Source organism: Kribbella sp. NPDC104218 (assembly GCF_055584105.1).
This window is the reverse complement of the sequence record NZ_JBVJMQ010000003.1, coordinates 670,664-726,426: the sequence shown is the minus strand read 5'-3', so window position 1 is coordinate 726,426 and position 55,763 is coordinate 670,664. Positions and strand designations below refer to the sequence as shown.

Annotated in this window: 53 protein-coding genes, 2 pseudogenes and 1 riboswitch (2 of these 56 running past the window's edge); of the genes and pseudogenes, 32 read left to right on the top strand and 23 right to left on the bottom strand. The window is 70.3% G+C overall.

The annotated features are described in order from the left end of the window. Positions 1-1,027 carry the 5' portion of a lysostaphin resistance A-like protein gene (locus ACZ6ZD_RS28110; protein WP_465676917.1) on the bottom strand. Its footprint begins 368 nt before the window's first position, so 1,027 of the gene's 1,395 nt are visible here — the first part of the coding sequence; it begins with the start codon at positions 1,025-1,027; its stop codon lies off the left edge, out of view. Positions 1,028-1,079: 52 nt separating this feature from the next. Between ACZ6ZD_RS28110 and ACZ6ZD_RS28105 the strand changes: the two genes are divergently transcribed. After that, positions 1,080-2,045, top strand: a complete 966-nt coding sequence (locus tag ACZ6ZD_RS28105; protein WP_465676916.1) for a Dyp-type peroxidase — start codon at positions 1,080-1,082, stop codon at positions 2,043-2,045. Between the two features lie 31 nt (positions 2,046-2,076). Further along, positions 2,077-3,606 carry an ATP-dependent DNA ligase gene (locus tag ACZ6ZD_RS28100; protein WP_465676915.1) on the top strand — a complete coding sequence of 510 codons (1,530 nt, stop codon included), beginning with the start codon at positions 2,077-2,079 and terminating at the stop codon, positions 3,604-3,606. 17 nt (positions 3,607-3,623) lie between these two features. On the opposite strand, the gene ACZ6ZD_RS28095 is transcribed toward ACZ6ZD_RS28100, so the two are convergent. After that, a complete protein-coding gene (locus ACZ6ZD_RS28095; protein WP_465676914.1) occupies positions 3,624-4,094 on the bottom strand; it encodes a DUF6326 family protein in 471 nt (156 codons plus the stop codon). 160 nt (positions 4,095-4,254) lie between these two features. On the opposite strand from ACZ6ZD_RS28095, the gene ACZ6ZD_RS28090 reads away from it, so the two are divergent. Genes ACZ6ZD_RS28090 through ACZ6ZD_RS28075 form a run of 4 tightly spaced genes read left to right on the top strand, consistent with a single transcriptional unit; the run spans position 4,255 to position 7,852 of the window. Beyond that, positions 4,255-5,394 (top strand): sensor histidine kinase, encoded by a 1,140-nt coding sequence (locus tag ACZ6ZD_RS28090; RefSeq protein WP_465676913.1) that lies wholly within the window; start codon positions 4,255-4,257, stop codon positions 5,392-5,394. After that, positions 5,391-6,047 (top strand): response regulator, encoded by a 657-nt coding sequence (locus ACZ6ZD_RS28085; protein ID WP_465676912.1) that lies wholly within the window; start codon positions 5,391-5,393, stop codon positions 6,045-6,047. Before ACZ6ZD_RS28090 ends, ACZ6ZD_RS28085 begins: the two co-directional genes overlap by 4 nt. Before the next feature lie 41 nt (positions 6,048-6,088). Then, positions 6,089-6,952 (top strand): phosphotransferase, encoded by an 864-nt coding sequence (locus tag ACZ6ZD_RS28080; RefSeq protein ID WP_465676911.1) that lies wholly within the window; start codon positions 6,089-6,091, stop codon positions 6,950-6,952. Between the two features lie 33 nt (positions 6,953-6,985). Next, positions 6,986-7,852 carry a helix-turn-helix domain-containing protein gene (locus ACZ6ZD_RS28075; protein WP_465676910.1) on the top strand — a complete coding sequence of 289 codons (867 nt, stop codon included), beginning with the start codon at positions 6,986-6,988 and terminating at the stop codon, positions 7,850-7,852. Here the strand turns inward: ACZ6ZD_RS28075 and ACZ6ZD_RS28070 are convergent. Next, positions 7,849-8,655, bottom strand: a complete 807-nt coding sequence (locus tag ACZ6ZD_RS28070; protein WP_465676909.1) for an LLM class flavin-dependent oxidoreductase — start codon at positions 8,653-8,655, stop codon at positions 7,849-7,851. The genes ACZ6ZD_RS28075 and ACZ6ZD_RS28070 overlap by 4 nt on opposite strands. Next, the gene (locus tag ACZ6ZD_RS28065) at positions 8,652-9,482 is read right to left on the bottom strand and encodes an alpha/beta fold hydrolase (RefSeq protein WP_465676908.1); all 831 of its coding nucleotides are present in this window, start codon (positions 9,480-9,482) and stop codon (positions 8,652-8,654) included. Before ACZ6ZD_RS28065 ends, ACZ6ZD_RS28070 begins: the two co-directional genes overlap by 4 nt. A gap of 85 nt (positions 9,483-9,567) precedes the next feature. Here ACZ6ZD_RS28065 and ACZ6ZD_RS28060 point away from each other — a divergent pair, with 85 nt between their 5' ends. After that, positions 9,568-10,434: a LysR family transcriptional regulator gene (locus tag ACZ6ZD_RS28060; RefSeq protein WP_465676907.1), complete on the top strand. Its 867-nt coding sequence runs from the start codon at positions 9,568-9,570 to the stop codon at positions 10,432-10,434. Here the strand turns inward: ACZ6ZD_RS28060 and ACZ6ZD_RS28055 are convergent, their stop codons facing one another. Further along, entirely contained in the window at positions 10,435-12,453 is a 2,019-nt protein-coding gene (locus tag ACZ6ZD_RS28055; protein ID WP_465676906.1) for a DUF1906 domain-containing protein, read from the bottom strand. A gap of 75 nt (positions 12,454-12,528) precedes the next feature. Beyond that, a complete protein-coding gene (locus tag ACZ6ZD_RS28050; protein ID WP_465676905.1) occupies positions 12,529-13,338 on the bottom strand; it encodes a TIGR02569 family protein in 810 nt (269 codons plus the stop codon). Positions 13,339-13,483: 145 nt separating this feature from the next. On the opposite strand from ACZ6ZD_RS28050, the gene lexA reads away from it, so the two are divergent. Next, complete coding sequence (lexA, locus tag ACZ6ZD_RS28045) at positions 13,484-14,137, top strand: transcriptional repressor LexA (protein ID WP_465676904.1); 654 nt, start codon at positions 13,484-13,486, stop codon at positions 14,135-14,137. Positions 14,138-14,178: 41 nt separating this feature from the next. On the opposite strand, the gene metE is transcribed toward lexA, so the two are convergent. Both metE and ACZ6ZD_RS28035 read right to left on the bottom strand, forming a co-directional pair. Continuing rightward, positions 14,179-16,449, bottom strand: coding sequence for a 5-methyltetrahydropteroyltriglutamate--homocysteine S-methyltransferase (metE, locus tag ACZ6ZD_RS28040; RefSeq protein WP_465676903.1), 2,271 nt, complete (start codon positions 16,447-16,449; stop codon positions 14,179-14,181). 101 nt (positions 16,450-16,550) lie between these two features. Next, positions 16,551-16,762, bottom strand: a riboswitch (cobalamin riboswitch). A gap of 64 nt (positions 16,763-16,826) precedes the next feature. Further along, entirely contained in the window at positions 16,827-17,990 is a 1,164-nt protein-coding gene (locus ACZ6ZD_RS28035) for a heavy-metal-associated domain-containing protein (protein WP_465676902.1), read from the bottom strand. A gap of 118 nt (positions 17,991-18,108) precedes the next feature. On the opposite strand from ACZ6ZD_RS28035, the gene ACZ6ZD_RS28030 reads away from it, so the two are divergent. Continuing rightward, positions 18,109-19,074, top strand: coding sequence for a cation diffusion facilitator family transporter (locus ACZ6ZD_RS28030; RefSeq protein ID WP_465676901.1), 966 nt, complete (start codon positions 18,109-18,111; stop codon positions 19,072-19,074). A gap of 39 nt (positions 19,075-19,113) precedes the next feature. Here the strand turns inward: ACZ6ZD_RS28030 and ACZ6ZD_RS28025 are convergent, their stop codons facing one another. After that, a complete protein-coding gene (locus ACZ6ZD_RS28025) occupies positions 19,114-19,797 on the bottom strand; it encodes a transglycosylase SLT domain-containing protein (protein ID WP_465676900.1) in 684 nt (227 codons plus the stop codon). 152 nt (positions 19,798-19,949) lie between these two features. Here ACZ6ZD_RS28025 and ACZ6ZD_RS28020 point away from each other — a divergent pair, with 152 nt between their 5' ends. The 5 genes from ACZ6ZD_RS28020 to ACZ6ZD_RS28000 all read left to right on the top strand — a co-directional run bounded on the left by ACZ6ZD_RS28020 (position 19,950) and on the right by ACZ6ZD_RS28000 (position 27,065). Further along, positions 19,950-20,831 carry an AurF N-oxygenase family protein gene (locus ACZ6ZD_RS28020; RefSeq protein ID WP_465676899.1) on the top strand — a complete coding sequence of 294 codons (882 nt, stop codon included), beginning with the start codon at positions 19,950-19,952 and terminating at the stop codon, positions 20,829-20,831. Further along, entirely contained in the window at positions 20,831-22,321 is a 1,491-nt protein-coding gene (locus tag ACZ6ZD_RS28015; RefSeq protein WP_465676898.1) for an FAD-dependent oxidoreductase, read from the top strand. The genes ACZ6ZD_RS28020 and ACZ6ZD_RS28015 overlap by 1 nt, the downstream gene beginning before the upstream one ends. A gap of 220 nt (positions 22,322-22,541) precedes the next feature. Next, entirely contained in the window at positions 22,542-23,360 is an 819-nt protein-coding gene (locus ACZ6ZD_RS28010; RefSeq protein ID WP_465676897.1) for a poly(ethylene terephthalate) hydrolase family protein, read from the top strand. Between the two features lie 33 nt (positions 23,361-23,393). Continuing rightward, complete coding sequence (gene tsaD / locus ACZ6ZD_RS28005; protein ID WP_465676896.1) at positions 23,394-24,434, top strand: tRNA (adenosine(37)-N6)-threonylcarbamoyltransferase complex transferase subunit TsaD; 1,041 nt, start codon at positions 23,394-23,396, stop codon at positions 24,432-24,434. A 315-nt stretch (positions 24,435-24,749) separates the two neighbouring features. Next, positions 24,750-27,065: a DEAD/DEAH box helicase gene (locus tag ACZ6ZD_RS28000; protein WP_465676895.1), complete on the top strand. Its 2,316-nt coding sequence runs from the start codon at positions 24,750-24,752 to the stop codon at positions 27,063-27,065. Here the strand turns inward: ACZ6ZD_RS28000 and ACZ6ZD_RS27995 are convergent, their stop codons facing one another. The 3 genes and pseudogenes from ACZ6ZD_RS27995 to ACZ6ZD_RS27985 all read right to left on the bottom strand — a co-directional run bounded on the left by ACZ6ZD_RS27995 (position 27,066) and on the right by ACZ6ZD_RS27985 (position 30,320). Continuing rightward, positions 27,066-27,458: an STAS domain-containing protein gene (locus tag ACZ6ZD_RS27995; protein ID WP_465676894.1), complete on the bottom strand. Its 393-nt coding sequence runs from the start codon at positions 27,456-27,458 to the stop codon at positions 27,066-27,068. It lies immediately after the preceding gene. A gap of 105 nt (positions 27,459-27,563) precedes the next feature. Then, positions 27,564-29,036: a carboxylesterase/lipase family protein gene (locus ACZ6ZD_RS27990; protein ID WP_465676893.1), complete on the bottom strand. Its 1,473-nt coding sequence runs from the start codon at positions 29,034-29,036 to the stop codon at positions 27,564-27,566. 10 nt (positions 29,037-29,046) lie between these two features. Next, a pseudogene (locus ACZ6ZD_RS27985) lies at positions 29,047-30,320 on the bottom strand (GntT/GntP/DsdX family permease). A gap of 287 nt (positions 30,321-30,607) precedes the next feature. Here ACZ6ZD_RS27985 and ACZ6ZD_RS27980 point away from each other — a divergent pair. From ACZ6ZD_RS27980 to ACZ6ZD_RS27955, 6 genes are all read left to right on the top strand, one after another. Beyond that, the gene (locus ACZ6ZD_RS27980; protein WP_465676892.1) at positions 30,608-31,603 is read left to right on the top strand and encodes an ABC transporter ATP-binding protein; all 996 of its coding nucleotides are present in this window, start codon (positions 30,608-30,610) and stop codon (positions 31,601-31,603) included. After that, the gene (locus ACZ6ZD_RS27975; protein ID WP_465676891.1) at positions 31,603-32,397 is read left to right on the top strand and encodes an ABC transporter permease; all 795 of its coding nucleotides are present in this window, start codon (positions 31,603-31,605) and stop codon (positions 32,395-32,397) included. The genes ACZ6ZD_RS27980 and ACZ6ZD_RS27975 overlap by 1 nt, the downstream gene beginning before the upstream one ends. After that, on the top strand, positions 32,390-33,208 hold the full coding sequence (locus tag ACZ6ZD_RS27970; protein WP_465676890.1) for an ABC transporter permease: 819 nt from the start codon (positions 32,390-32,392) through the stop codon (positions 33,206-33,208). Before ACZ6ZD_RS27975 ends, ACZ6ZD_RS27970 begins: the two co-directional genes overlap by 8 nt. A gap of 73 nt (positions 33,209-33,281) precedes the next feature. After that, the gene (locus tag ACZ6ZD_RS27965; RefSeq protein WP_465676889.1) at positions 33,282-34,628 is read left to right on the top strand and encodes a glycoside hydrolase family 27 protein; all 1,347 of its coding nucleotides are present in this window, start codon (positions 33,282-33,284) and stop codon (positions 34,626-34,628) included. A 72-nt stretch (positions 34,629-34,700) separates the two neighbouring features. Further along, positions 34,701-35,123 carry a hypothetical protein gene (locus tag ACZ6ZD_RS27960; RefSeq protein ID WP_465676888.1) on the top strand — a complete coding sequence of 141 codons (423 nt, stop codon included), beginning with the start codon at positions 34,701-34,703 and terminating at the stop codon, positions 35,121-35,123. Positions 35,124-35,159: 36 nt separating this feature from the next. Then, on the top strand, positions 35,160-35,597 hold the full coding sequence (locus tag ACZ6ZD_RS27955; protein WP_465676887.1) for a hypothetical protein: 438 nt from the start codon (positions 35,160-35,162) through the stop codon (positions 35,595-35,597). A gap of 33 nt (positions 35,598-35,630) precedes the next feature. Here the strand turns inward: ACZ6ZD_RS27955 and ACZ6ZD_RS27950 are convergent, their stop codons facing one another. Continuing rightward, positions 35,631-35,891: a WhiB family transcriptional regulator gene (locus tag ACZ6ZD_RS27950; protein WP_465676886.1), complete on the bottom strand. Its 261-nt coding sequence runs from the start codon at positions 35,889-35,891 to the stop codon at positions 35,631-35,633. Between the two features lie 102 nt (positions 35,892-35,993). On the opposite strand from ACZ6ZD_RS27950, the gene ACZ6ZD_RS27945 reads away from it, so the two are divergent. Continuing rightward, on the top strand, positions 35,994-36,932 hold the full coding sequence (locus tag ACZ6ZD_RS27945) for an NAD-dependent epimerase/dehydratase family protein (RefSeq protein WP_465676885.1): 939 nt from the start codon (positions 35,994-35,996) through the stop codon (positions 36,930-36,932). Between the two features lie 68 nt (positions 36,933-37,000). On the opposite strand, the gene ACZ6ZD_RS27940 is transcribed toward ACZ6ZD_RS27945, so the two are convergent. From ACZ6ZD_RS27940 to ACZ6ZD_RS27925, 4 genes and pseudogenes are all read right to left on the bottom strand, one after another. Then, positions 37,001-37,879: a hypothetical protein gene (locus tag ACZ6ZD_RS27940; RefSeq protein WP_465677492.1), complete on the bottom strand. Its 879-nt coding sequence runs from the start codon at positions 37,877-37,879 to the stop codon at positions 37,001-37,003. A gap of 36 nt (positions 37,880-37,915) precedes the next feature. Continuing rightward, a pseudogene (locus ACZ6ZD_RS27935) lies at positions 37,916-38,059 on the bottom strand (DUF4236 domain-containing protein); the annotation flags it as partial. 17 nt (positions 38,060-38,076) lie between these two features. After that, positions 38,077-39,210, bottom strand: a complete 1,134-nt coding sequence (locus tag ACZ6ZD_RS27930; RefSeq protein ID WP_465676884.1) for an HIRAN domain-containing protein — start codon at positions 39,208-39,210, stop codon at positions 38,077-38,079. A gap of 85 nt (positions 39,211-39,295) precedes the next feature. Beyond that, entirely contained in the window at positions 39,296-40,330 is a 1,035-nt protein-coding gene (locus ACZ6ZD_RS27925; RefSeq protein WP_465676883.1) for an aminotransferase class V-fold PLP-dependent enzyme, read from the bottom strand. A gap of 76 nt (positions 40,331-40,406) precedes the next feature. Here ACZ6ZD_RS27925 and ACZ6ZD_RS27920 point away from each other — a divergent pair, with 76 nt between their 5' ends. Beyond that, entirely contained in the window at positions 40,407-41,261 is an 855-nt protein-coding gene (locus tag ACZ6ZD_RS27920; protein ID WP_465676882.1) for a LysR family transcriptional regulator, read from the top strand. Here the strand turns inward: ACZ6ZD_RS27920 and ACZ6ZD_RS27915 are convergent. Continuing rightward, entirely contained in the window at positions 41,258-42,007 is a 750-nt protein-coding gene (locus ACZ6ZD_RS27915) for a MerR family transcriptional regulator (protein WP_465676881.1), read from the bottom strand. The genes ACZ6ZD_RS27920 and ACZ6ZD_RS27915 overlap by 4 nt on opposite strands. A 117-nt stretch (positions 42,008-42,124) precedes the next feature. Between ACZ6ZD_RS27915 and ACZ6ZD_RS27910 the strand changes: the two genes are divergently transcribed. The 3 genes from ACZ6ZD_RS27910 (at position 42,125) to ACZ6ZD_RS27900 (ending at position 43,604) form a co-directional block, all read left to right on the top strand. Then, positions 42,125-42,655: a hypothetical protein gene (locus tag ACZ6ZD_RS27910; RefSeq protein ID WP_465676880.1), complete on the top strand. Its 531-nt coding sequence runs from the start codon at positions 42,125-42,127 to the stop codon at positions 42,653-42,655. Positions 42,656-42,749: 94 nt separating this feature from the next. After that, positions 42,750-43,007 carry a hypothetical protein gene (locus tag ACZ6ZD_RS27905; RefSeq protein ID WP_465676879.1) on the top strand — a complete coding sequence of 86 codons (258 nt, stop codon included), beginning with the start codon at positions 42,750-42,752 and terminating at the stop codon, positions 43,005-43,007. 9 nt (positions 43,008-43,016) lie between these two features. After that, positions 43,017-43,604: a hypothetical protein gene (locus ACZ6ZD_RS27900; RefSeq protein WP_465676878.1), complete on the top strand. Its 588-nt coding sequence runs from the start codon at positions 43,017-43,019 to the stop codon at positions 43,602-43,604. Positions 43,605-43,824: 220 nt separating this feature from the next. On the opposite strand, the gene ACZ6ZD_RS27895 is transcribed toward ACZ6ZD_RS27900, so the two are convergent. Then, a complete protein-coding gene (locus ACZ6ZD_RS27895) occupies positions 43,825-44,583 on the bottom strand; it encodes a GAF and ANTAR domain-containing protein (protein ID WP_465676877.1) in 759 nt (252 codons plus the stop codon). A gap of 76 nt (positions 44,584-44,659) precedes the next feature. On the opposite strand from ACZ6ZD_RS27895, the gene ACZ6ZD_RS27890 reads away from it, so the two are divergent. Next, on the top strand, positions 44,660-45,088 hold the full coding sequence (locus ACZ6ZD_RS27890) for a hypothetical protein (RefSeq protein ID WP_465676876.1): 429 nt from the start codon (positions 44,660-44,662) through the stop codon (positions 45,086-45,088). A gap of 54 nt (positions 45,089-45,142) precedes the next feature. Here ACZ6ZD_RS27890 and ACZ6ZD_RS27885 read toward each other — a convergent pair whose 3' ends face one another. After that, the gene (locus ACZ6ZD_RS27885) at positions 45,143-46,468 is read right to left on the bottom strand and encodes an acyl-CoA dehydrogenase family protein (protein ID WP_465676875.1); all 1,326 of its coding nucleotides are present in this window, start codon (positions 46,466-46,468) and stop codon (positions 45,143-45,145) included. Positions 46,469-46,569: 101 nt separating this feature from the next. On the opposite strand from ACZ6ZD_RS27885, the gene ACZ6ZD_RS27880 reads away from it, so the two are divergent. From ACZ6ZD_RS27880 to ACZ6ZD_RS27865, 4 genes are read left to right on the top strand one after another with little or no spacing between them, the layout of a single operon-like run. Continuing rightward, positions 46,570-47,301 (top strand): TetR/AcrR family transcriptional regulator, encoded by a 732-nt coding sequence (locus tag ACZ6ZD_RS27880; protein ID WP_465676874.1) that lies wholly within the window; start codon positions 46,570-46,572, stop codon positions 47,299-47,301. Beyond that, the gene (locus ACZ6ZD_RS27875; protein WP_465676873.1) at positions 47,298-48,575 is read left to right on the top strand and encodes an acetyl-CoA C-acetyltransferase; all 1,278 of its coding nucleotides are present in this window, start codon (positions 47,298-47,300) and stop codon (positions 48,573-48,575) included. Before ACZ6ZD_RS27880 ends, ACZ6ZD_RS27875 begins: the two co-directional genes overlap by 4 nt. 10 nt (positions 48,576-48,585) lie before the next feature. Further along, positions 48,586-49,932, top strand: coding sequence for a 3-oxoacyl-ACP reductase (locus tag ACZ6ZD_RS27870; RefSeq protein WP_465676872.1), 1,347 nt, complete (start codon positions 48,586-48,588; stop codon positions 49,930-49,932). Beyond that, a complete protein-coding gene (locus ACZ6ZD_RS27865) occupies positions 49,932-50,786 on the top strand; it encodes a MaoC/PaaZ C-terminal domain-containing protein (protein ID WP_465676871.1) in 855 nt (284 codons plus the stop codon). The genes ACZ6ZD_RS27870 and ACZ6ZD_RS27865 overlap by 1 nt, the downstream gene beginning before the upstream one ends. Positions 50,787-50,829: 43 nt before the next feature. Here the strand turns inward: ACZ6ZD_RS27865 and thrS are convergent, their stop codons facing one another. Beyond that, on the bottom strand, positions 50,830-52,113 hold the full coding sequence (gene thrS, locus ACZ6ZD_RS27860; RefSeq protein ID WP_465676870.1) for a threonine--tRNA ligase: 1,284 nt from the start codon (positions 52,111-52,113) through the stop codon (positions 50,830-50,832). 113 nt (positions 52,114-52,226) lie between these two features. Then, positions 52,227-53,066, bottom strand: coding sequence for an acyl-CoA thioesterase (locus tag ACZ6ZD_RS27855; RefSeq protein WP_465676869.1), 840 nt, complete (start codon positions 53,064-53,066; stop codon positions 52,227-52,229). Positions 53,067-53,169: 103 nt separating this feature from the next. On the opposite strand from ACZ6ZD_RS27855, the gene ACZ6ZD_RS27850 reads away from it, so the two are divergent. After that, complete coding sequence (locus ACZ6ZD_RS27850; RefSeq protein ID WP_465676868.1) at positions 53,170-53,604, top strand: DoxX family protein; 435 nt, start codon at positions 53,170-53,172, stop codon at positions 53,602-53,604. Between the two features lie 59 nt (positions 53,605-53,663). Here the strand turns inward: ACZ6ZD_RS27850 and ACZ6ZD_RS27845 are convergent, their stop codons facing one another. Further along, positions 53,664-54,578, bottom strand: a complete 915-nt coding sequence (locus ACZ6ZD_RS27845) for a proteasome assembly chaperone family protein (RefSeq protein ID WP_465676867.1) — start codon at positions 54,576-54,578, stop codon at positions 53,664-53,666. A 177-nt stretch (positions 54,579-54,755) separates the two neighbouring features. On the opposite strand from ACZ6ZD_RS27845, the gene ACZ6ZD_RS27840 reads away from it, so the two are divergent. Continuing rightward, positions 54,756-55,763, top strand: partial view of a hydroxyacid dehydrogenase gene (locus ACZ6ZD_RS27840; RefSeq protein WP_465676866.1) — the 5' portion only. It continues 9 nt past the right edge of the window; only the first 1,008 of its 1,017 coding nucleotides appear in the window; it begins with the start codon at positions 54,756-54,758; its stop codon lies off the right edge, out of view.

The window sequence follows — 55,763 nt, the reverse complement described above, 5'->3', positions numbered from 1 at the left end:
CGCTGTCCGGGCCGTAGGCGCCGACGGCCTGGATCAGCCAGCCGCGGAAGACGAACTCCTCCGCACTCGACTGGAACGGGACCAGGAAGATGATCACCAGCGCCGGGCCGATGAACTTCGCGAAGCCGACCCAGGCATCCGGCTCGGACGCCGTTTCGGTGACCGGGACGAGCCAGTCCACGAGCAGGCCGACGCCGAACGAGACGACCAGGTAGCCGAACGCCGGCAGGCAGCAGAGCGCCAGCCAGCGCCAGCGGACCTTGTTCAGGACCGAGGCGACGCTCCAGCCCGGACGGCGTTGCAGGAGCCGGGCGATGATCGGGACGAGCGGGATCAGGATGCCGAGCATCACCAGCGTCAGGGCGAGATCCTCGGTCGGGTTGCCGAAGATCTGGTTGCCCTCGACGTCGGCGGCCGGCTCCGCGCCGCCGAGGATCAGGTGCACGAGCAGCCAGACGACGAAGACGCCGCCGGTGACGCACGCGACGAGGACGCCGAGCGACAGCGTACCGAGGATGGGGCGCCACCAGCGGTGCGTCGACGTCCGCGCGAGGCGGTGGAACGGTGTACCGGCCGGGGCGGGGACGACGCTGGGCTCACGGGGCGCCGGCGGGTGCGGCTGCCACGGCAGCTGCTGCGGGCGCTGACCCGGCGCGTACTGGACCTGACCGAACTGCCCCGCGTACGGCGGCGGGTACGCCTGCTGGCCCGGACCCGGCTGCTGGCCGGGGTAGGGCGGCTGACCCGGGACCGGCTGCTGACCTGGGTACGGCGCTTGGCTCGGGGCAGGCGGCTGCCCCGGGTACGCCTGCTGACCCGGGACCGGCTGCTGACCCGGGTACGGCGCTTGGCCCGGGTAGGGCTGCTGGCCCGGGTACGGCGGCTCGCCCGGGTGGGGCTGCTGGCCTGGCTGGGTGGGCTGGGAGGATGGGCCTGGCTGGCCGTACACCGGCGGTGGCGGTGGGGTGGGCGGCGCCCACGGGTGCGGAGAATCGTCGGGGCGCGGCTCGCCGGGTTGCGGGTCCATGCCTGGACTTTAGAAGATCGGCCCAAGGTTCTACCCGGAGGAGCGCGCAGTGGTGACTGATCCAACCCTGGGAGCGGCGGCGACGACGCGGGCGCTGCCGCAGTCGGTGCTGACGCCGCTGACCGGTTCGGCGATCTTCCTCGTCGTCCGGATCGAGCCCGGCGGCGAGGCGACCGCCCGCGACCTGCTCGAGCGCGTCAGCGGCCTGACCCGCTCGGTCGGATTCCGGGTGCCCGCGGGCGGGCTGTCCTGCGTGACGAGTATCGGCTCGGACGCCTGGGACCGGTTGTTCAGCGGCCCGCGCCCGGCCGAGCTGCATCCGTTCGTCGAGCTGAAGGGCGCGACGCACCACGCCGTCTCCACCCCGGGCGACCTGCTGTTCCACCTCCGCGCCGCGCACCTGGACCAGTGCTTCGAGCTGGCCCGCCAGATCATGACCGTGCTCGGCGACGCCGCGACGGTCGTCGACGAGGTGCACGGCTTCAAGTACTTCGAGATGCGCGACCTGCTCGGCTTCGTCGACGGCACCGAGAACCCGGCCGGATCCGAGGCCGAGGACGCCGTCCTGATCGGCGCGGAGGACCCGGCGTTCGCGGGCGGCAGCTACGTGATCGTGCAGAAGTACCTGCACGACATGACGGCCTGGAACGCGCTCACCGTCGAGCAGCAGGAGCTGGCGATCGGCCGGACCAAACTCGACGACATCGAGCTGGCCGACGACGCCAAGCCGAGCAACGCGCACATCGTGCTGAACGTGATCGAGGACGCCGACGGCAACGAACTGCAGATCCTGCGGGACAACATGCCGTTCGGCGAGATCGGGACGGCGGAATTCGGCACGTACTTCATCGGGTACGCGAAATCGCCGTCGGTGACCGAGCTGATGCTGCGGCGGATGTTCATCGGCGAGCCGGAGGGCAACCACGACCGGATCCTCGACTTCTCCACCGCCGTGACCGGCACGCTGTTCTTCACGCCGTCCGGCGGCTTCCTGGACGATCTGCCGCCGGCGCCCTGAAACTGTCGGTGGCCTGGGTGAGACTGGGGTCATGTTGCTCACCGAGGTGGTCGAAACGTCAGCCGCCCTGGCCGGGACGAGATCGCGGCTCAAGAAGGCGGAGTTCATCGCCGGGCTGCTGACGCGCGCCGCGACGGCGGCCGAGACCGAGATCGTCGTCACGTACCTGTCCGGTGAGCTGCGGCAACGCCGGACCGGGGTCGGCTGGCGGACGCTGCAGGAGGCGCCCGCCCCGGCGGCCGAGGCCGTGCTCACGGTCGAGGAGGTCGATCAGGCGTTCGCCGAGCTCGCGGAGATGGCGGGCGCGGGCTCGCAGGCCCGGCGCCGCGCCGCGGTGGATGCGCTGTTCGGGCGGGCGACGGAGGCCGAGCAGCGGTTCCTGCGGTTGCTCGTCGGCGGCGAGCTGCGGCAGGGCGCGCTGGACGGCGTCATGGCGGATGCGGTCGCCCGCGCGACCGGCGTCCCGTTGGGCAAGATCCGGGCCGCGACGATGTTGCGCGGTGCGGCGGCTCCGGTGGCGGTCGCCGTCCTGACCTCGGGCGAGGCCGGTCTGGAGCAGTTCGGGCTGGAGGTCGGGCGCGGCGTCCAGCCGATGCTCGCGCAGTCGGCGACGACGGTGGCGGAGGCGTTCGAGAAGACCGGGTCGCCGGCCGCGCTGGAGTGGAAGCTCGACGGGATCCGCATCCAGGTGCACCGCGACGGCTCCGAGGTCGTCGTCTACACCCGCACGCTGGATGACATCACCGCCCGCGCTCCGGAGGTGGTGGCCGCGGTCCTCGCGCTCGACGCGCAGCAGGTCGTGCTGGACGGCGAGCTGATCGCTCTCCAGGCGGATGGGCGGCCCGAGCCGTTCCAGGTCACCGGCTCGCGGACGGCGACTCGCGCCGCGACCGGCCCGGAGAGCGTGCCGCTGACGCCGTACTTCTTCGACATCCTGCACCAGGACGGGCAGGATCTGCTCGGCCTGTCCGGAGCCGAGCGGCACGACTGGCTGCGCAAGCTGATCCCGACCGAGCGGCAGATCCCGCGGCTGGTCACCGAAGACGCGGCCGCGGGCCAGGAGTTCTTCGCGGACGCCGTCCGCCGGGGCCACGAAGGCGTGATGGTGAAGTCGCTGTCCGTGCCGTATGAGGCCGGCCGGCGCGGCTCCGGCTGGGTGAAGGTCAAACAGACCCACACGCTCGACCTCCTCGTCCTGGCCGCCGAGTGGGGCCACGGCCGCCGGACGGGCTGGCTCTCCAACCTTCATCTGGCCGCCCGCGACGAGACCACCGGCGAGTTCGTCATGCTCGGTAAGACCTTCAAAGGCCTCACCGACGAGCTCCTGCGGTGGCAGACCGAGCGCTTCCAGGAGCTCGCCGTCCAGCGCGACGACTACACGGTCCACATCCGCCCCGAGGTCGTCGTCGAGATCGCGTTCGACGGCGTCCAGACGTCCCCGCGTTATCCCGCCGGGATGGCGCTGCGCTTCGCCCGGGTCCTGCGCTACCGGCCGGACAAGACCGCCGCCGACGTCGACACCCTCGACACCGTGCGCAGCATCCACCAGCCGACCGGCTGATGGATCCTGACCGGCGGTCAGGCTTGCTGCTGGACGCGAGCGGTTCTGCGGTCCGCGCTGGTCGCGGCGCCGGGCCAGGTCCAGGCGTAGCGCAGGATCAGGGCGAGTAGACCCAGTTCCAGCAGGACGCCGAGGCCGTAGAAGAACAGCCACGACTCCCCCAGCAGGTTGAAGGCCGTGACCGGGATGTACAGCGCGGCCACGACCAGATTCGCGATCCGGCAGGCTCGGGCCGGCAGCGTCATCGACCCCACGATCATCAGGATCGGGACGGACATCAGGGTCAGCGCCGCGGTCGAGAAGGTCTGGGACAGGCTGAACTCGAAGACCCGGCCGTCGAGGATCTCGCCGATGACGCCGGGGGTGAAGAAGTTCAGAATGTCCACGTAGGCGTACAGGAACATCAGGCTCGTCCACGCCGCGGCGAGCTTGGCGCGCACCGGGATCGGCTGGTCGGACAGCGTGGCAGTGAGTTGACGTGTGCTCATTCTGGGCTCCGTGGGTGGTGAGGATCGATGCGTCCACGATGTCCGGGCCGAGCCGTGGGCACCTCGGTCCGAAGGCCCGAGGTCACCTGGCCGAAGGCACCATCTCGCTCTAGTTCTTTCGGTCGGTACGCCGAGGGGCGCCGATCCCTAAGCTGGAGCCGTGAACCCTGTCCGGCGCTCCATCTGGCACGAGCCGCGGCCGGCTGACGCCCCACCCGTCGGCCGGCTCGACTGGCTGCTGGCCGGCGTGTTCGCGGTCGCCACCGTGGTCGAGGGCATCGCTCGGCCGGGCTTGGCTTGGAGGCCGGTCGTCACGGTGCTCGCTCTGGCGCTCGTGCCTGCCCTGCTCTGGCGGCGGGGCCGACCCCTGGTGGCCGCTCTGATCGGGTGGGGCGTGACTGCGCTGCTCTCGGTCCTGCAGCTGACTTTGCAGACCGGGGACCTCGGCCTCTACTCCATGATGACCGCCCTGATCCTGCTCTACTCCCTGGTGCGTTGGGGCTCGGGTCGGGAGCTGGTCTTGGGGACGGCGTTCGTCACCGTCGTCGTCGCGCTCGGGATGTACGCGTCCGCCGCGAGCTGGGCGGACTTCTTCGGCGGGTGTGTGCTCCTGCTGTTGTTCGTCGCGCTTGCAGCGGTGTTCCGCTACCGCGCGGACCTCTGGCAACGCCAGCAGCGTGAGATCCGCAATGAAGAGCGGGTGGCGCTGGCCCGCGAGCTGCACGACACCGTGGCGCACCACGTCTCGGCCATCGCGGTGCAGGCGCAGGCCGGTGGCGTGGTCGCCGGCATCCAGCCCGAGAAAGCCGCTGAGGTCCTGGCCACGATCGAGTCCGAAGCCTCTCGGACCCTGGCGGAGATGAGATCCATGGTGCGCGTCCTGCGCGACGAGGAGGCCGTTGCCTATGCGCCACAGCTGGGCCTCGCGGACCTGCCTGCGCTGGCGCGCACCGACGCGACGCCCATGGTCGAGGTCGCGCTGGACGAGTCGCTGACCCGGCTGCCCCGACCCGTGGACGTCGCGCTCTACCGGCTCGCGCAGGAGTCGCTGACCAACGCCGTCCGGCACGCCCGAAACGCGACCTGCGTCCGGATCGACGTACTCCGGGACGGAGACGCCGTCCGGCTGCGGGTCAGCGACGACGGGCGGACCGAGCCGGGCTCGGTGCCGGAGCCCGGGTTCGGCCTGCAGGGCATGGCCGAACGCGCCCAGCTGCTCGGCGGATCGCTCTCCGCCGGGCCGGGGCCCGCGGGCGGCTGGGTGGTCGAGGCCGTGCTGCCGGTGGAGGCGTCGGCATGAGCATCCGCGTCGTCGTCGCCGACGACCAGGACCTCGTCCGGACCGGGCTCGTGATGATTCTCGGCGTCCAGCCCGAGATCGAGGTCGTCGGGCAGGCCGCTGATGGGCTCGCCGCGCTCGACCTGGCGACCCGGCTGCGTCCCGACGTCCTCCTCGTCGACATCCGGATGCCCGGGCTCGACGGTATCGAGGTGACCCGGCGCCTGGCCGGGGAGAACGTCGCCGACCCGATGGCGGTCGTCGTGATCACCACCTTCGACCTCGACGAGTATGTCCTCGGCGCGCTCCGCGCCGGCGCCCGCGGCTTCCTGCTCAAGGACGCCGGGCCCGAGCTGCTCGTGCAGGCCATCCATGCCGCGGCCAACGGGGACGCCCTGATCGCCCCCAACATCACCCGCCGCCTCCTCGCCACCTTCGCCGACCAGGCCCCGGCCGCACCGGTCCAGCCCATCGACCCCCTCACCGAACGCGAAGAAGAGGTCCTCGCCTTGGTCGCCCGCGGCCGTACCAACGCCGAGATCGCCACCGAGCTCTTCGTCGGCCTCAGCACCGCCAAGACCCACGTCGCCTCGCTCATGGCCAAACTCAACGCCCGCAACCGCGTCGAGATCGCCATGTGGGCCTACGACACCAAACGCGTCCGGCCTGACTAAGTAGGTGGAGCGGGGACGGGACCGCGGGTTAGGTTCGGCGGATGGCATCTGAGTGGGGGCGGGTCGCGCGGCTCGAAGTTGGGGCTGTGGTGGCGGAGGTGCGGGAACGGGCCGGGGTGCGTCTGGGCGTTGAGGGGTTATGCGCGGGCGGTGCGGTCGGTGCCGCTTATGTGCGATGGGACGACGGCCGGCGGTCGGTGCTGAAGTGGCGGCCCGGGGTTGAGTTGAAGGACTTCGAGGCGGGGCCGCTGGCGGTGGTGGAGGCGGCGCGGCGAGCGGGTGTTCCGGCACCGGCCACGGAGCTGGCGGTACAGCTGGACGGCGCGATCGCGACCGTCCAGGAATTGTTGCCGGGAGCACCTATCCAAAGGCTTGACGAAGGGCTGCTGGAGCAGGCGCTCGCGATCAACGAGCAACTGACCGGCCTGCTGACACCCAGCGTCCCGGCGCTGGAGCTCTATTTGCAGGACGACGGCCCCGGCTTCTGCCTGCATGGACCGCTCCGCGCCCATGGGCGCCGTGCGCGCCGGCTACTCGACTGGATCGAGGACGTCGGTTCGGCGTCCCCAGGCCCGCTCCACGGGAACGACGCCGTCCACCTCGACTTCCACCCGGGGAACCTGCTCGCGACTGGCGACCGCATCACCGCGGTGATCGACTGGGACGGCGCCGGCCGCGGGAATCGGCTGCTGGATCTCGTCACCCTGCGCTTCGGCCTCCACGGTCAGCAGCCGGGCGCCGGGGTGGTCGAACGCCTGGACGCCGCCCTCGACGAACTACCCGACGACGTCCTGCGACCGCTCTGGGCGCACATGAGTCTCCGCATGACCGACTGGGCCATCCGGCACTTCGAACCGGCCGCCGTCGACCGCTGGCTGGAGTTGTCCGAGCTTCGAACGGATTAGAACATCTGTTCGATAATACTGTACGCTCGACGCATGGCGGGGCAAGGTGAGGTCGGGCCGACGGCTCTGCGGATGATGCTGGGCAGTCATCTGCGGCGCCTGCGCGAGCGCGCCGGCGTCAGCCGGACGGATGCGGGCTGGGCGATCCGCGCCTCGGAGTCCAAGATCAGCCGGCTCGAGCTCGGCCGGGTCGGGTTCAAGGAGCGCGACGTCGAAGACCTGCTCAGTCTGTACGGCGTGAGTGATGCGCGGGAGCGTGATCGGCTGCTGGAGCTCGCGCGGGAGGCCAACCATCGCGGCTGGTGGCATCGGTACGGCGATGTCACTCCCGACTGGTTCGACGCCTATCTCGGGCTGGAGGCGGCGGCCGAGCTGATCCGGACGTACGAGATCCAGTTCGTCCCGGGCCTGCTGCAGACCGCGAGCTACACCCGAGCCGTCGCGCGCCTGTCCGCCGGGCGGGACGACGCCGCGATCGACCGGATCGTCGACCTGCGCGCCCGCCGCCAGCGCGCCCTGCATCGCGAGCCGCCGCTCAAACTCTGGGCCGTCATCGAGGAGGCGGTGCTGCATCGGCCGATCGGCGGTCCGCAGGTCCTTCGCGAACAGCTCGACGCCCTCCGCGAAGCCGTCCACCACCCGAACATCACCCTCCAGATCGTCCCGATCGGCAGCCCGGGCCACGCTGCCAACGGCGGCGCCTTCAGCCTCCTCCGCTTCCCGCAGCACGACCTGCCCGACGTCGTCTACGTCGAACACCTCACCAGCGCCCTGTATCTCGACAAGCGCGACGATGTCGAGACCTACACCAGAGCCCTGGACACCCTGGCCGCGACCAGTCCCCCACCCCAGCAGACCGAGGCCACCCTCATCGCGCTCCGCGCCCGGCTCCCCGATTAGCGCGCCGGGCCGGCCGCGATGACGGCTTCCAGCTCGGCCAGGCGCAGGGTCGCGGGGTCGAAGTCGGTGAGCGACCAGGTGGCTCCGGCCGCCTGGTACGGGCGAGGGTCGGTGTCCGGCTCCAGAGCGACGACGACGTCGTACGCGGGTGGGACGGGTGCGCCGAAGACCGTTGCCAGGTTGGCGGTGGCTTCGGCCAGTTGATCGGCCGAGGTCAGGTTGACGGGGAAGAAACCGTCGTAGCGGGCGGCGCGGCGGAGCGGTTTGAGGTTGCCGGGGAAGCCGGCCGCCCAGATCGGTACGGCGCCTTGGGTCGGCCGCGGGAGGAAGCTGACGTCGTCGATCCGGTAGTGGCGACCCTCATGCCGTACGGGCTCACCTGTCCAGCCCGCCGTCAGGATGTCGAGTATCTCGTCGAGCTGCTCGGCCCGCACGCGGTCGTCGACCGTCTCACCGGTCCGCGAGTACTCCCCCGCGAACCGGTCGCTCCCCAGCCCGACCCCCAACGTCAGCCGCCCCCGGCTCAGCACATCCAGCCCGGCCGTTTCCCGCAACAGCTTGGCCGGACGCCGACGCGCCACCGGCGTCACCATCGGCCCGATCCGCAGCCGCGAAGTCGCGCAGGCCACGGCGGCCAGCGTGATCCACGGATCCCCGACCGACCGGATCGGCTCCCGCCACCACAGCTGATCCCAGACGAAGAAGCCGTCCCAACCGGCCTCCTCCGCCCGGGCGGCCAACCGCGCGACCACGACCGGGTCCGACAACTCCTCGAACAGCGGCACCCACACCGCCGCCTTCACGACCGCATCGCCGTGTGCTCGGCCACCGCATCCAAGAACAGACCCCACACCGGCGCCGGCAGCCCATGCCCGCAGTCGGCCAGCACGACCAGACGCCCGTCCGGTACGGCGTCCCGGATCGCCTCGCCATGCGCCAGCGGAAAGATCGGGTCCGAGTCGCCGTGCACCACCAGCACCGGCACCCGAATCGCCTCGAACCCGCCGCCGCGCGGCCCATCGAACTCCATCGCGTAGTGGTTCGTCAGCGACGACTCGTAGTTCCGGGCCCGCGCCTGGTCCCGGCGAACCAGATCCCGCATCGCGTCCTCGTCGAACATCCCCGGCACCTCCGCCTCGGACGCCCGGACGACGTACTCCACCACGGCCGCCGGATCGCCGAAGTCCGGCGACTCGAACCGTGGGAGATCCGCCGAGGGCGGCGGCAGCTCGGCGTCCCCGGTTGTCGTCCCGACGAAGGTCATCGACAAGACCCGGTCCGCGTAGTCCACCGCGATCTGCAGGCCGGTGCCGCCGTTCATGGACAGCGCAACCATGTGCGCCTGCGGCACCCCGAGCGCGTCGAGCAGACCGACCGCATCCGCGGCCAGATCGCTCATCGCGTAGTTCGGCTCTCCGGGCGGGCAGACCGTCGACCGCCCGGTGTCGCGCTGGTCGTACCGGATGACGTACCGCCCGCGGGCGGCCAGGGCCGCGCACAGCGATTCGTCCCACCACAGCATCGACGCCGAGGCGCCATGGATCAGCAGGACCGGCGAGTCCGCCGGGTCGCCGAAGGTCTGCGCGCACAGTTCCACGCCGTTCACCGGGTACAGCTGCTCTGTCGTCATGGGTACGACGCTAAGCGGCCAACGCCATCATGAAAAGCGATGGTTTCCGATTGAATCGATCGCGTCTCGCGATATCATCAGGCTCATGTACGCACTGCGTCAGCTCGCGACCTTCGTCGCCGTCGCGGATCACGGCACGTTCGGCCGGGCCGCGACCGCGCTCGGCTACACGCAGTCCAGCGTCAGCCAGCAGATCGCCGTCCTGGAGAAGGAGGCCGGCGGCCCGCTCTTCGATCGCCCGGGCGGGCCGCGTCCGGTCCGGCTGACGCCGCTCGGCGCCGTCGTCCTCGAACACGGCCGTGAGCTGCTCGACCGCTCGCAGGCGATGACGGAGGCGGTCGATCGCTTCCGCGCCGGTGACGGCCGGATCGATATCGGCACCTTCCAGACCGCGACCAACGTGCTGCTCCCGCCGCTGATCCGGGAGCTGCGCGACGCGCATCCCGGCTGCGACATCCGGTTGTTCGAGGAGGAGACCGACGTACCGGATCTGAACGAGATCGATCTGATGTTCTTCGACGGCCCGGGCGCGGGCGAGGTCGATCGGCTCAAGATGCTCGCGGATCCGCACGTCCTGGTCGCGCGGCCGGGTGACTTCGCGCCGGGCCCGGTCGGTCTCGGGGAGCTCGACGGCCACCCGTTGGTCGCCCACCCGGCGATCTGCGATCAGGCCCGGGTCGAGGCGGCGCTGGCGGCGGCCGGGATCGAGCCGCGGTTCGTCTTCCGCACGGTCGGCAACGAGGCGCTGCTCGCGATGGTCCGCGCGGGGCTCGGCGCGGCCGTCATGCCGCGCCGAGCGGTCATCGACGACCAGCAGCTCAGCCTGCACCCGCTCGAGCCGCGGCTCCCCGATCGCGAGATCTACCTGCTGTGGCAGGCCGGCCGCACTCATTCGCCGCTCGCGGCGCACGCGATCGAGATCGCGCGGAAGATCGCGGCCGGCCTGGCCTGATCAGCTCACCGTGATCGTCTTGGACGGCGTCTGCGTGCCCTGGTGATCGGCGTCCGCCAGCCAGACCACGCGGTAGGTGTGACTGCCGCGAGCGGTCGGCTTGATCACGAACGAGTACTTCCCGTTCGCCGTCAGCACGCCCGCCCCCGCGGCGGCCCACGCCGTCCCCGACTTGCGCTGCAGGTAGGCCTTCGTTCCCGGGTGCGGCGGCGTCAGGTAGCCGTAGAAGTTGCTCGTGGCACCCAGTTTGATCGCCCCCGGCGTCAGGTACGACGAGATCGCCGGCCGGACCTCGACCCGTGCGATCGGCCCGCGCGTCCCGAGCAGGCCCGCCGCGCCGTTGTAGCCCCACTGGTAATCCGTCGAGACCGCAGGCTTCTGCACGGACGTCGCCACGCCGTTCGCATCCGACGTCACGGTGGCAATGGCCTTCCAGGCGGTCGCGTTCTTCGCCTTGGAGTACAGCACGATCGGCGCGCCGCTCAGCTTGGCGCCATCGAGTCGCGTCACCGTCGTCGAGACCGGCACGCTCCCGCCGTGGTTGATCCAGGCCGCGCTCGCGGTGATAGTCGCCTTGGTCCCGACGAGCAGGACGTCGGCGCCGGGGCTGACCTTGCCCGTGCTGTCCTTCACCCAGGCACGAAACGCGTAGCTGGCCGAGTTCGCCAGGCGAGTCATCGTGTACGCCGCGGCCGGACCGCTGTAGACCGCCGTACCGGAGCTGGTCAGCGGCGGCGGAGTCGAGCCGACCGCCGTCCGGACGATCACCTCTGTCCCGGCCGGCTTGCTCCAGCGCAGGGTCGCCGCGGACGGCGCGCCCGTCACCGAGAAGGCAGTCGGCGCGGCCGGCGGTGCGGTCAGATCGACCCGGTTCTTGTCGATCTTCAGCGTGATGCCGCCGTTCGTCTCCGACAGATCACCGGCGTACTGGTGGACCTTCTGGTGGTTGCTCCAGCTCGTGGCCGGGATGAATCGGCTGGTCCCGATCGGGGTCGAGCCCCAGTGCGCGAACCACAGGTTGTCCGGCCGCGTGTACGCCGTACTCGTGTAAGCGCTCGCGAGATCCGCACCGCCCGAGGACGCCGACGAGTACGCGCCGCCGAGGTACCCGCGAGAGTTGAGCTCCTGCGTCCAGCCGCTCAGATACGACAGGACGGCGGCCTTGCACGCGGCCGTCGACGGATAGTGCTCGATGTCGCTGTAGATCGCGCTCCGCTGCGCGAAGCCGAGCGCCTGCGCGGCCGTCACCGCACTCGCCGCGGCGCTCTTCCCCTGCGCGAACGCCGTCGCCGGCACATTCGAGAACTGCTTCGTCGGCCCGTACACCGTCGAGCAAGGCGCCTGCAGCCCGACGTCGACCAGCAGGAACTGCCACCCCTTGGCCGCGTTCGCCGCCACCCAATCAGCGGTCAGGTTCGGCTGGTCGCAGCCCCGGATCGCCCCGCTGATGTAGACGCCGATCGCCTTGTACGCCAGCTGCCACGCGTCCATCGTCGCCTGCGGCGGCGCCGTACAGGTGTCGAACGCCTCCCCACTCAAGTTGCCCGTAGCAACCACCGAAGGCTCCACCGCCGCAGCCCGCGGCGCAGCCATCGCCTTCGCGCCGGCCGCCGCGCGCCCAGTCGCCAGTACGGCGCCCGCGGCCCGCTCCGCACCCGGCTCGTAGTACGCCGTCGCCAGCACCCCGGCCTCCGGCACCGCTCGCCGCAGCAGCCCCGGCGACGACACCTTCCCGGCAGTCAACGGCTCCAGCACCAGCCCGGCGCTCCGCCCGACCAGGTGCGCCGGGCAGTCAGCCTGCCCCGAGCTGCGGCCCACGTACACCGCCGGCCGATCGAACCGCACACAAGCCGTCGGCTCCCGCTCGAGGTCTACCACCGGCCAACCGGCCGGCACCCGCACCTCGAACCCCCGGTACGAAACCGTGCGTACCTCCTCGGCCATCGCCGGCCCACCCGCCGCGATCCCGCCAACCAGCCCCAGGGCAAGCGTCAGCCCCCCAGCTCCGAACAGCCTCACAAGTCTTCCCCACTCCTCGACGGCAACACCACCACCAAACCCCACCCCCCGACTCCTGTCGAAGAGCCTCCCGCACTAGCCCCGATCTCCTTCACCTATCGCCAACCCGATCACCGGGGCATAAACGCGCCGGCGCTCTGGCGTCCACGCCGCCTCACCACCGACCGACTCATCGGTCGCCATCCGATAGATCAGCGCCCTGATCAGCATCTGTCCCCACTCGGGCAGGTGCCGCCAACGCTCGATCAGCTCCGGCCGTGCGCCGTACCAGCAGAGCGCGTCGACGACCGCGACCGCCGAGGCCCAGCCGACAGGCCGCCAGTACACGGCCCAGTCGATGACCGCCGGCGGCTGCCCCGCCGAGAACATCACGTTCTCGGCCAGGTCACCGTGGACGACCTGCGGCTGCGCCGCCACCGGCTGCCGAGCAGCCAGCAGCGGTTCGACCAGCGCTCGGTACGCCGAACTCCCACCGCCCGCAATCTCTGCCCAAGCCACCCGGTCGCCGTACGTCCAGGGGTCGTCGCGCAAGTCCAGGAACGCTGGGCGCGGTTGCCCAGCCACCGCTTCATGAAAGGCCTGCCCAGCGGCGAGGACGTCGTCCGGTCGGCTCACGTCGGTTCGCCCGTCGAGAAACGCACTCGCCTCCCAACCGGCCACGACCCAGGCTCCGGATCGGCTCGGGATCGGTCGCGGGACGCGGAAGTCGGGTGCCGTCGGCAGCGTGCTGAGCAGCTCGGAACGCCAGATGGTCTCCGGCTCGAAGTCGACCGGCTTCAGGATGGTGTCGCCTGCCCGCCAGGTCTGACCGCGGCCGCCGGGGAGGAGCTGCGGCGGGGCATCGGCGCCGAAGGCCGTGAGCACGGCGTCCGGAGGCTGGGTCACGCGGCCGATCGTAGGTGCCGGGCCGGGGCGGCGGCACGGGATTTGCAGCAACCTGCAAGGAGGATCCGCGAGTGCGGGTGGGTTGGGTGCGGGGAAGGGCGGGTCGGTCGAGGGTGGGGCGGGAGGTTCGGCCTAGGATTTCGCGGTGACTGATCTCGACCTGTTCGGCGACCTCGACGCGGCGGCCCTCCCGGAACGGCAACAACGGATCCTGGTGGTGATCCGGGACTGGGTGCATCGGCACGGCTACTCGCCGAGCAGCCGGCAGATCGGCGACGCGGTCGGGCTGCGGTCGTCGTCCTCGGTCTCGAAGCACCTCGCTAGCCTGGAGGACAAGGGCTTCCTGCGCCGCAGCCCCTCGGTCTCGCGGCCGATCGACGTCCGGATGTTCCTGCCCGAGTCGGCCGCCCGGGCCACCGACGAGGACAACGTGCCGGTTCCGGTCGTCGGCGACATCGCCGCCGGGACGCCGATCTCCGCGATCGAGCACGTCGACGACGTCATGCAGCTCCCCCGCGGGCTGACCGGCCGCGGTAACGTCTTCGGGCTCCGCGTCCGCGGTGAGTCGATGATCGACGCCGCGATCTGCGACGGCGACATCGTCGTCGTCCGCCAGCAGCAGGAGGCGCACTCCGGCCAGATCGTCGCCGCGATGATCGACGAGGAGGCGACCGTCAAGGTCTACCGGCGCCGCAACAACCACGTGTACCTCGAGCCGCGCAACCCCGCCTACTCCGTCATCGACGGAGACAACGCCACGATTCTCGGCGTCGTGGTCAGCGTCCTTCGCAGCGTCTGAACACCTGAGCCCACCCCCAGCCGGGGGTGGGCTCAGGTCTGTCAGCTGCGCTGGCGAGCTGCCTCGGCGGCGGCTACCAAGGTGCGGAGAGCGGGGTCCACCTCGGCGTAACCACGCGTCTTGAGGCCGCAGTCGGGGTTGACCCACAGGCGAGCGGCGGGGATGGAGCTGAGAGCGGCGTCGAGGAGGGCCTGGGTTTCGGCCAGATCCGGGACGCGGGGCGAGTGGATGTCGTAGACGCCCGGACCGACACCGCGCTGGAAGCCGATGTCGGCCAGATCGGCGAGCACCTCCATCCGCGAGCGAGCCGCCTCGATCGTGGTGACGTCGGCGTCCAGCCCGTCGATGCCGGCGATGACGGCGCCGAACTCGGAGTAGCAGAGGTGCGTGTGGATCTGCACGTCGGCCGGCGCCCCGCCGGTCGCGAGCCGGAACGATCCGACCGACCACTCCAGGTATGCCTTGTGATCCGCCTCCCGCAGCGGGAGCAGCTCACGCAGGGCCGGCTCGTCGACCTGGACGATCCGGATCCCCGCCGCGACCAGGTCCGCGATCTCGTCGCGCAGCGCGAGCGCCACCTGGTCGGCCGTGACGCCGAGCGGCTGGTCGTCGCGCACGAAGCTCCACGCGAGCATCGTCACCGGCCCGGTCAGCATCCCCTTCACCGGTCGCGGCGTGAGCGACTGCGCGTACGCCGCCCACTCCGTCGTCATCGGCCGCGGCCGCGACACATCGCCGTACAGGATCGGCGGTCGCACGCACCGGCTCCCGTACGACTGCACCCAGCCGAGCTCGGTCGCCGCGTAGCCGTCGAGCTGTTCGGCGAAGTACTGGACCATGTCGTTGCGTTCGGGCTCACCGTGGACGAGTACGTCCAGCCCGATCTCCTCCTGGAGAGCGATCACTCGCCCGATCTCGGCCCGCATCCGCTCGTCGTACTCCGCCGCCGTGATCGCGCCGGTCCGCAGCTCGGCCCGGGCCTTGCGGACGTCGCCTGTCTGCGGGAACGACCCGATCGTCGTCGTCGCCAACGGCGGCAGGTCCAGCGTTTCCTGAGCCAGAGAGCGCTCCCCGTACGGCGCTCGCAGCCGATCCGCCGCCTGCAGCGCCGCGACCCGAGCCTGCACCGCCGCGTCCGCGCCGAACTCGACCGCGGACGGGACCCCGTCCGCCGGGCGCCGAGCGACATCCGCGAGGACGCCGTCGTCCGTGCGCAGCGCCCGGCCGAGCAGCACGACCTCGTCCACCTTCTGCCGTGCGAAGGCCAGCCGCTCCCGGACCCGCGGGTCCAGCTCGGCTTCGACGTCCACGTCGTACGGCACGTGCAGCAGCGAGCTCGACGTCGAGATCACCAGCTCGCCGACCGCCCCGAGCAGCACGGCGGCGCGAGAGAGCGCTCCCCCGAGATCTCCCCGCCAGACGTTCCGCCCGTCGATCAATCCGGCGTACAGCGTCTTGCGCTGGAACGCCGGCAGCGCGGCGATCCGGTCCACCAGCCCCGGCGCGGAGACCAGGTCGACCCCGATCCCCTCGACATCTGTTGCCGCCAGCAACGGCAGGGCCGCACCCGGGTCGCCGAAGTACGTGGTTACGACCAGCTTCGGCCGGTTCGGCAGCGCCGCCAACCGCTGGTACGTCGACTCCAGCAGGGCCAGCTCATCGTCCGTCCGGTCCTGGACGTAGGCCGGCTCGTCGAGCTGCACCCACTCCGCTCCGGCGTCGGCCAGCTGGCCGAGCAGCTCGGCGTACACCTCGACCAGCCGGTCGGCGAGCGCGATCGGCTCGAAGTCGGCCCCAGCCGCCGCGGACGGCTTGGACAGCAGCAGGAAGGTCAGCGGGCCGATGAAGACCGGCCGTGCGGTCACCCCGAGCGCCTTGGCCTCCGCCAGGTCACCCAGCGGCTTACTCGCATCAAGCGCGAACGACGTCGTCTCGTCCAGTTCCGGAACCAGGTAGTGGTAGTTCGTGTCGAACCACTTCGTCAGCTCCAGCGCGCCGATCTCGTCGCGCCCGCGGGCCATCGCGAAAGCGGTATCGAGCGCGGACAGCCCCAGCTCGCGGTAGCGCGCCGGCACCGCGCCGACCAGCTGGATGTGGTCGAGCATCTGGTCGTAGTAGGCGAACGTGTTCGCCGGGACGGTGTCCAGACCCCGATCGGTCAGGTCGGTCCAGGTGTCGGCCCGCAACTGCCGGGCGACGGCTGCCAGCTCATCGGCGCCGAGCTTGCCGGCCCAGTACTTCTCGACGGCGTGCTTGAGCTCGCGGCGCGGCCCGATCCTCGGGTAGCCCAGCACAGTGGTCGCAGTGTTCACGTCTCTCTCCTCGCGAGCGTGTCAAGGGACCGTTCGCGGGCAGAGCTCGGCCGCTGGTGCGGGCGAGCCCTCCCACGAGGCTCCGATCCCCCGTACGCCGGACGGCGCACGGACCGATGGCAGGTCTTCGGACTCACGAGCGAGCCGGCCGGAGCCGGCGCCTACTGGCCGTCGCTTCCCAGATCGGCTGATCCAGTGCTGATGACGGCGGTCGTTCCCGTATACCGCTGCGGGGCAGTCCCGGATTCGCACCGGGTTCCCTCTTGCCTCGTCCCGGCCGGAGCCGGGACGAACCATCGATACCCCGACCCTACCGCCGCCGGACCGCCGCGGCCGTGGCTTGTCTCACGTCAGGGAGCGCTCTCTCGCGAGCTTTCTCAGTCCTGCAGCGGGACGACGGTGTACCCGCGCGCCCGGATCGCCTCGAACCCGCGTTCGCGCACCTCGGCGGACGGGAACACCGCGACCACCTTCTTGGTCACCAGGTCGAACTCCGGCGGCTCGACGCCGAGCTCGCCGAGCACCTTCGTGATCGTCCGCGTGCAGTGGCTGCAGGTCATGTCGGGCACCTCGAACACCTCCGCGTCGGCGCTCGGCAGCGCCGCCGGATGCTCCACCACCGCCGGCGCGACCTCGACCCGGTCGAGCAGCCGGACGAAGGTCTCCACGAACGTGTCGGCGACCACGGCCAGCACGCTGGCCCGGCCGCCGTCGTACAGCTGTGGCGTGCGGGCGAGACAACGCGGTCGCTCGCCGGGCGCTAGGCGGCTGTACTGGACGGCGCTCGGCAGCGGCTCCAGCTCCGTATCCTGCGCCCGCGCGAGCTGGGCGTCCTTCATGGCGCGGAGGGCGACAACCGTGTCGACCGAGTACCGGACGCGGCCGGCGAAGGTGAGAAAGGACGCCGGGATCATGCCGCGCCGGTACGTCGACGCCTGCAGACCCCAGTACCAAGTCGTCGCGACGGAGTCGAAGATCGCGCTCTCCGCGATCCCGCGAGCGAACTCGGCCGCATCGCCGTACGGCGTCTGCGCGACCAGGAACGCATGCTGGACGAGCGTGCGCGCCGCCGCGTCCACCCCGGTCCGGAACACCTCCAGCGCCGTCCGGTCGGTGGTTGTTGCCGCCAGCAACTTGATCGCGCTCTCCGGCAGCTCTGCGGTCCGGCGCTGGAGCTCGGAGTCGGCCGCCAGCCGGGCCCACAGCTCGAGCGTCGCCTCCCGCGCGACGACCGGGACGACGGCGCCGAGCGGGCCGGTGTGCGCGACGTTCACGATCCCGCGGCTGTCGCGCCAAGTGATCCGGTGCTCGGCCGACGTCACCAGGTACGGCGGGCAGGGCGCCATCGACCGCGTCACGTAGTCCAGCTGAGCCGCGCTCAGGTGACCGCCGAGCACGCGAGCGACCGGCTCCTCGCGGTACTCGATCCGCCGGGGCTCGGCGTCCTCCCCGGCGTTCTGCAGCAGGCCGGGTACGGCGAGCTCGAAGAGGATGCGTGCAACCTCGGACCGATCGTCCGAGAGACGTGGTTCAGCGGTCATCGGCGCCTCCCGGGACTCCAACGGCACCACCGAGTCTAGGAAGCGGCGCGGACCGCGGCACGGTTACGCGGCGTGTCCGGTCCACAAGTGGCGGCGGGACACGGACTACTGTCGTCGCGTGAGCACAGCGACCGCGGACGGCGAGACCAGCGAGAGTCTGCTCACCGTGATCGTGGCGCTCACCGCGAACGTCCTGATCGCCGTCGCGAAGTCGGTCGTCGCCGCCATCACCGGCTCCGCATCGATGGTCGCCGAGGCAGCGCACTCCTGGGCCGACGCCGGGAACGAGGTCTTCCTGCTGATCGGCGAGCGGCGGGCCGGCAAGCCGGCCGATGCCAGCCACCCGCTCGGCTACGGCCGGATCGGCTACATCTGGTCGATGTTCGCCGCGTTCGGCCTGTTCACGGTCGGCGCCGCGGTCTCGATCTGGCACGGGATCCAGTCACTGCGCAACGGCGAGGCCGAAGAGGCGTCGTACACCTGGGCGTACGCCGTCCTCGGCGTCTCCTTCGTCCTCGAAGGGATCTCGTTCGCGCAGGCGCTGCGGCAGACCCGGTCGGCCGCGTCGCTGCGGCACGTCCGGCCGCTGCACTACGTGAAGACGACGTCCAACCCGATTCTGCGCGCGGTCTTCGTCGAGGACCTGGTCGCGCTGATCGGGATCGTCGTCGCCGCCCTCGGCATCTTCCTGCACCAGCTCACCGGCAACGCCGCCTGGGACGCGATCGGCTCGACCGTCGTCGGCCTGCTGCTCGGCTTCGTCGCGCTCTTCCTGATCAGCCGCAACATGGACTTCCTCACCGGCGAGACCGTCAGCCCGGTCGCTCACGATCGCGCTCTCCGGGCGTTGCTCGAACATCACGAGATCGAGTCCGTCAGCTTCCTGCACATGGAGTGGGTCGGCGCCGACAAGATCTTCCTCGTCGCCGCCGTCGACCTCACCGGCGACGCCCCCGAGTCCGACGTCGCCACCCGCCTCAACACCATCGAGGACGCCCTCAACGCCCGCCCGGAGATTCAGCGAGCCCTCCTCACGCTCACCCGCCCCGGCGATCCCACCCACCTCGAACCTGCCAACCGCTAGCCGCCCCACCAGAGCCGGCCGTTCCCGAGGTAGCTGGGGTCAGGAGAGGGCTTCGGTGGATTTCGGCCAGTTCTTGTGCAGGTTGTCGAGGTAGGTCTGGGCCTGGGGGCCGGGGGTGGCGCCGCGGGCGAAGGCGCGCATGTTGCCGGAGCCGGTGTTGTAGCCGAGGGCGAGCAGGTCGTTGCGGGAGAGCGCGGTGGAGCGTTTGCTCGGGAGGCGGCCGGCGAGGTCGCGGAGGTGGTAGGCGGCGGCCTCGATGGCGAGCTCTGGGTGGTCGGGCAGCTCTTCCCAGCGGCGCTTGGCGAACGGGCGGCCGCGTTTGGTGTCGTTGAAGGCAGCTCGGTGCATATTGGCGATGCCGAAGGCGGCTTCGGGTTTGATGCGCTGCCAGGAGCGTTCGAGCTCCGGATTGTGCGGCTTGTAGTCCTCGTTGTAGAGGATCGCCATCACCAGCACCGGATCGACACCGGCCCGCTTGGCGGACTTCCGGACCGGCGCAGCGAAGTCGGCCGGGTCGTAGTTGTCGTACCAGTTGCCCACCGACCGCGTCGGCTTCGGCTGCGAGGTGGGCTCGGCAGCCGGCCGCGGCGTCGGCGTACCGACCACGCCCCGGGCCGCCTCGGGCCGCACCTCAGGCTGGGCCTCGCGCTGCTCGTGCCCACGGGAGCTCCAGATCCCGACGACCAGCGCGCCCGCGACGAGCCAGACCCACTTCTTACCCAACCCCGTCCTCCGTCCGCGCGCCCCCAGCAGCTCACCCACGGTAGCCGCTCCCCCGCGCGGCGTCCGCGACCCGCGCCGCCCGCCACCCCTAGACATCTGACACTGACGATGTAACATCAAAAATGTCGGATCGATCGAACGGAGGCGGATCCATGGCTCTGACGGACTCCGGAGTGGCGGCCCAGCTGCTGCGATCGGCGGAAGCGCTCTCCTACGACCCCGCGCTCGAGGTCGACTGGGACACCCCGCTCGACACCGGGATGCACGGCCTCAGTCCCGAGTGGAGCACGCTCTACGGGACGGCGTACTGGGCAGAGCTGACCGAAGATCAGCAGAAAGGGCTCACCCGGCAGGAGTCGGCGTCCGTCGCGAGTACCGGGATCTGGTTCGAGATGATCCTGCAGCAGATGATGCTGCGCGACTTCTACGCCAAGGACCCGACCGATCCTGATTTCCAGTGGGCGCTGACCGAGATCGCCGACGAGTGCCGGCACTCGCTGATGTTCGCCCGCGGCGCGGCGAAACTCGAGGCGCCCGCCTACCGGCCGCGGCGGCACGTGATCGAGCTCGGCCGCGCCTTCGCCGCGCTGGCCTCGGCGGAGACCGCGTACGCCGCGATCCTGGTCGCCGAAGAGGTCACCGATGTCATGCAGCGGGCCTGGATGCGCGACGAGCGGGTGGTGCCGTTCGTCCGGACGATCAACAACATCCATGTCGTCGAAGAATCCCGGCACATGAAGTTCGCCCGTGAGGAGGTCCGCGAGGAGCTCGCGAAGGCGGGCCGCATCCGGCGGCTGCGCAGCAGCGTGATCGTGGCGGCCGCGGCGTACTTCATCGTGATCAGCATGGTGAACCGCGGCGTGTACGCCGCCGCCGGGCTCGACACCAAACGCGCTCTGCGCGAAGCCCGCGCCAACGAGCACTACAAGTCGATGCTGCGTTCCAGCTGCGGCGGGCTGATGGAGTTCCTGGACTCGGTCGGCCTGCTGACCAAGCCGGCCGTCGCGATCTACCGTCGCGCGAACCTGATCTGATGCCGTACGCGATCACGCAGTCCTGCTGCAGCGACGCGAGCTGCGTCGCCGTCTGCCCGGTGAACTGCATCCACCCGACGCCGGAAGAACGCGCTTTCGGCAACACAGACATGCTGTACGTCGATCCCGACACCTGCATCTCCTGCGGCGCCTGCGCGGACGCGTGCCCGGCCGACGCCATCCACCCGATCGAGTCGCTCACCGGCGCATTGCAGGACTACGCGGCGATCAACGCGGCGTACTTCGAGGACATCCCGACCGCGGCCGCCGCCGGCCCGCTGTTCCACAGCTGGGAGCCGCCCGAGCCGGTCCGAACGTTGCCCTCAGCACCGAAACCGTTGCGGGTGGCAATCGTCGGCACCGGGCCGGCCGGGATGTACGCCGCCGAGGATCTCCTGCTGCACACCAACGCCGACGTCACGTTGATCGACCGGCTCCCCCGGGCCGGCGGCCTGCTCCGGTACGGCGTCGCTCCGGACCACCTCGCGACCCGCCGGATCGCCGACCGGTTCACCCGCTTCCACAAGCACCCCCGCGCCCGCACCCTGCTCGGCGTGGACGTCGGCGCCACCCTGACCAACGACGACCTGCTCGCTCATCACGACGCGGTGATCTACGCGGTCGGCAGCACCGCCGACCGCCGCCTCGGCATCCCAGGCGAAGACCTCCCTGGCAGCCTCGCCGCTCGCGATGTCGTCAGCTGGTACAACGGGCGCCCGGGCGCGGCTCCGCTCGACCTCCCGGCCGGTCGCGTCGTCATCGCCGGCTCCGGCAACGTCGCCCTGGACGTCGCGCGCATCCTCGCTGCCGATCCCGCCACGCTCACCGGGACCGAGATCGCCGAGGGAGCGCTCTCTGCGCTCTTCTCCCACGCCGACCGCGAGGTCGTCATCCTCGCCCGCCGCGGTCCCGCGGACGCCGCGTACACGCTCCCCGAACTCCACGAGCTCAAGCACCTCCCCGGCGTCCAACTCGTCGTCGACACCCACGACCCCCGCATCGCCGCCGAGATCGCCACCAGCGACCACCCCAAAGCCGTGGCCCTCCGCGACGTCGGACAGCAGGCCATCGACTGGCAAGCGGAGCCCTCCCCCGGCCGCCGGATCGTCCTGCGCTTCCACTCCAGCCCCGGCGAACTCGTCCCCGATGACAACCGCGTCGCGGGAGTGCGCTTGGCCGACGGCCCAGTTCTCGCCACCGGCCTGTTCATCAGATCAATCGGCTACCGCGGGACGCCGATCACCGGATTGCCCTTCGACCACGACGCAGCCGTCGTACCGAACGACGCCGGCCGCGTCACCGGCCGACCCGGCACCTACGTCGTCGGCTGGATCAAACGCGGCCCAACCGGCGGAATCGGCACCAACCGCACCTGCGCCGCCGAAACCGTCACAGCACTCCTGGAAGACGCAGCCGCCGGCCGCCTCACCCCGCCAAGCCGCTCCACCCGCAAATTCGCCCGCCTCGCCAAGCGAGCCCGCCGCACCTGAGCGAACCGCCACCACTCACTAACTATGTGGAGATCCCGAACTCCACGCTCGGCGCAGGCCTCACGAGCCCCGTGCGGACGAGTTGGTGGGTGCTGGAAGTCCGCTTTGTGATGGGCCACAGGCAGTGGTCGGGAAGTTCGGGGACGGTACCAAGGCGCAGCGATGCGGACTTCGGGAGGATGAGACGGTCTCCGCCCCCGACGTCAGGTAGGTGTTTCCGGTGCGACGTGTCCTGTGGGTTGTGTTGGTTGTCATGTTGCTGGGTGGGTTGGGTTTGCGGCCGGCCAGCGCAGTAGCTGAGCGGTACTTCGAACAAGTCGGGCCGCACGGCGTGGTGAAGGCCCCGGGCGGCAGCGCGCATACGCTCTACTACCCGGCCGACCTGCCGACGACGGCAGGCGCGCGGCCGGTGATCCTGTGGGGTAACGGCACCGGCGCGACGGTGGACCAGTACGACGAGTTCCTGCGCCATGTCGCGTCGTGGGGATTCGTGGTCGCGGCGGCCAACACCGGGCAGTCCGGCTCCGGGAAGGAGATCCTTGCCGGGGGCAAGTACCTGCTGGCCGAGAACACCCGGCCCGGCAGCGTCTTCCGCGGCAAGATCGACCCGGACAACATCGGCGCGGCCGGGCACTCCCAGGGCGGCGGCGGGGCGATCGCGGCCGGCGCCGATCCGATGGTCAAAGTCACGATCCCGGTCCAGCCGGGCCCACAAGGGTCGGTCCCCGCGCTCCGCGGCCCGAGCCTGTTCATCGCCGGTCAGCTCGACTACATCGTGCCGTCCCCGTACGTCCGCGGCCGCTACGCCTGGGCGCAGGACCACCCCGCCGTCTTCGCCGAGCTCAAAGGCTCCGACCACTTCTTCCCCGGCGAAACCCGGACGCGACTGATCGGCGTCGGCACGGCGTGGTTCCGCTACTGGCTGGCCGGCGACCAGCGCGCGAAGACCGTCTTCTTCGGTCCGAAACAGTCGGCCGAGCTGTTCAGCGACCCCGGCTGGTCCGCCGCCGCCCGCAATCCCGCAGCGGACGCCGTCTGAACCAGATGCGACCCGCTCGCATAAACTGCCGACGTGGGAATCACTTTGGGCCTCGAGACCTCATGTGACGAGACCGGGGTCGGCATCGTCGCGGACGGCGTACTGCTCGGCCAAGCGCTCGCCTCCAGCATGGCCGAGCACATCCGGTACGGCGGCGTCGTACCGGAGGTCGCCGCCCGGGCGCACCTGGAGTCGGTGAGCAGTTGCCTGCAGCAAGCGCTCGCGGACGCCGACATCGCGGTCGAGCAGGTCGACGCGATCGCCGTCACGTCCGGCCCCGGCCTGGCCAGCTCGCTCCATGTCGGGGTCTCCGCCGCCAAGGCGTGGGCGCTCGCGCTGAACAAGCCGCTGTACGCCGTCCATCACGTCGCCGGTCACGTCGCGGCCGACACGCTCCAGCACGGCCCGCTCCCCGACCGCTCGATCGCGCTGATCGTCTCCGGCGGCCACTCGTCGCTGCTGCTGCTCGGCGATCTCGCGACCGACCCGATCGTCCATCTCGGCGACACCCTGGACGACGCCGCCGGGGAGGCCTTCGACAAGGTGGCCCGGCTCCTCGAGCTGCCCTACCCGGGCGGTCCGTCGATCCAGCGCGCGGCCGAGTCCGGCGATCCGGCCGCGATCGATCTGCCGCGCCCGCTGCTGACCAACTTCAGCGAGCGGCAGCGCTACGCGTTCTCGTTCTCCGGGCTCAAGTCGGCCGTCGCCAGGTACGTCCAGCTCGCCCGCCGGACCGGCGAGCCGATCCGCGTCGAGGACGTCGCCGCGTCGTTCCAGGAGGCCGTGGTCGACGTCCTGGTGACGAAGGCGGTCGCCGCCTGCCGCAACCATGCCGTCGACACGCTCCTGATCGTCGGCGGGGTCGCCGCCAACGCCCGGCTCCGCGCGGTCGCCGAGGAGCGCTGCCGGGCCGCGGGCGTCACGCTGCGTGTCCCGGCCCCGAGACTTTGCACCGACAACGGCGCGATGATCGCCGCGATCGGCGACCTCGTCGTCCGCTCCGGGGCGGCGCCGTCCGGGTTCGGCTTCGGCGCCGATTCGTCGGCTCCGCTCGACCGCAGTCTGCTGGCCTGAATCCGGCCGCGCGACATTCGGCCCGGGCTGGTGACCTGACCGTCGACCGAGCGTAGTATTCTCGGTACGTCGGCATCGTGATGTGGGCCGATCGTCATCGACCGCGGCCCGGCTGGGCCGATTGATCGGTGACCGGCTCCTCGCCGTCAGTTCCGCCGGAATCCACGATCTCGATCGCTGGCCGGAGCGCCGGTTCCGCGCTCCTGGGGGTGGCCCGCACCCGGGCCGCTACGCGACGTGTCGTCGTCGGCGTGCTGAGACGCGGTGCCGCGTTCGCCATGGGCAGTTCGCCCGTGGCACGACAGAGGAGGACCTTTGGCCCGACGAGGTCAGCGCCAGTCCGGAGCCGCCAGTGGCTCCGGCCGCCGGCAGTCCGGCGAAGCCGGCGAGAGCGGCGACACCCGTCGCCAGTCCGGCGATGCCCGCAGGCAGAGCTCCGGGAGCGCCCGGGGTTCCGGTGGCGGTGGCCGCGGCTCCAGCGGCCGCGGTTCGGGCGGCGCGGCCTCCAGCGGGCGTGGCTCCGGCGGCGGCGCCGCCGGCAGTGGCGCCGCGGCCAACCGGCGCCGGCGGCCCGCGAAGGACGCCGAGGGCCTGATCCCGGTCCTGGCGAAGGCCGTCCGCGAGGTCGAGGGCGCCGTCGAGCGGGCCGCGATCAAGCCGTCGACCCGGACGAAGTTCCAGGTCGTGGCGATGCTCGTCCGCGAGGAGCGCGCCCGGGTGAACGCCGAGCAGTCGGCCACCGACGCGTACCGCGCCGAGCAGCTGCGCCGCCTGGACGGCGTGGCCACCATCCTGGCCAAGACCGCCGCCCGGGAGCCCGCGCTGCTCGCGCTGCTCGCCGAGGACGCGGTGATGTCGGAGGCCGCCGTCGCGCTGCGCCGCGAGATGCTGACCGCCGCCGGCCTGGAGGTCGCCGAGGAGGCGCCCGCCCCGGAGCCGGAGGCCGCGCCCGAGTCCGCCGTCCGCCGCGTCGTTCCGCAGACCGTCGTCGCCCGTCAGCTGGCGAACCCGTTCCTCACCCCCGACTTCAGCGCGGCCCCGGTCTCCCGGCCGGTGCGGCCGCGCCGGCTCGCGGGCTGGGAGCTGATCACTCCCCTGCTCCGCTCGTTCGAATACGCCGCTGCCTCGGCCAGCATGCCGCTGCCGGAGGCGGCCAACCTGCGGACGACGACCGGTCAGGAGCTGATGCCGCACCAGGCCCGCCTGATCGCGTCCGCGGCCGCCGGGCATCGCACGTTCCTGCTCGCCGACGAGCCCGGTTTGGGCAAGACCGCCCAGGCCCTGCTCGCCGCCCGCGCGGCCGACGCGTACCCGCTGCTCGTCGTCGTCCCGAACGTCGTGAAGACCAACTGGGCCCGTGAGGCCCAGCTCTGGACGCCGCAGAAGAAGGCGACCGTGATCCACGGCGACGGCGACTCGATCGACGGGTTCGCCGATATCGTCGTGGTCAACTACGAGGTGCTGGACCGGCACGTCGGCTGGCTCGGCGACCTCGGCTTCCGCGGCATGGTCGTCGACGAGGCGCACTTCATCAAGAACAAGAAGTCCCAGCGCTCCCGCAACGTGCTCGAGCTGTCCGACCGGATCCGGAGCCGGTCCAGCCGGCCGCTGCTGATGGCCCTGACCGGTACGCCGCTGATCAACTCGATCGAGGACTTCACCGCCATCTGGCAGTTCCTCGGCTGGACCGACCAGCAGGGCCCGCGCGCCGACCTGATGGAGTCGCTGGAGGAGACCGAGCTGGTCCCGGCCGACCCCGGCTTCTACGCGGCCGCGCGGTCCGCCGTGATCAACATGGGGATCGTCCGGCGCCGCAAGGTCGACGTCGCCGCCGACATCCCGGCCCGCCGGATCGCCGACCTGCCCGTCGAGCTGGACGGCGCCGTCGGCCGCTCGATCCGCGAGGCCGAGCGGGAGCTGGCCGCCCGGCTGGTCGCGCGGTACCACACCGCGCTCGAGACCCGGACGTCCGGCGTCACCGTCGAGGGCGTCGACCACGAGCTGGTCCGTCGCGTCGCCAGCTGGGAACGCCAGGAGATGGACAACAAGAAGACCGGCGAGAACGTGTTCTCCCTGGTTCGCCGGATCGGTCTGGCCAAGGCCGGCCTGGCCGCCGACTACGCGGCGCAGCTGGCGCAGAGCGTCGGCAAGGTCGTGTTCTTCGCCCGGCACATCGAGGCGATGGACACCGCCGAGGAGCTGTTCGCCGAGCGCGGGATCAAGTTCGCCTCGATCCGCGGTGACCAGACCTCGGCCAAGCGGCAGAAGAACATCGACGCCTTCACCGAGGACCCCGAGGTCTCGATCGCGGTCTGCTCACTGCTCGCCGCGGGTGTCGGCCTGAACCTTCAGGTCGCGTCGAACGTCGTCCTGGCCGAGCTGTCCTGGACGAACGCCGAGCAGACCCAGGCGATCGACCGGGTGCACCGGATCGGTCAGGAGATGCCGGTGACGGCCTGGCGGATCATCGCCGCCCAGACCATCGACACCCGGATCGCCGACCTGATCGACTCCAAGGCCGGCCTGGCCGCCAAGGCGCTGGACGGCTCCGACGAAGAGGTCGGCTCCTCGGCCGACGTCCAGCTCGAGGCCCTGGTCTCGCTGCTGACCGACGCGCTCTCGAAGAGCTGATTAGAGGGCGCTCCGCCGGTACGCCGGCAGCGCCTGCTTCAACTCGTCGTACGCCGGGATCGCGTGCCGCTCGAGCCGGGCCGTCAGCCACGGCTCGGCGCCCGCGACGCGGAGCCAACCGTCGTGCTCGGCTGCCAGTCGCGCAGCGGCCACGAGCACCTCGACACCGGTCGGGTCGAGCTCGCGCAACCGCCGGACGTCGACCACTACCGACGAGCCCTTGGTCGTGATCACCCGCCGCAACTCGTCGGCGAACGCGGTCGCCGTCCCGGCATCGACGGCGCCAGCGACCTTCACCACCACACAGCCGCCCACCGCGGACCATCCGCAAACGAACGGACCGCTGCCGTCCACCGGCCGGCTTGCGGCCCTGACCACCCGCGGCTGACTCATCCACACCACTCCTCACTCCGACGAGCCGCCCCCAGCGACAATGCACCTACAACCGAAGTACCCACTCTCAATCCCTGCGGTCAAGACTCAGGCTCAGGTTGAGGGTTAGCTCGACCAGAGGGCGAGCTCAGCGGCTCGAGGGCTGTCGTGGAGCGCCGAGGCCGGGTGGTCGAAGGTGTGCACCGGGTGCGCGGACGCGGAGCACGACGGCCAGCCGGGGTTGCCGGTGCGGGCGAAGGCAACCCAGGCGGCATGCATCTCGTCAGCGAGCGGCTGCGGGGCGACGCCGCCGTAGAGCGGGGACTTGGCGGCGCCGAGGGTGTCGAACATGAAGGCGAGCTCGAGGGAGTGGCAGGAGCCGAGCCCTTCAAGCGGCGAGCGCCAGGCGAACTCGTAGACGTACGTCGCGCCGTGGTCGCGCTGTGCGGTGGCGAGCCGGCGGGTGGGGATGGTGAAGAAGGCATCGGTGAGGATGTCGGAGACCACCTCGCCCGGCGTCGCGCCGGGGCGGTTGGCGGCGTACGCCGATCCCAACTCGGGCGGGATGCCGCGGGCGGTAAGGGCCGCAGGCAACATTTCCGGGGTGACGGCCGCGGAGATGCCGGACGGCCCGGTGAAGAAATGGAACTCGTTGGACGTCGTTCCCGCGAGCAGCTCGACGCCCGCCGCGGCGCCGGCGGCGATGGCGGTCAGTGGGACATCGAAAATCAGCTCGTTGTCGATCACCGGCATGAACGGCATGATGCCGCCGCCGGCGCGGATGGTCGACGCACCCCAGCGCGCGGGGTCGGGTTTGGCGCGCATCTCGATCGCGACCGTCCGCTGGGCGGCGATCAGCTCATCGAGCCCGACCGACGCGAGCCCGGCGGCGGAGCACTCGACGCCGAGCCGTCGCGCGATCTCGGTGGAGACCGATGCGGCGTCCGGCTCCAGCGCCGCGACCGAGGCGGAACCGCTCTGCATGATCACGCGCCGGAACAGGCCCTTCGCAGCCGGGATCGACATCAGCGTCGCGACGCTCATCCCGCCCGCCGACTCCCCGGCGATCGTCACCAGCTCGGGGTCGCCGCCGAAGGCCGCGATGTTCTCCCGGACCCAGCGCAGCGCCGCGACCTGGTCGAGCAGACCGCGGTTGCTCGGCGCGCCCGGGACGACGCCGAACCCCTGGATCCCGAGCCGGTAGTTGACCCCGACGAGGACGACGCCGTCCCGCGCGAACGCCGTCCCGTCGTACTCGGGGACGGCGTTCGAACCGTTCCGGAAGGCGCCGCCGTGGAACCAGACGAGCACGGGCAGCCCACTGCCGCCCGGCGTCCAGACGTTCACGTTGAGGAAGTCGGCGCCGGGGATCAGCGGGTTCGACAGCAGGCCGTCGTACGGCGGCTCGTACGGCGGCTGCGGCGCGGTCGGGCCGAGCTCGGTCGCGTCCCGCACGCCCTCCCAGCTGACCGCTCGCGGCGCGGCGTACGCCAGCTCGCCCACCGGCGCGGCGGCGTACGGGACGCCGAGGAAGGCGGTCACCTCGCCGTCGGTACGCCCCTTGACCTGTCCACCCGTCGTCACCGCGAGAGCATCCACGCGCCCATCCTCACAGAATCAGTGACAACAACAAGGTCAGGCCGAGGCCCATGACCGAGATCACGGTCTCCATCACCGACCAGGTCTTGATGGTCTCGCCGACCGTCATCCCGAAGTACTCCTTCACCAGCCAGAAGCCGGCGTCGTTGACATGGGAGAAGAACAGCGAGCCCGCGCCGATCGCGAGCACGATCAGCGCCACCTGGGTCGCGCTCTCCCCCGCCGCCAGCGGCGCGACGATCCCGGCCGCGGTGACGGTGGCCACGGTCGCGGAGCCGGTCGCGAGCCGGATCAGCACGGCGACGATCCAGCCGAGCAGCAGCGCCGAGAGGTTGGCCGCGATGGCGATCTTGGCGATCGCGATCCCGGTGCCGCCGTCCACGAGGACCTGTTTGAACCGCCGCCGGCGCCGACGATCAGCAGGACGCCGGAGATCGGCAGCAGGCTCTCGCCGATCTTGCGGCCGAGGACCGGCACGGTGAAGCCGACCGCGGTGCCGAACGTGACCATCGCGAGCAGGACGGCGAGCAGCAACGCGACCACCGGGTCGCCGACGAACTGCAGGAACGGGTAGACCGCGGCGTCCTTGCTCATCCACACATCGGACGCGGCCTTGATCAGCATCAGGGCGACGGGCGCCAGCACGGTCACCAGCGTCGCGGCGAACGTCGGCGTCCGCGTCCGCTGGTTGTCGCCGGAGGCGCTGCCGACCTCGAGCGCCGTACCGGAGGCGCCGATCGGCACCCAGCGCGCGGCCAGCCGGGCGAACAAGGGGCCCGCGACAACGACCGTGGGGATCGCGACCAGCAGACCGAGGGCGAGCGTGATGCCGACGTTCCCGTTCAGGACGCCGATCGCGGCCAGCGGGCCCGGATGCGGCGGGACGAACCCGTGCAGGACGGACAGCCCGGCCAGCGCGGGAATCCCGAGCAGCATCGCCTTCGCGCCCGACCGCCGGACCGCGAGCACCACCACCGGAATCAGCAGCACCAGCCCGATCTCGAAGAACATCGGGATGCCGATGATGCCCGCGATCAGCGCCATCTTCCACGGCAGACCACCGGCCCGGCCCCGCAGCAGCGTGTCAACCACCTGATCCGCGCCACCGGAGTCCGCGAGCAGTTTGCCGACCATCGCGCCAAGCGCGATCAGCACCCCGACGTACCCCAGCACACTGCCAACGCCAGCCTCGAACGACTTCGTCACCGCCCCCGCCCCGACCCCCGACGCGAGCCCAACGAACAACGCCCCGATCGTCAGCGCCAGAAACGCATGCAGCTTCACCGCCACAATCAGCGCCACGATCACCCCGATCCCGACCGCCGCCACGATCAGCACCCGCGTGTCATGCCCATCCCAAGGCGCCCGCACATCACCACCAGCCACCAACACCTCAACCACAACCCACCTCCTGACCCACCGTGCCCCCACCCTCACTCCCAGTCCTACACCATTCGTCCCCAATACATCTCCCCACCCCACTGCCTCTTCCTGCAATCCCCTCGGCCCACCCCCACCCCCATTGCTAAGGTCACCCCTCGCCCGCAGTCCATCCGTGAGACAGGAGCACCATGACGGCGCCGATCATCGAGGTGGACGGGCTGACGAAGGAGTTCTCACGTCCGGAGGTGCGACCGGGGCGGTTCGCCGGGACACGCTCGCTGTTCACCCGCGCGCGCAAGGTGACCCGCGCCGTGGATGGCATCAGCTTCCGGATCGACGCCGGTGAGCTGATCGGATTCCTGGGCCCGAACGGCGCCGGCAAGTCGACGACGATCAAGATGCTGACCGGAATCCTGGTGCCGACGTCCGGAAGCGTGACAGTCGCCGGGCAGGTGCCGTGGCGCGACCGGCGCCGCAACGCCCGCACCATCGGCGCGGTCTTCGGCCAGCGCACCCAGCTCTGGTACGACCTCCCGCTGCGCGACTCCTTCGAGATCATCCGCGACCTCTACGCGATGGACGCCGCCACCTACCGCACCCGGCTCGGCGAGTTCACCGAGCTGCTCGGCCTCGACGAGTTCATCGACACCCCGGTGCGGTCGCTGTCGCTGGGCCAGCGGATGCGCGGCGACCTGGTCGCCGCGATGCTCTACGCACCGCCGATCCTCTATCTCGACGAGCCGACCGTCGGCCTCGACGTCGTTGCCAAAGGCAAGATCCGCGAGTTCGTCGCGGAGATCAACACCCGCCGCGGCACCACCGTCATCCTGACCACTCACGACATGGACGACGTCGAGCGGCTCTGCCGCCGGGTCGTCATCATCGACCACGGCGTCCTGCTCTACGAGGGCGACCTGGCGTCGCTCAAGGCGCGGTACGTGACGACGCGCGACATCGTCGTCCACGCCACCGAGTTCGACCTGACCGGCGTCACCTCGCCGTACGCCGAGGTGGTCGCGGCCGAGCCGGCCAAGGCGACGCTGCGGTTCGCGCCGGCCGGGACCAGTACGCCGAAGGTCGTGCACGACCTCACCTCGCGGTACCCGATCACCGACCTGTCCGTCCTCGAGCCCGACCTCGAGGACGTCATCCGGCAGCTCTACACCGATCGCCGGACGGCCTGATGCGGGACCGCTTCATCGGCCTGCGCGGCCTGTACCGCGCCGGGTACCGCTCGGTGCTCGCCTACCGCGCCGACCTCTGGTTCGGGATCGCCGGGCTCGTCATCCAGGCCACGCTGACCGTCGTCGTCTGGCGCGTCCTGTACGCCGGCCACGACGAGGTGGCCGGGATCGGCCGGTCGACCGCGGTGTCGTACGCCGTCCTCGCGGCCGCGATCCAGGCCGTGATCATGCCGTGGCAGTTCTCGTCACTACCGTTCCGCGTGCTCCGCGGCCAGATCGGCGTCGACCTGATGCGGCCGCGTTCGCTGATCAGCCAGAACCTCGCGCAGTCCGTCGGCACGATGGCCGGCCGGCTCCCGATCGGCGTCGCCGCCCTGCTCACCGGCCTCGCGCTCGGCGGCGTCCAGCCACCGCGGAGCGCGACCGGCCTGGGGCTGTGGATCATCTCGATGACGCTCGGTATCGCGAACATCATGATCATCAATCTGCTGGTCTCGATGACGGCGTTCTGGACGCTCGAGATCGGCGGATTCATGATCGTCTACCGGTTCGCGACGGCGTTCCTGTCCGGGGCGCTGATCCCACTGTGGTTCATGCCCGGCTGCCTGCAGCCGATTCTCGGCTGGCTCCCGTTCCAGGCGCAGATGTACGTCCCGTTGTCGATCTGGTTCGGCACGCAGGACGGCGTCCTCGGCGCGCTGGCGCTCCAGGTCGGCTGGGTGGTCGTGTTGTTCGGGCTGCTGCAGCTCGTCTGGCGGCGGGCGATCCGCAAGGTGGTGGTGCTCGGTGGCTGAGTCGGCACTGCGCCAAGACCTGCGGGCCGGGCGGATCCTGCTGCGCGCCGGGTGGCGCGCGGCGATGGGGTACCGGGCGAACTTCTTGATGACGATCATGGGCGGCGTCGCGCTGCAAGGGACGCAGCTGCTGTTCATCGGCGTCCTGCTGGCGAAGTTCCAGGTGATCGACGGCTGGCGGTTCAACGACCTCGCCTTCCTGTTCGCGCTCCGGCTGGCCGCGCACGCGACGTACGTCGTCCCGTTCGGCGCGATGATCCGGATCGACCACGCGGTCCAGCAGGGTGATCTGGATCGCTACCTGATCCGGCCCGCGAGCACCTACCTGCAGGTGATCACGAGCTACGCGCCGCTGATGGCGCTCGGCGACACCCTGCTCGGCTTCACCGCGCTGGCGATCTTCGCGCCGCAGTCCTCGGTGGACTGGACGCCGCTCAAGGTCGGCTTCCTCATCGCGGCGGTCATCGGTGGCGGCCTGGTCGAAGCCGGTCTCCAGACCTTCCTGGCCGGGCTCTCGTTCAAACTGACGTCGACCATGTCGCTGCGCATCCTCGCCGACGACACCATCTCCCGCTTCAGCGGCTACCCACTCACCATGTTCGGCAAATGGGGTTTCCTCTCCCTCACCTTCGTCTTCCCGATGGCCTTCATCGCCTACCTACCCACCACCGTCCTCCTCGACCGCGCCAGCCACCTCCCGATCCCCACTTGGCTGGCCGCAGCCTCCCCCGCCGGCGGGGTCCTCGTCTTCGCTCTCGGCCTCACCTTCTTCAACCGCATGATCCGTCACTACAACAGCCCGGGCAGCTAGATTCTTGACGTGGTGAAGTAAGGCTCGTAGCGTACGGCGGAGGTCCTGCCCCGCAACGAAAGGCGGCCACCCCGTGCCTACCGCCCGCATCATCCGCCGCGCAGTCGCGCTGGCGACCGCCGTACCGGTCCTGCTCGCCGCGACGATCTCGTCCGTGGCGCCCGCCCAGGCGAAGAGCGATTTCAGCGTCAAGCCGTTCATGGGCTGGAGCAGCTGGAGCGTGCAGTCGTCGAACAACCCCGCCTACGGGACGAAGTGGCTGACCGAGGCGAACGTGAAGTCCGCCGCGGACTCGATGGCCAAGAACCTGCGCGGCGCCGGCTACACCAACATCAACCTGGACGCCGGCTGGAACGCCAACTGGGACTGGCAGTTCCGGACCGACGCCAACGGCATCCCCGAACCCGACCCGGAGCGCTTCCCGAACGGGATCGCCAGCCTGGCCCGGTACGTACACAGCAAGGGCCTCAAACTCGGCCTGTACGGCGGCGCCGGCCTGCAGACGGCCATCTACGACAAGAACGCGCCGATCCTGGGCACGAACTGCACCACCCAGGACATCACCGTCTACCCGCTGGTGAAGACCAACATGTGGGGCGGCGACTGGAAGATCGACTTCACCAAGCCGTGCGCGCAGGCGTACTTCAACTCGATCGCGAAGCGGTTCGCCTCCTGGGGCGTCGACTTCCTGAAGGTGGACGGCGTCCTCACCGAGAACGTCCCCGACATCAAGGCGTGGTCGAAGGCGATCGACCAGAGCGGCCGCAAGATGTGGCTGACCGCGAGCGCCTGGCCGATCCCCCGCGACGCGGGTGAAGGGCTCGCGCCGTGGGCCAACAGCGTCCGGGTGAACACCGACGTCGAGTGCTACTGCAACACGGTCTCGACCTGGACCAGTTCGGTCGACAACCGCTGGGAGGACCTGCCCAACTGGCTGGACGTCGTCCGCCCGAACTACTGGCCCGACCTGGACTCGATGCCGATCAACAACAACACCGGCGTCGGCATCCAGGACGGGATCAACGAGGTCGAGCGGCAAAGCGTCATGACGTTCTGGTCGATGGCGTCGTCCCCGCTGTACGTCGGCGGCGACCTGGCCAACATCGACAAGAAGGCGATCGCGATCCTCACCAACCGCGAGGTCATCGCCGTCGACCAGGCCGGCGTCATCCCCACCCAGGTCGCCGGCGGCACCCTCCAGATCTGGAAGAAGCGCCTGCCCGGCAACCTCCTCGCCGTCGCCGTCTACAACCTCGGCGACACCCCCGCCGACATCACCGTCACCTGGAAGCAGCTCGGCCTGCACGGCCCCCGCTGGGCCCGCGACCTGGTCGCCCGCCAGAACCTGGGCAAGACCAACAAGTCCTGGACCGCAACCGCCGTCCCACCCCACGGCTCCCGCCTGATCACGCTGTCCTGACAGACGGCGACAGGGTTTTGACAGGGCGCTCTCCGTTCAATGGATCACTCCAGACCATTGAACGGAGAGCGCATGTTCAAGAAACTCGCAGCCGCGATCGCCACGACTCTGGCACTCTCAGCCTCGGCCCTCACCTCGGCACAGGCCGCGCCGGCGCTCGACGTCCTCGCCATGCCCACGGTGACGCCCTCGCCGGAACACTGGCTGCACCCCAAGGACCAGGCCGAAGCCACCGCCTGGGTCAACAACTGCGCCGACGGCCGCTACTGCACCTGGATTCGCAGCAACACCGGCCGCTACTCCTTCTTCCAGTTCTACCGCTGCCAGGAGTACGCCCTGTCCAACTGGGGCGGCACCACGAACTACTTCAACAACCAGCGCGGCGCCACCGTCGAACTCCGCGGCGAGCGCCACAACCTCATCCGCACCCACACCCCCGGCTCCAAGTTCATCACCAGCTGGGACCCGGTCTGGTTCATCAACCTCTGCGCCTGACAGCGATACGAAAGTGAGCCGTCCTTTACTGGGCGCATGATCAAGAGACTGTTCGCTGCCACCCTCCTTCTCACCGTGACGCTCACCCCCGCCGCGGCCGAAGCCCAGCCGGCCGCGGCGGACCGCGTCGCCGCGGCCCCCGTCCCCTGGCCGCACACCAACCCCAACCCCGAGGTCTGGGAGACCAAGAAGATCTCCCAGCAGGCCGCCACCGACTGGGTGAACCGCTGCCCCGCCGGCCGCTTCTGCACCTGGATCCGCGAACGCGACGGCGTCACCTACGCCCTCTTCCAGTTCCACCGCTGCCAGAAGTACGGCCTGAACAACTTCCTCGGCACCACCAACTACTTCAACAACCAGACCGTCAAGGTCCAGCTCCTCGGCCAGCGCCACGAGGTCCTCCGCACCCTCGCCAAAGGCCAGAAATTCATCACCAACTGGGACAAGGTCTGGTACATCAACCTCTGCGCCTGACCAGCGGTAGGCCTTCTCGCGCGAGAAGTTCGGTCAGCCGGCGCGGTCGAAGCGGCGGCGGTTCTTCAGCTCGCGGCGTTCGAGTTCGGTGAGGCCGCCCCAGATGCCGGCGTCCAGGCCGGAGGTGAGGGCCGACTGGAGGCAGTCGGCCCTGACGGGGCAGTGTTGGCAGATCTGTTTGGCTGCTTCGGCCTGCCGGAGTGAGGGGCCTTGGGTGCCGATGGGGAAGAACAGCTCGGGGTCTTCACCCTGGCAGGCGGCCTGCAGGATCCAGCTCTCCGCACGCACTCTCATACCTATGAGACCAATCCCGCGGCCGGGTTGTGACTGACTCGTGCATCACAGTCCCGTGTGGATGGGTTGCGGACCGGGGAGTCCGTATGGGGTGCTTGGGGTATGGGCGTTCACGTGGTGGTCGGGGCGACGGGTGGGACCGGGACGGCGTTGGTTCGGGAGTTGCTCGGGCGGGGTGAGGTGGTTCGGGCGGTCAGCCGGCGTGGGGACTGCGCCGTCCCGGGGGTGGAGGCCGTTGCGGGGGACGCCGCCGACGCGCGGCGGATGCGCGAGGTCTGTGATGGGGCGACGGCGGTCTACAACTGCGTGAATCCGCCGTTCGCGCAGTGGCGAGCGGTGTTTCCGGAGACGGTCCGATCGCTGGTGGCCGCGGCCGGTGCGGCGGACGCCGTACTGGCGTTCGCGGACGACACCTGGATGTACGGCGAGGTCGACGGCCCGATGACCGAGGAGACTCCGGTGCGTCCGGTGACCGAGCTAGGCGTGTTTCGGGCCTGGCTGGCCGAGATGACGCTGGCCGCACATCACCGCGGCGCGGCCCGCACGGTCATCGCCCGCGGCGGCGAGCTCTACGGCCCGAACGTCGAATCCCTCTTCGGCCAGAACCTCTTCGGCCGCGCGATCCACGGCCGCCGTCCCATCCTCTTCGGCGACCCCACCCTCCCCCTCACCCCGACGTACATCGGCGACTTCGCCCGCACCCTGGCCACCGTCGCCGCCGACCCCACCGCCCACGGCCAGGTCTGGCACACCCCCCACCCCGACCCCACCACCGCAACCGCCTTCACCGCCCTGGCCACCCACCACAAACCCATCACCCTCCCCACCCCCATCACCACAGCCCTCAAACTCGTCTCCCCCGTCGTCCGCCAAGGCGCCCAGCTCCTCTACCAGTTCCGCCAACCCTTCATTGTCAACGGCAACAAATTCGCCACCACCTACCCCCATTCCCCCACCCCCTACACCGAAGGCATCGCCACTACCCTCACCTGGTACCAAGACCACAAACACCAAATCCGCACCACCGCCCTACCCACCTGACCCCGCAGAGCTGGCTGGCTCACCGTCCGTCCAACAGCCTCCGGGCTCGACAGAGGCCAGCGGGCGGCTCAGCAGTTGAAGTCGGTTACGGGTACGGCGTCCAGGATGTCGCCGAGCGCACGAGCGGCGTCCGAGCGCGAGATCTGGAGACGCCAGTCGAGACCGTTCGGCGTGCTGAAGTCGATGGCGCCGTAAAGCATGACCGGCAGGACCGGGTTGTTCTTGAAGCGACGATCCGGGCCGCCTTTCACGTTGACGTACTGCCACGTCCGGTCCACCTGGTGAGCGTCCTTGGGACGCGTCCCGGGGGTCTCGATGAAACGCTGCTGACGGGCGTACGCGCGGAGGTACTGGTAGCTGATGTCCGTATATCGCCGGTTGTCGAAGAACAGCACCCGGTCAGGCAGGAAATGCAGGCGCGAACCACCCGCAGAGAGCGACGGGACTGCGATGTTCGTGGCAAGGTGCCGGGGTCCCCGCAGATCGGCGATTGCCGGGATCCGCCTGATCAAGTTGCTCGCACCGGCATTCGTCTTGTGCTCGTACGTCGTCCGGACCCGACCGGACTGAACCTCCCGCCAGAGCTGGCGCGACTCCGTCAGCCACGCCCAGTTCGCCGTGATCGCATCGAACCAGAGCGCCCGGGCATCATTCACGTCGTAGAAGAGCACGACCGTGCGGCGCGCCTTGTCCCGGAGGATCAGCCACCAACACAGCGGAGCGGCGAGCAGCCAGATGGCGACGCCGTACGGCAAGGTCAGCAGTCCGAGCACGCCCGCAACGATCGCGATCGGAAGGCCCCAGCTGTGTCGGGCGGCCGCAGCGTTCAGCTGCTCCACGACATCCCCACCACCTGTCGGCGCGAGCGAGACCGGAGCAACGCCGGTGACGTCTCTCATCTCGACATGCGAACGCTGGATTTCCGGCGGAACACTCGTGCCCGGCATCGGCGGACTGTACGCAGCCGATGCACGGTAGCTGACGTTGGTGCCGGCTATCCGGACGTAGTTCCCGCGTGGTCCGGCACCGACACGAAATCCTGGCACTCCCACGCTGACGCCGAGCCCGGTCTGCCCGGCGCTGAACCGGAACGGGCCGGCCTTCACGGCGGTTCGAAGGTAGAACATCTTGGACCTCCCGGCAGTCAGGCGGAGACTGTCCGGCAGTCCGGGCAGAGGTGTGGCTTGCGGCCACGCACGCGCAGGCGCTCGAAGGTCACCGCGCAGTGGGTGCAAACGAGCAGTTCGACGTCGGGCGCAGCGGCTGCGGCCGGCTGATGGGCGCCGACTGCCTCGGGTGTTGGCACGACTGGAGGCTTGGGTTCGCTCGGGAGAGCGGACTCCAGTTTCTGGCGGGCGCGATTGCGGCGCTTTTCCAGGTCCTCGACCGCGTCCTCGCGGGCGGCCGCATCGCCGTACACACCGAGCCCGCGTTCGGCCCACCAGAGGCAGGCCGACCAGTCCTTCTTCTTCTGCTGCCGAATCGCCATCTGGCGGTATGTCTCCAGAAGCGGCACCTTGCCCCATTTGGCCAAAAAGGCTCGGCAGATCCACTCCATCTCGGCGTCATGCCGTTTGCAGACGTCGTCGAACTCGTCGAGTGCGGTGTCGTAGAGATCCCGGCAGCGGTACAGACGAGACTCCAGCTCCGCGAACTGGAAATGCCGATCGATCGGATCTGGATCGGTTGCCAGCAGACCCTGAAGTACGGCGATCGCGGATCTGTCGCCGTCCGGTAGCTCGTCGTACCAGGACAGGTCGTACGAATCGTCCTCCGCATCCGTCAGCCATGCCTCGCTGAATCCGGTCCGCATCGTCCCCGCGCCGAACACCGGCCGGCCGCGCGGCCCGGCTGCGGGCCGCGCAACGCCGAAGTCGGTCGGCTCGTGCTCCAGCCAGACGCCGAGTTGTCCAGGCCCGTTCTCGTAGTAGCCGCCGCCGAGGATGACGCCTCGTAGACCGATGTGCGCGGCGTGTGCCTGCATCATCTCGGTCAGACCTCGGTGGTAGCGGCCTGCAGTCTGCCGATCGAGGTAGCCGACGACGTGCCCGTCGACGAAGATCGCGATCGCCTTCGGGTCGTAGACGTTGTGCGGCTCGGGTACCAGCACCGCGGCGACCGCGCAGCGCACACTCTCACCGACGCGACCGCCCGATATCCCCCACAGCGCGGCTTGATAATTGCTCTCCCCCACCACCTCGAGATCTTCCTCGCCACCGAGCATCAGAACCTGCGGCCGGTCGTTCTCCCGCCCGCGCATCCGATTGATCCACCCCATCGTGTACCTCCCCCTCGCCCCTTGACGACAACATCGTCGCCACGGGGCCGTTCGTTACGGAGAGCTACCTACCTCACCGCGCAGGTCAGTTGTGGAGGTGGCCGCGGAGGGTTTGGGCGGCTTGGTGGACGTCGGGGTGGGTGGTGGTGAGGTGGAAGGAGAGGCGGAGGCGGCCGGCTCGGGTGGCGGCGGTGATGTTGGTGGTGGCGAGGAGGTGGAGGACGGCGGGGTCGGCGGTGGCGGAGACGATGGCTGAGGGGATCTTGGGGACGTCGAGGCCGGTTAGGTCGCGGAAGCGGTTGGCGAGGGTGAGGTTGTGGGTGTGGAGGGCTTCGATGCCTACGTCGCGGAGGAGTTCGAGGGATTCGGCGGCGGCGATCCAGGCGTGCCAGGCCGGGGAGAGGTCGTAGCGGCGGGCGTCGTCGGCGAGGCGGAGGGGTGAGCCGTAGATGGAGTCCCAGGGGTCGGCGCCGGCGTACCAGTTGGCGTTGAGCGGGGTGAGGTCGTATTCGGGGCGGATGGTGAAGAAGGCGGTGCCGCGCGGGGTGAGGAGCCATTTGTAGCCGCCGGCAACGGTGAAGGCGTATTGCGAGGCGTCGATCGGGAGCCAGCCGGCCGCCTGGGTGGTGTCGAGAAGGATCGGGACGCCGGTGCCGCGCAGCGCTTCGAGGTCGGCGACGCGGCCGTCCGACGACTGGACGGCGGAGACCGCGACCAGCTTGGTCGCCGGGCGTACTTCGTCCGCGAGGCTGTCGAGTGGGACTTCGCGGACGCGGTGGCCGGCCGCGAAGAACGGGAAGGTCAGGCTGGTGAACTCGCCCGCCGCGACCAGTACCTCGCCCCCGATCGGGAGCCACTGGGCGACCAGCGCGACGTACGTCGAGACCTGGCTGCCGAGCGCGACGTCGGACGCGCGGACTCCGACCAGCTCGGCGTACGCGCGACGGGCCCGGGCGATCGGCTCGTCATGGTCGACCGGGTTCTCGGTGCCGGCCCGCCAGTCCGTCAGGACCTTCTGCAGTGCGGCCAGGCTTCGCGCCGGCGGCAGGCCGAGCGTCGCGGTGTTCAGGTAGATGCACTCGGGCGCGAACTCGGCCTGCGCCGCCTCGATACTCAGCATGCCGTTCAGCCTCGGCGAGCGAGCCTTCAAACAGAAGACCGTCCTGCTGAGGCCTGACCAAAGTTACGCTTTGAGGATGGATCCCCGCCGGCTGCTCATCTTCCGCGCCGTCGCCCGGGCCGGCTCGCTGTCCGCGGCAGCGGCCGACCTCGGGTGGACGCAGCCCGCGGTCGGTCAGCACATGCAGCGGCTCGAACGCGACGCCGGCGTACCGCTCCTGCTGCGCTCGACCCGCGGCATCACGCTCACCGAAGCCGGTACGGCGCTTCTCGCACATGCGGACGCCGTCGCCGCCCGCCTCGCCGCGGCCGAGGCAGAGCTGCAGGACTTCGCCGCGCTCCGGACCGGCTCCGTCCAGTTGGTCACCTTCCCGTCGGCGGCCGCCGTCCTCGTCCCGCCCGCGCTGGCCAGGCTCACGCCCGACCTCGACGTCCGGCTGACTGAGGCGGAACCGCCTGAAGCCATCGCGCAGGTCCTGTCCGGTACGGCGGACGTCGGCATCGTGTTCAGCTACCCATCCGACCCGCCGCTGTCGGCAGAGCTGGTTTGCTTGCCGCTAGCAACTGATCCACTGCGCGCCGTCGTCCCGCTCGGTCATCGGCGCCGCCGTCCGATCGATCTGACCGAGCTCGCGGACGAGCGCTGGGTCGCGGGCTGTCCACGCTGCGAGGCGAACCTCCGCAGCCTCACCGAGGCGGCCGGGTTCACGCCTGATATCCGGCATCGGACGGACGATTACGTCGTCGTCCAACGGCTGGTCGCCGAGTCGCTGGCGGTCACGCTGCTCCCCCAGCTCGCGCTGACGGCTGCCCCGACGCCGACCGTCCGGGCAATCGCCGTCCGGACCGAGCCGCGCCGCGTCGCCCTCGTGCACCGCGTTGAGCACGCGCTGACCCCCGGCGTCCAGGCGGTCGTCGCGGCCCTGCGCTAGTCGGTCAGGCGCTCGTCGGCGTACACGTTCATCGCGTCGCGCAGGTAGACCGCGACGGACGGGTCGGCGTTGATCGCGCTGGTGAAGCGCTCGTCGTCGACGTACAGCTGACCGAGGCCGCGGTACGCCTCGGCGGTCGGCGTCCAGAACAGGCTGGTCACTTCGTAGTGCAGCTGGATCATTTCCTGCACGCTGAGGTCGTGCACATCGGCTCCTTCCGCTTTCAGGACGGCCAGCCGCTCGTGGACGCGGCCGTATCCGGTGCGCGCCTTCTCGGCGTCCGAGCCGGACCAGTTGCGCATCCGCTCGTAGCCGGCGTCGACGACCTCGTCGCCCCAGCGCTCTCGCGCCTCGGCCTCGTAGGGGTTGTGCTCGAACCCTTCGAACACCTTCTCCGGTGCCATTTCGCCACCACTCCTCACGTTCTCGATCGTTGATTCGACGGTTCGGACCAGGCGGCCGAGGCGCTGCTGCTCGCGGACGAGCCACGCCTTGTGCCGCTCGAGGACCTCGACCGTGCTGTCCTTGCTCTGCCGGGTCAGGACGCCGGCGATCGCTTCCAGCCCGAGGCCGAGCTCGCGCAGCAGCAGGATCTGCTGCAACCGCAGCAGTTGCTCGGCCGCGTAGTACCGGCGTCCGTTCGCGGCGATCCGCTCGGGGACCAGCAGGCCGATCGCGTGGTAGTGCCGCAACGTGCGCGCTGTCACGCCCGAATCCCGGGCCACTTCGGCGATCGACCAACTCATGTTCAGGACGATAAGGGCTGCCGTTACGTCAGCTTCAAGCTCATTTCCCCCGGTGGAGGGAGCAGGTTCACCCCGCCGGGTGACGCCGGGGCGCGCCGGATCGGGTGTGCTGTGGATATGACGACTGTCGATGTCCGCCGCTGGCCCGCCTACACGATCGCCTGTGGGGTGGGCGCGTTCTGCGCCGTTGTCCTGGGGACTGCGGCGTACCAGCATCTGTGGCAGCGCGCCGAGCTCACCTCGGACGGGATCGTCGCCCTCGGCGCGACGGTGCTCCGGCTCGGGACGATCGCGGTGGCGCTGCTCGCCGTCCTGCCGTGGGGACGCCGCATCCCGGCGCCCCTGCTGTCGATGGCGCTGTGGGCGATCGCGATCGGGCAGCTCGCCTACCCGGTGGCCGAGACGGCCGTGAAGGCGGCGATCCTGCTCGACCTGATCGCGCCGCTGGACAAGGGCATCAGCAACATGTCGCCGACGGGCTGGTTCAACTTCGGCGCGGCCTGGTTGATCTGGGGTGTGCCCGGCGTCCTGTTCACGCTGCAGGCGCTCGACCACCGGCGTACGCACCGGCTCTCGTACCTCTGGGCGCCGGCCGGCGCCCTCGCGGGCACGGCCGCGCTGGCCGCGCTCGGCGTCCTCATCTCCTGAGCCTTGACTACGGACCGTTAGGGGTCGATCGTGGCTCTAACGACCGGCGCCGAGGGGGCTTGGAGCCGGGACCAGCTCTGAGGGGGGCTCTGCCATGCCTGCACCACAGCCCGAAGAACGCGATCGCCGCCAGCGCGCCGTCGACGCCATGCGCGACGCGCGCGCGACCATCCGCGACGAGTTCGGCCCGAACCTGCCGGGCCGGATCGAGGACGCTCTCGACAAAGCCGAGCGCGAGCTCTTCTCGGCCAGCGAATGCCGCCAGGCCAAGCCGTTCGCGCCGATCATCCAGATCGGCGACAAGACCGGCCTCTACTACACCTGCACCCACACCCCGCCGCACCGCTACTAGGGCCGCGCCATGTCCGGCCTGACCGACGCCCTGAAAGGGCTCGCCGCACCCTTCCGCGCGCTCGCCGTCGCCGTCCTCGGCGCCTGGTGGGCGTGGCAATGGTTCAACAACGACGGCCAGTGGGCCATCATCGCCGCCCTGGGCGCCCTACTCGCCGGCCTCACCCTCGACGCCCTCGGACGCCGTACGCCGGCCGCCAAGCCACACCTGTCGATCGCGCTGATGGAATGGTGGATCGTCGTCCCGATGGTCCTCGCCGCCCTCGCCGCGGCCACCGCCATCGTCGTCACCGTCGAACTCGTCGCACCCGACACCGCCACCACCGAAACCAAGGAAACCATCGGCGCCCTGGCCACCGCCATCACCGCCTTCCTCGCCTCCGGCTTCGTCGACTGGGCCGCCGACGGCACCGACTCCCGCACCTCCGACCGCATCCGCGACCACTTCCACGCCAAGTACGCCACCACCTTCCGCGACGGCTCCCAAGCCGACCTCTACGTCTACTCCACCACCCACCCCACCGGCTGGAGCCGCACCGACCGCCGAACCCGAGCCGACGGCATCAAATCCCGCTGGCACCTCGACCGCCCCGACTGAACAGCCGGCCCGACCTGCGAGCTAGGTCGGCCGACACTCCGGTCCGCGGGATGCGCTCGGCGTCGGCGTCCTCGCGCTGGTGTTCGCCGGCGCCGAGACCGGCGCGGGCGAGCCGTCGGGACGGCAATCAGCTCGGCCGCATCGCACTGCTTCTCGCCGTCGCCGTCATGTTGATGCTGGCGGCAACAATTGCCGCGGGCGCGCTGGGCTCGGGGTGAGGTCAGTGCGGGAGGCGGCGGGTGTCGATGAGTTCTTGGGCTACGTCGTGAAGTTTGCGGTTGGCGTCCTGGGAGTAGCGTTTGAGGATGGCGAAGGCGCGGTCGGCGTCCACGGCGTACCGCTCCATCAGGATGCCCATCGCCTGGCCGACGAGTTTGCGCGCGTCGATGGCGGTGACGAGGTGCTCTTCCTGGCGGGCGGTGGCGACGGCGACCGAGGCGTGCCGGGCCAGGATGTGCGCGATCGCTTCGTCGTCGGCGCCGAAGCCGTCCGGGCGACCGGAGTACAGGCCGAGGACGCCGACCGTCGCTCCCCCGGTCCCCAACGGCAGGTCCAGCACGCTCCGGACGCCGAAGCCGCGGACGACGTCCGCCCACTGCGGCCACCGATCGTCGACCGCGGTGTCGCGGACCCGCACGACCGAGTGCTCGCGAATCGACAGCGCGAGCGGCCCGTCGCCGCCGTCCACCTGCAAGCGGTAGATCTCCGCGACCACCGGGTGCGTCACCGCCGGGACCTCGAGCCGCCGGCCGCGATCCGTGACCAGGGCGACCCCGGCATGCGAACAGCCCAGCGCCTGTATCGCGAACTCGACGACCGCCTCGACGGTCTCGTCGAGGCCTTCCGTGTCATGCAGACTCAGCGCGAGCTCCGCGAACCGCTCAGCCGCCGTCAGCCCCCGCCGTACCGGGGCCGCACCGCTCACCTCACCACCGACGATCTCGTGGCGATGCGGCCTGACGATCGCGTCGCTGCTCATACCGTCAAGGTAGCTTGACGCCCACCGCCCGTCAAGCTGTCTTGACGCCGGTTGCCCGCCAAGTTATCTTGCCGGGATGGGAGCCGACTCGAACCAGCCGCCGGTCCCGGACGACGCCCGGACCCTGGAAGAGCTGCTCGGCATCCTCCGCGTCAGCGACCAGCGCCAGCTCTACGAACGCGAGATCGCCGCCGGCCCGGACCAGGGCCACTCCATCCCCGCCCTGGTCAAAGCCCTCGCCGACCTCCCCGGCGTCACCGGCCTGGAAGCCCTCAAAGCCAGCCGCCGCGTCGTCGAACTCCTCACCGGCGCCCGCTGGCACATGATCCGCCAAGCCCGCGAAGAAGGCTCCAGCTGGAGCCAAGTAGGCCTCGCCCTAGGCATGACCAAACAGGCCGCCTACGACTTCTACCAACGCAAACTGGACCAGCAAGACGCCTCCCCCACCACCACCAACAGCACCCCCCGCTCCCGAGCCGCCCTAGGCACCAAACCCACCCCCTAACCCGCCCCTCAGCTGTCAAGCCTGCGGAGGAGCGGGGCGGCGAGGAAAGCAGCGTCAGCGGATGCGCATGCCGGAGATGGCTCGGGCTATTACCAGGCGCTGGATTTCGGAGGTGCCTTCGAAGATGGTGTAGATCTTGGCGTCTCGGTGCATGCGTTCGACGGGGTATTCGCGGGTGTAGCCGTTGCCGCCGAGGATCTGGATGGCTTCTTCGGTGACTTTGACGGCTACTTCGCCGGCTTTGAGTTTGGCCATGGAGCCTTCGCCGTGGCGGTAGTCGGGGGACTCGCCGCGCATGAGGGCGGCGGACATGTTGGCGGCGCGCCAGACGAGGAGGCGGGCGGCGTCGATCTCGAGGGCCATGTCGGCGAGTTTGAAGGCGATGCCCTGGTTGTCGATGATGGGGCGGCCGAACTGTTCGCGGCCCTTGGCGTAGTCGAGGGCGAACTCGTAGGCGGCGCGGGCGATGCCGATGGCCTGGGCGCCGACGATGTGGCGGGTCATCTCGAAGGTGGCCATCGAGGCGTTGCGGCCGGTGGCGGCGGATTTGGGTTCGCGGGCCTTGGCGAGGCGGGCGTCGAGTTTCTCCTTGCCGCCGAGGACGTTGGCGGCGGGGATCCGGACGTTGTCGAAGAAGACGTCGGCGGTGTGCGAGGCGCGGAGGCCGTGCTTGCGCAGCTTGGTGCCCTGTTCGAGGCCGCGGACCTCGGTGCGCGGGACGACGAACGCGGCCTGGCCCTTGGTGCCCAGGGACGGGTCGACGGTGGCGACGACGACGTGGATGTCGGCGATGCCGCCGTTGGTCGCCCAGGCCTTCTGGCCGTTGATGACCCATTCGTCGGTCTTCTCGTCGTACGTCGCCCGCGTGCGGATGGCGGAGACGTCGGAGCCGGCGCCGGGTTCGGAGGAGCAGAAGGCGGCGACCTGGACGTCGTCCGGCGTGCCGTAGCAGCGGCCCATCCACTGGCTCCACTGCTCTGGGGTGCCGTTGGAGAAGATGGCGGACGACGCCAGCCCGGTGCCCTTGAGCGCCATGCCGATACCGGCGTCACCCCAGAACAGCTCCTCGTGGACGAGCGGCAGCAGCAGGCCGGAGGGGTCGACGAACAGGTTGACGTTCGCGTCGAGACCGTACAGACCGATCTTCGCGGCCTCCTGGATCACCGGCCACGGCGTCTCCTCGCGCTCGTCCCACTCGGCGGCCGCGGGCCGCATCACATCGGCGGCGAAGGCGCGCGCCCAGGCCTGGATCTCGCGCTGCTCGTCGTTCAGCGCGAACGAGAACGGGCTCCAGCCCGGCTTCGAGCGTTCGGCGCCGAGCTCACCGGCCAGGGCCATCACGTCGGTGGAGACGGCAGGCTTCGGGTCGGTCATCGTCATCAACATCCTCCGGCGGCATACAGGGGGTACCGAACCATATGTTACTGATGAGTGTAACCGTCGTTTGCACCAAGGGGTACCACTGTGGCTAAGATCGGTCCATGAGCTCCGCGCTGCTCGCGATCGGACGCCGCCGGACCACGGCGGAGCGTCGGCGCGACCGGGAGCGGGACATCATCCGCGCCACCCGCGAGCTGTTCGACGAGCGCGGCACGATCGACGCCCAGATCGACGACATCGCCAAACGCGTCGGCATCAACAAGGCGCTCATCTACCGGCACTTCTCCGGTAAGGAGGAGCTGTTCGCGCTGACGCTGGTCGACTACCTCGGCGAGCTGGACGCGCGGCTGCAGGCCGTCGACAACACGCGCCGGACGCCGCTGAACCGGCTGAAGGCGCTCAGCGAGGTGTTCGTCGACTTCTGCCTGGAGTTCCCCGCGTTCACCGACTGCGCGATGAGCCTGCTGCGCCGGACCGGCGAGGAGCTGTTCGGCGAGATCACCGAGCCGGTGATGGTGACGCTCGGGACGGCGATGGCCGCCGCCCTCGGCCGGATCGCCACCGTCCTGGACGCCGGTCAGCGGGCCGGCGTGTTCGCCGCGGCCGACACCGCCTACCTGGCCAACCACCTCTACACCCAGACGCTCGGATCGTTGCACATGGCAAGGGTCGGCCTGATCGTGTCGACCGGGAAACCGGGCCACCCGGTCGTGCATCATGCCGAGGTGAGCACGGTCCGCCAGACCGCGATCACCGCGACGCTGGCGACCGCGGTCGGCCGGTTCGCCTACGAGGTACCCAAGAAAGCCCGCAGAGCAGGAGACAGATCGTGACCGAAGCGCGCAGAGTGGCCGTCGTCGCCGGCAACCGGATCCCGTTCGCCCGGCAGGACAAGACCTACCGGCACGCGTCGAACTCCGACATGCTGACCGCCGCGATCAACGGCCTGGTGGACCGGGCCGGGCTCGGCGGCCAGGAGGTCGGCGAGGTGGTGGCCGGCGCCGTGCTGAAACACGCCCGGGACTGGAACATGGTCCGCGAGGTCGTCCTCGGCTCCAAGCTGGCCGCGACCACCCCGGCGTACGACATCCAGCAGGCCTGCGGCACCGGGCTCGAGGCGGCGATCCTGGTCGGCAACAAGATCGCCCTCGGCCAGATCGACGCCGGGATCGCGGGCGGCGTCGACACGGCGTCCGACGCGCCGATCGCGATCAACGACCGGCTGCGCAACATCCTGCTCGACCTGAACCGGGCCAAGTCCGCGCCGGACCGGCTGAAGGTCCTGGCCCGGGTCCGCCCGAAGGACGTCGTCCCGGAGATCCCCCGCAACGCCGAGCCGCGGACGCGCAAGTCGATGGGCGACCACGCCGCCCTCACCGCGCTGGAGTGGGGCATCACCCGCGAGGCCCAGGACGAGCTGACCTACCGCTCGCACATCAACCTCGCCGCGGCCTACGACCGCGGCTTCCAGCAGGACCTGATCACGCCGTACCTCGGCCTCGAGAAGGACCAGAACCTGCGCCCCGACACCACGCTGGAAAAGCTCGCCAAGCTCAAGCCCGTCTTCGGCAAGGGCGAGACCGCGACGATGACGGCCGGTAACTCGACGCCGCTGACCGACGGCGCCTCCGCCGTCCTGCTCGCGACCGACGAGTGGGCCGCGGAGCACGGCCTGCGTCCGCTCGCCTACCTGACCCACTCGCAGACGGCCGCGGTCGACTACGTGAAGGGCGCGGAGGGGCTGCTGATGGCCCCGGCGTACGCCGTCCCGCGGATGCTGGCCCGCGCCGGGCTGACGCTGCAGGACTTCGACTACTACGAGATCCACGAGGCGTTCGCGTCCCAGGTGCTGGCGACGCTGAAGGCCTGGGAGGACCCGATCTTCTGCAAGGAGCGGCTCGGCCTCGACGCGCCGCTCGGCGAGATCGACCGCGACAAGCTGAACGTGAACGGGAGCTCGCTGGCCGCGGGTCACCCGTTCGCGGCGACCGGCGGGCGGATCCTCGCCGCGCTGGCCAAGCAACTCGACGAGAACGGCGGTGGCCGTGGCCTGATCTCGATCTGCGCCGCGGGCGGCCAGGGTGTCGTCGCCATCCTCGAGAAGTAGGAGCAACCCCATGACGGACCGCTACCAGACCTTCACCCGGACGCCGCTCGGCCAGACCCTGGTGAAGAACCTGGGCCTGCCCGACCCGACGCCGCTGCCCCGCTGGCGCGAGGGCGACCGCGTGATCGACGGCCCGGTCGTGTTCGGCGCGATCGGCGAGACGGACGCCGGGAAGGCGATCCAGGCCCTGCTCCGGGACGCCGGCGCCGCGTTCAGCACGGCGACCGAGGGCGTCGCGTCCAGCTCGATCCGCCCGAAGGCGCTCGTCTTCGACGCGACCGGCGCGACCACGACGGCCGACCTGACCAGCCTGCAGCGCTTCTTCTCCCCCGTGATCCGCCAGCTCGCGGCCGCGGGCCGGGTGATCGTCGTCGGCCGGACGCCGGAGCTCGCGCAGTCCGCCGAGCAGCAGATCGCGCAGCGCGCGCTCGAGGGTTTCACGCGCTCCCTCGGCAAGGAGGTCAAACGCGGCGCCACGGTCAACCTCGTGTACGTCGCTCCGGACGCGCACGACCAGCTCGACTCGACGCTCCGCTTCTTCCTGTCGCCCAAATCGGCGTACGTCAGCGGTCAGGTCACCCGCGTCGCGACCGGTCAGCTCGTCAGCAACGACCCCGCGCGGCCGCTGGCCGGCCAGGTCGCCCTCGTCACCGGCGCGGCGCGCGGGATCGGCGCCTCGATCGCGGAGGTGCTCGTCCGGGACGGCGCGACCGTCATCGGCGTGGACGTCGCGCAGAACGCCGAACCCTTGCACAAGGTGATGACGCGGCTGGGCGGGACGGAGCTGCTGCTCGACGTCACCGCCGTGGACGCCGCCCAGCGGATCGCCGCCCACGCGCAGGAGCAGCACGGCGGGATCGACATCGTCGTCCACAACGCGGGCATCACCCGCGACAAGCGGCTGGCGAACATGCGCACCGACACCTGGGACGCCGTCCTCGACGTCAACCTGCGCGCGCCCGAGCACATCACCGCGCATCTGGTCGAGACCGGCACGCTGCGCCCCGGCGGCTCGATCATCGGCGTCTCGTCGATCGCCGGGATCGCCGGGAACAACGGCCAGACGAACTACGCCACCTCGAAGGCGGGCGTGATCGGCCTGGTCCAGGCGCTGGCGCCGAAACTCGCCGAGCAGCAGATCCGGATCAACGCGGTCGCGCCCGGTTTCATCGAGACCGAGATGACCGCGAAGGTGCCGTTCGCGATCCGCGAGGTGGGCCGCCGGATCAACTCGATGCAGCAGGGCGGTCAGCCGGTCGACGTGGCCGAGACGATCGCCTGGTTCGCCGATCCGGCCTCGGCCGGTGTGACGGGTAACGTCGTCCGCGTCTGCGGCCAGAGCATGCTGGGCGCCTGATGCCGACGCGGCGGTACGACGACTCCCCCGGCCTCGGCTCGCTCTACGCCAAGACCGTGAAGGCGACGCTGCGGCGGGCCGACTACGCGCCGTCCGAGGACGGGCTGACACTCGAGCTGCCGCACTCGGCAGTCGATCAGGACCACTTGGCGGCGTACCGGGAGGTGACCGGTTTCCCGGCCGGGCCCGCGATGCCGGCGACGTACCCGCACATCCTGGCCTTCCCGCTGCACCTGGATCTGATGTCGGATCCGTCATTCCCCTACAAGCCGATGGGGATCGTGCACCTGTCGAACACGATCACCCAGAAGGCGCCGCTGCCGATCCACGCGGAGCCCGCGATCCGCGTGCACAGCACGCCGGAGCGGCCGCATCCGAAGGGCACCGTCTTCGACATCGTCAGCGAGGTGCTCGTCGACGGCGCCGTCGTCTGGACGGATCTGACCACGCTGCTCAGCCGCTCCAAGAGTGAGAACTCGGTGCACGTCGACCTGCTCACCGACCCCGAGCTCCCGCCGAACGCCTGGTGGGAGCTGCGCGGCAACCTCGGCCGCCGGTACGCCGCGGCGTCCGGCGACCGGAACCCGATCCACCTGTTCAAGCTGACCGCACAGGCGTTCGGCTTCCCGCGCCAGATCGCGCACGGGATGTGGGCCAAGGCCGCCGCGCTCGCCTCCCTCGAGCGCGCCGGTCAGCTGCCGGACGCGTTCACCGTCCGGGTCGACTTCCGCAAGCCGCTGCTGCTGCCCTCCAAGGTCCAGTTCGGCTTCGCCGCGACCGGCAGCGGCACCGATTTCGCCTTGTACGACGAGGCGCACGACGTCACCCATCTGATCGGCAAGCTGGAGGTCTGAACCGCCGGGCCATCACAATCGGCGTGGCCCGGCGTGCTCACGCTCAGCTCGCGGCGACCTCGGCCATTGCGATGGCCTGGGGAACCGCCTCGTGGGCGATCCGGTCGAGCACCTCCGCGATCCCCGCGGCGTCCCAGCGGGAGCCGTCGCGTTCGCGGACGGCGAGTTGGGCGGCGGCGGCTTCGCGGGGGCCGATGACGGCCTGGTACGGCGCGTGGCGGTTCTCCCGGATGCGCGCGCCGAGACTGCCCTCGTCGGCGTGTGCGACCTCGACGCGGAGGCCGCGGTCGCGGGCGCGCCGGGCGACGTCGACGGCGACCTGACCCTCGTCGTCGGAGATCGGGAGGACGACGACCTGGACCGGCGCGAGCCAGGCCGGGAAGGCCCCGCCGTGCACCTCGATCAGCTGCGCCATCGCGCGCTCGATACTGCCGACGATCGCCCGGTGCACCATCACCGGCCGATGTTTGTTGCCGTCGGCACCCATGTACTCGAGCCCGAACCGCTCCGGCTGGTTGAAGTCGACCTGGATGGTCGACAGGCTGAACTCCCGCCCGGCCGAGTCCACCACCTGGACGTCGATCTTCGGCCCGTAGAAGGCGGCCTCCCCCGGCGCCTCGACGTACTCGACACCGGCGTCCTCGAGGACGCCGCGTAACAGCCCGGCCGCCGCCGACCAGCTCGCCGCGTCGCCGACGTACTTGCTGCCCGGGCTGCCGATGGCGGCGCCCTCAGCAGGTAGCGCGAGGTCGTACCGGGCGACGCTGATCCCCATCGCGGCGTACGCCGCTCTGATCAGAGAGAGCGCTCCCTGAGCTTCCTCGGCGACCTGATCGAGCCGGCAGAAGATGTGGGCGTCGTTCAGCTGCATCGCCCGGACCCGGCTGAGACCGCCGATCGCACCGGAGAGCTCGGAACGGTACTGGCCGCCGAGTTCCGACAACCGCAGCGGGAGATCGCGATAACTGCGCGCCCGGGAGCGGAAGATCAGCGCATGGTGCGGGCAGATACTCGGCCGCAGCACCAGCTCCTCCCCGCCCATGTCCATCGGCGGATACATGTCGTCGCTGTACTTCTCCCAGTGCCCGGAGATCTCGTAGAGCGCTTTCTTGCCGAGAACGGGCGAATAGACCTGCTGATATCCGGCGCGCCGTTCGAGCTCGGCGACGTAGCTCTCCAGGGCATGCCGGACGGCGGCGCCCGCGGGCAGCCAGTACGGCAGACCGGCGCCGATCAGCGGGTCGGAGTCGAACAGGCCGAGCTCGCGGCCGAGTTTGCGGTGGTCGTACATGGTGATCTCCTCATCGAGAGAGGGCCGAACACCCACGGCACGACAAAGCCCCGGGGCATCGGCCCCGGGGCTTCGGAAAGACAGTCAGCTGTCAGCGCGCCGGGACGTACTCCGGCGTCGTCGTCACTACTGCGCGCTGCAACATGCGTTCACCGTAGCAGATCAGCGTCCACCGGACGGATCAGTCCTTCCTGGACCACCGACGCGGCCAGCCGGCCGTCCTCGGTGTAGAGCCGCCCGGTACTGAACCCGCGCGCGCCCGACGCGGACGGCGACGCCTGGTCGTACAGCAACCACTCGTCGGCGCGGAACTCACGGTGGAACCACAGCGCGTGATCCAGCGAGGCCGGCTGGATCCGCCGGTCGCCGATCACGATCCCGTGCGGCAGCAAGCTTGCCCCGAGCAACGTCAGATCGCTCGCGTAGGCGAGCACGCACGAGTGCACCAGCGGGTCGTCCGGAAGCTTGCCCGAGGCACGGATCCAGAACTGCCGCCCGGTCACCCCGGCCAGCCGGACGTCCAGCGCGGCCCACTCGCGGTTCCAGTCCGCCGCGGCGCGGCCCGAGCGCGCCTCCAGCACGCTGGCCAGCGTCGGCGCCTCGTCCGGCGGGACGACGTCCGCGGGGATCGGGTCCTGGTGGTCGAGGCCGGGCTCGGGTTTCTGGAACGACGCCGACATGTAGAAGATCGGCTTACCGTGCTGCGAGGCGACGACCCGGCGGCTGCTGAAACTGCCGCCGTCGCGCGTCCCCTCGGTGCGGTAGATGATCGGCACCGAGGTGTCGCCGCCGCGCAGGAAGTAGGCGTGCAGCGAGTGCACCAGGCGGCTGGCGTCGACCGTGCGGCCCGCGGCCGCGAGCGCCTGCCCGAGCACCTGCCCGCCGAAGACGCGCTGCAAAGCGGTCTGCGGCTGCCGGCCGCGGAACAGGTCGACATCGATCGTCTCCAGGTCGAGCAACTCGACCAGGTCCTCCAGCGACTCAGGCATGCCTCATCCTGCCACGCGGACGCTTTCGGTGAGCTTTCGGCCACTCTCGTTACACTGCTTGTTGAACACTCAACCACCAAACATTTGTTTGAGGAGATCTCCCGTGAAGCTGCCCCCGATCACCCGCGATCTCGCCTTGCTGGTCTCCCGGATCGGCCTCGGCGTCGTCTTCGTCGCCCACGGCTGGCAGAAGTTCAACACCAACGGCCTCGACGGCACCGCCCAGGGATTCGCCCAGATGGGCGTTCCGGCGCCCACGATCTCGGCGTACTACGCGACCGCGGCCGAGCTGATCGGCGGGATCGCGCTGATCCTCGGCGTCCTGACGCCGGTCGCGGGCGTGCTGCTCGCGCTCGACATGGCCGGCGCGTTCGCGTTCGTGCACATGTCGAACGGCGTCTTCGTTGCCAACGGCGGCTGGGAGCTGGTCGTCACGCTCGGCCTCGGCGCGCTCGTCCTGGCCGCCGTCGGCGCCGGCAAGTTCTCGCTGGACCGGGTGATCATCAAGACACCGGCCCGCGAGACCGTCAACGCCTGAGCACAGACAAAAGCGCCGGCCCACCCCCGCCCCGGGGTGGGCCGACGCCGTTCAGGGGGTTACCGGTCGTCTTCGCGGTTCAGCTCGGCGAGGAACTGCTCGACTTCGGCGCCCAGCTCCTCCGCGGACGGCGTGGAGTCGGCGAGCAGACTCTTCCGGCTGACCGATCCGGCGGCCGCGTCGTACTGCGTCTCCAGCGCGTTCACCACGGCGGACGCGTCGTCCGAGGCCTCGACCTGCTCGTCGACCATCCGGCCGGTGACGGCCGCCTCGTCGAGGAGAGCCTTACTAGGGAGCAGCAGACCGGTCGCGGCCGAGATGGCGTGCACCAAGGCGAGCGCCGCGCCCGGGAAGCGGTTCTCCGCGAGGTAGTGCGGGACGTGGACGGCGAAGCCCATCGCGTCCTTGCCGGCCTCGCCGAGGCGGACCTGCAGCATGGTCCCGGCGCTCGCCGGGAGGCGCATCTCGCCGTCCCAGATGTTCGAGCGGGTAACCAGCTCAGGGCGCGTCGCGTGCGCGGTCAGGCCGAGCGGGCGGGTGTGCGGGACGCCCATCGGGATGCCGTGGACGCCGATCGTCAGCGTCACGTTGTAGCGCTCGATCAGCTGGCGGACGGCGCCGGCGAACCGGTTCCAGTGGTTGTCCGGCTCGACGCCCTCCAGCAGCAGGAACTCGACGCCCGCGTCATCGGTGAGGATGTGCAAGTTCAGCTGCGGCGGGGTGTAGTCGGTGAAGTGGTCCTCCGAGAACGTCACCTCGGGCCGCCGGGCGCGGTAGTCGTGCAGCAGGTCGACGTCGAAGCGCGCGAGCAGCCGGCTCTCCAGCGTCTCCAGCAGGTGGTCGGCCGTCACGCGGCCCGCCTGGCCGGCGTCCATGAAGCCGTCCAGCGAGTGCACGAGCACCTTCGGCGCCGCCGCCGGGCCGGTCGCCACCGACTCGTCGACGATCTCGTAGAGGTCGTCCGGTCGCAGCATCGTTCGTCTCCTTCGTCGTCGCCTACCGGGCGGGAAAGGCAACTCCCATCCTGCCCTGTCCAGGCACAACGTCCGTCGATCGGGTCACATTCCGGTCCGCGGGAAAAAGTTTCGGAAAACGTCCACGACGCGTCGGCTGGGGAGACAGTCTTGGAAAGCGCTTGCTAGATTGCTGTCGTGCAGCCTGATTCCGCTCCCGCCCTGACCGTGATGCTGGCCCTCAACGACGCCAGCCGCGCCCGGGTCCTCGTGCCCGCCGTCCGCGCTCGCCTGGACGCCGTCGCCACCGTCCTGCCCATCTCGCCGCGGGGCGGATTCCTGGACGATCCGGCGGTGGCGGCCGCGCTGCCGGACGTCGACGTCCTGCTGACCGGCTGGGGCTGCCCGAAGATCACCCCCGAGGTACTGGACGCCGCGCCGAAGCTGCAGGCGATCCTGCACGCGGCCGGCTCGGTGAAGTCGATCGTCGACCCGAGCGCCTTCGACCGCGGGATCCAGGTCTCGTCGGCCGCCTTCGCGAACGCGCTGCCGGTGGCCGAGTTCACGGTCGCCGCGATCGTGCTGTCCGGTAAGCGGGCCTTCCGGCTCGCCGCGCAGTACCGGATCGAGCGCAGCAAGGCCGACCCGCACGGGATGCCCGGCAGCTACGGGACGACGGTCGGCCTGCTCGGCGCCTCCCGGATCGCGCGGCTGGTCGCCGAGCGGCTGCGTACCTACGACCTCGAGGTCTTGATCAGCGACCCGTACCTGAACGCCGAGGAGGCGGCCGGGCTCGGCGCGGAGCTGGTCTCGAACGACGAGCTGTTCCGGCGCAGCGACATCCTCAGCGTGCACGCGCCGCTGCTCCCGGAGACCGTCGGGCTCGTCGACGCTCGCCTGCTCGCCCTGCTCAAGGACGGCTCGGTCGTGATCAACACCGCCCGCGGCAAGATCATCGACGCCGCCGCGCTCGAGCGCGAATGCGGCTCCGGCCGCTTGGACGCCGTCCTCGACGTCACCGATCCCGAGCCGCTGCCGGCGGATTCGCCGCTGCTCGACCTGCCGAACGTCTTCATCACCCCGCACGTCGCCGGCGCCGTCGGCAACGAGATCGCACGCCTCGGCGAGCTCGCTGTCAGCGAACTGGAACACCTGGCCGCCGGCCGCCCCCTTCAGCACGCCATCAGCCCCACCGAGATCGCGAGG

Coding starts and splice junctions, on each gene's coding strand:
- ACZ6ZD_RS28100 (WP_465676915.1), top strand. CDS start 2,077: ATGTTGCTCACCGAGGTGGTCGAAACGTCAGCCGCCCTGGCCGGGACG.
- ACZ6ZD_RS28095 (WP_465676914.1), bottom strand. CDS start 4,094: ATGAGCACACGTCAACTCACTGCCACGCTGTCCGACCAGCCGATCCCG.
- ACZ6ZD_RS28085 (WP_465676912.1), top strand. CDS start 5,391: ATGAGCATCCGCGTCGTCGTCGCCGACGACCAGGACCTCGTCCGGACC.
- ACZ6ZD_RS28080 (WP_465676911.1), top strand. CDS start 6,089: ATGGCATCTGAGTGGGGGCGGGTCGCGCGGCTCGAAGTTGGGGCTGTG.
- ACZ6ZD_RS28075 (WP_465676910.1), top strand. CDS start 6,986: ATGGCGGGGCAAGGTGAGGTCGGGCCGACGGCTCTGCGGATGATGCTG.
- ACZ6ZD_RS28065 (WP_465676908.1), bottom strand. CDS start 9,482: ATGACGACAGAGCAGCTGTACCCGGTGAACGGCGTGGAACTGTGCGCG.
- ACZ6ZD_RS28060 (WP_465676907.1), top strand. CDS start 9,568: ATGTACGCACTGCGTCAGCTCGCGACCTTCGTCGCCGTCGCGGATCAC.
- ACZ6ZD_RS28035 (WP_465676902.1), bottom strand. CDS start 17,990: ATGACCGCTGAACCACGTCTCTCGGACGATCGGTCCGAGGTTGCACGC.
- ACZ6ZD_RS28020 (WP_465676899.1), top strand. CDS start 19,950: ATGGCTCTGACGGACTCCGGAGTGGCGGCCCAGCTGCTGCGATCGGCG.
- ACZ6ZD_RS28015 (WP_465676898.1), top strand. CDS start 20,831: ATGCCGTACGCGATCACGCAGTCCTGCTGCAGCGACGCGAGCTGCGTC.
- ACZ6ZD_RS27995 (WP_465676894.1), bottom strand. CDS start 27,458: ATGAGTCAGCCGCGGGTGGTCAGGGCCGCAAGCCGGCCGGTGGACGGC.
- ACZ6ZD_RS27980 (WP_465676892.1), top strand. CDS start 30,608: ATGACGGCGCCGATCATCGAGGTGGACGGGCTGACGAAGGAGTTCTCA.
- ACZ6ZD_RS27975 (WP_465676891.1), top strand. CDS start 31,603: ATGCGGGACCGCTTCATCGGCCTGCGCGGCCTGTACCGCGCCGGGTAC.
- ACZ6ZD_RS27960 (WP_465676888.1), top strand. CDS start 34,701: ATGTTCAAGAAACTCGCAGCCGCGATCGCCACGACTCTGGCACTCTCA.
- ACZ6ZD_RS27955 (WP_465676887.1), top strand. CDS start 35,160: ATGATCAAGAGACTGTTCGCTGCCACCCTCCTTCTCACCGTGACGCTC.
- ACZ6ZD_RS27950 (WP_465676886.1), bottom strand. CDS start 35,891: ATGAGAGTGCGTGCGGAGAGCTGGATCCTGCAGGCCGCCTGCCAGGGT.
- ACZ6ZD_RS27945 (WP_465676885.1), top strand. CDS start 35,994: ATGGGCGTTCACGTGGTGGTCGGGGCGACGGGTGGGACCGGGACGGCG.
- ACZ6ZD_RS27940 (WP_465677492.1), bottom strand. CDS start 37,879: ATGCCGGGCACGAGTGTTCCGCCGGAAATCCAGCGTTCGCATGTCGAG.
- ACZ6ZD_RS27930 (WP_465676884.1), bottom strand. CDS start 39,210: ATGGGGTGGATCAATCGGATGCGCGGGCGGGAGAACGACCGGCCGCAG.
- ACZ6ZD_RS27925 (WP_465676883.1), bottom strand. CDS start 40,330: ATGCTGAGTATCGAGGCGGCGCAGGCCGAGTTCGCGCCCGAGTGCATC.
- ACZ6ZD_RS27920 (WP_465676882.1), top strand. CDS start 40,407: ATGGATCCCCGCCGGCTGCTCATCTTCCGCGCCGTCGCCCGGGCCGGC.
- ACZ6ZD_RS27915 (WP_465676881.1), bottom strand. CDS start 42,007: ATGAGTTGGTCGATCGCCGAAGTGGCCCGGGATTCGGGCGTGACAGCG.
- ACZ6ZD_RS27910 (WP_465676880.1), top strand. CDS start 42,125: ATGACGACTGTCGATGTCCGCCGCTGGCCCGCCTACACGATCGCCTGT.
- ACZ6ZD_RS27905 (WP_465676879.1), top strand. CDS start 42,750: ATGCCTGCACCACAGCCCGAAGAACGCGATCGCCGCCAGCGCGCCGTC.
- ACZ6ZD_RS27900 (WP_465676878.1), top strand. CDS start 43,017: ATGTCCGGCCTGACCGACGCCCTGAAAGGGCTCGCCGCACCCTTCCGC.
- ACZ6ZD_RS27895 (WP_465676877.1), bottom strand. CDS start 44,583: ATGAGCAGCGACGCGATCGTCAGGCCGCATCGCCACGAGATCGTCGGT.
- ACZ6ZD_RS27890 (WP_465676876.1), top strand. CDS start 44,660: ATGGGAGCCGACTCGAACCAGCCGCCGGTCCCGGACGACGCCCGGACC.
- ACZ6ZD_RS27885 (WP_465676875.1), bottom strand. CDS start 46,468: ATGACGATGACCGACCCGAAGCCTGCCGTCTCCACCGACGTGATGGCC.
- ACZ6ZD_RS27880 (WP_465676874.1), top strand. CDS start 46,570: ATGAGCTCCGCGCTGCTCGCGATCGGACGCCGCCGGACCACGGCGGAG.
- ACZ6ZD_RS27870 (WP_465676872.1), top strand. CDS start 48,586: ATGACGGACCGCTACCAGACCTTCACCCGGACGCCGCTCGGCCAGACC.
- ACZ6ZD_RS27865 (WP_465676871.1), top strand. CDS start 49,932: ATGCCGACGCGGCGGTACGACGACTCCCCCGGCCTCGGCTCGCTCTAC.
- ACZ6ZD_RS27855 (WP_465676869.1), bottom strand. CDS start 53,066: ATGCCTGAGTCGCTGGAGGACCTGGTCGAGTTGCTCGACCTGGAGACG.
- ACZ6ZD_RS27845 (WP_465676867.1), bottom strand. CDS start 54,578: ATGCTGCGACCGGACGACCTCTACGAGATCGTCGACGAGTCGGTGGCG.